Origin of the sequence: Duncaniella muricolitica (assembly GCF_910574735.1) — a bacterium.
GTDB lineage: Bacteria > Bacteroidota > Bacteroidia > Bacteroidales > Muribaculaceae > Duncaniella > Duncaniella muricolitica.
In genome coordinates this window covers 1-54,279 of the sequence record NZ_CAJTCF010000020.1, presented here as the reverse complement: position 1 = coordinate 54,279, position 54,279 = coordinate 1, and the positions used below count along the sequence as shown (strand labels likewise).

General features: G+C 48.7%; 56 protein-coding genes. 13 read left to right on the top strand and 43 right to left on the bottom strand.

Going from position 1 to position 54,279, the window contains the following annotated elements:
• Positions 1-29: 29 nt before the first annotated feature.
• The 10 genes from QGT73_RS06250 to QGT73_RS06205 form a co-directional block, all read right to left on the bottom strand.
• Entirely contained in the window at positions 30-1,193 is a 1,164-nt protein-coding gene (locus QGT73_RS06250) for an IS4 family transposase (protein ID WP_123407638.1), read from the bottom strand.
• Between the two features lie 494 nt (positions 1,194-1,687).
• Positions 1,688-1,873, bottom strand: a complete 186-nt coding sequence (locus tag QGT73_RS06245) for a hypothetical protein (RefSeq protein ID WP_016278680.1) — start codon at positions 1,871-1,873, stop codon at positions 1,688-1,690.
• A 21-nt stretch (positions 1,874-1,894) separates the two neighbouring features.
• Complete coding sequence (locus QGT73_RS06240) at positions 1,895-2,434, bottom strand: hypothetical protein (RefSeq protein ID WP_016278681.1); 540 nt, start codon at positions 2,432-2,434, stop codon at positions 1,895-1,897.
• On the bottom strand, positions 2,431-2,976 hold the full coding sequence (locus QGT73_RS06235) for a topoisomerase C-terminal repeat-containing protein (RefSeq protein WP_016278682.1): 546 nt from the start codon (positions 2,974-2,976) through the stop codon (positions 2,431-2,433). The genes QGT73_RS06240 and QGT73_RS06235 overlap by 4 nt, the downstream gene beginning before the upstream one ends.
• A 25-nt stretch (positions 2,977-3,001) precedes the next feature.
• A complete protein-coding gene (locus tag QGT73_RS06230) occupies positions 3,002-3,736 on the bottom strand; it encodes a hypothetical protein (protein ID WP_016278683.1) in 735 nt (244 codons plus the stop codon).
• 7 nt (positions 3,737-3,743) lie between these two features.
• Positions 3,744-4,934, bottom strand: coding sequence for a toprim domain-containing protein (locus QGT73_RS06225; protein WP_016278684.1), 1,191 nt, complete (start codon positions 4,932-4,934; stop codon positions 3,744-3,746).
• 4 nt (positions 4,935-4,938) lie between these two features.
• On the bottom strand, positions 4,939-6,261 hold the full coding sequence (locus QGT73_RS06220) for an ArdC family protein (RefSeq protein WP_280121844.1): 1,323 nt from the start codon (positions 6,259-6,261) through the stop codon (positions 4,939-4,941).
• Positions 6,245-6,472, bottom strand: a complete 228-nt coding sequence (locus tag QGT73_RS06215) for a hypothetical protein (RefSeq protein WP_123397117.1) — start codon at positions 6,470-6,472, stop codon at positions 6,245-6,247. The genes QGT73_RS06220 and QGT73_RS06215 overlap by 17 nt, the downstream gene beginning before the upstream one ends.
• A gap of 35 nt (positions 6,473-6,507) precedes the next feature.
• Positions 6,508-7,779, bottom strand: coding sequence for a MutS N-terminal domain-containing protein (locus QGT73_RS06210; RefSeq protein WP_280121843.1), 1,272 nt, complete (start codon positions 7,777-7,779; stop codon positions 6,508-6,510).
• 5 nt (positions 7,780-7,784) lie between these two features.
• Positions 7,785-8,570: a DUF4099 domain-containing protein gene (locus QGT73_RS06205; protein ID WP_016278688.1), complete on the bottom strand. Its 786-nt coding sequence runs from the start codon at positions 8,568-8,570 to the stop codon at positions 7,785-7,787.
• Positions 8,571-8,634: 64 nt separating this feature from the next.
• Between QGT73_RS06205 and QGT73_RS06200 the strand changes: the two genes are divergently transcribed.
• Positions 8,635-9,255 carry a glucosaminidase domain-containing protein gene (locus tag QGT73_RS06200; RefSeq protein ID WP_016278689.1) on the top strand — a complete coding sequence of 207 codons (621 nt, stop codon included), beginning with the start codon at positions 8,635-8,637 and terminating at the stop codon, positions 9,253-9,255.
• Positions 9,256-9,339: 84 nt separating this feature from the next.
• Positions 9,340-10,323 (top strand): Abi family protein, encoded by a 984-nt coding sequence (locus QGT73_RS06195; protein WP_016278690.1) that lies wholly within the window; start codon positions 9,340-9,342, stop codon positions 10,321-10,323.
• A 277-nt stretch (positions 10,324-10,600) separates the two neighbouring features.
• Here QGT73_RS06195 and QGT73_RS06190 read toward each other — a convergent pair whose 3' ends face one another.
• The 4 genes from QGT73_RS06190 to QGT73_RS06175 all read right to left on the bottom strand — a co-directional run bounded on the left by QGT73_RS06190 (position 10,601) and on the right by QGT73_RS06175 (position 12,560).
• Positions 10,601-11,110 carry an NUDIX domain-containing protein gene (locus QGT73_RS06190; protein ID WP_016278691.1) on the bottom strand — a complete coding sequence of 170 codons (510 nt, stop codon included), beginning with the start codon at positions 11,108-11,110 and terminating at the stop codon, positions 10,601-10,603.
• 3 nt (positions 11,111-11,113) lie between these two features.
• Positions 11,114-11,284, bottom strand: coding sequence for a hypothetical protein (locus QGT73_RS06185; protein WP_167330598.1), 171 nt, complete (start codon positions 11,282-11,284; stop codon positions 11,114-11,116).
• 1 nt (position 11,285) lies between these two features.
• On the bottom strand, positions 11,286-11,561 hold the full coding sequence (locus QGT73_RS06180) for an HU family DNA-binding protein (protein WP_016278692.1): 276 nt from the start codon (positions 11,559-11,561) through the stop codon (positions 11,286-11,288).
• Between the two features lie 105 nt (positions 11,562-11,666).
• Positions 11,667-12,560: a radical SAM protein gene (locus tag QGT73_RS06175; RefSeq protein ID WP_016278693.1), complete on the bottom strand. Its 894-nt coding sequence runs from the start codon at positions 12,558-12,560 to the stop codon at positions 11,667-11,669.
• Between the two features lie 135 nt (positions 12,561-12,695).
• Here QGT73_RS06175 and QGT73_RS06170 point away from each other — a divergent pair, with 135 nt between their 5' ends.
• From QGT73_RS06170 to QGT73_RS06150, 5 genes are read left to right on the top strand one after another with little or no spacing between them, the layout of a single operon-like run.
• On the top strand, positions 12,696-13,046 hold the full coding sequence (locus QGT73_RS06170; RefSeq protein ID WP_016278694.1) for a winged helix-turn-helix transcriptional regulator: 351 nt from the start codon (positions 12,696-12,698) through the stop codon (positions 13,044-13,046).
• Complete coding sequence (locus tag QGT73_RS06165; RefSeq protein WP_016278695.1) at positions 13,039-13,389, top strand: hypothetical protein; 351 nt, start codon at positions 13,039-13,041, stop codon at positions 13,387-13,389. Before QGT73_RS06170 ends, QGT73_RS06165 begins: the two co-directional genes overlap by 8 nt.
• A gap of 1 nt (position 13,390) precedes the next feature.
• Positions 13,391-13,591, top strand: a complete 201-nt coding sequence (gene dmpI, locus QGT73_RS06160; RefSeq protein WP_016278696.1) for a 4-oxalocrotonate tautomerase DmpI — start codon at positions 13,391-13,393, stop codon at positions 13,589-13,591.
• A complete protein-coding gene (locus QGT73_RS06155) occupies positions 13,588-14,100 on the top strand; it encodes a GNAT family N-acetyltransferase (protein ID WP_016278697.1) in 513 nt (170 codons plus the stop codon). The genes dmpI and QGT73_RS06155 overlap by 4 nt, the downstream gene beginning before the upstream one ends.
• A gap of 11 nt (positions 14,101-14,111) precedes the next feature.
• Complete coding sequence (locus QGT73_RS06150; RefSeq protein ID WP_016278698.1) at positions 14,112-14,681, top strand: YdeI/OmpD-associated family protein; 570 nt, start codon at positions 14,112-14,114, stop codon at positions 14,679-14,681.
• On the opposite strand, the gene QGT73_RS06145 is transcribed toward QGT73_RS06150, so the two are convergent.
• On the bottom strand, positions 14,675-15,043 hold the full coding sequence (locus QGT73_RS06145) for a winged helix-turn-helix transcriptional regulator (protein ID WP_032941562.1): 369 nt from the start codon (positions 15,041-15,043) through the stop codon (positions 14,675-14,677). The two genes, QGT73_RS06150 and QGT73_RS06145, sit on opposite strands and share 7 nt — an antisense overlap.
• A gap of 153 nt (positions 15,044-15,196) precedes the next feature.
• Here QGT73_RS06145 and QGT73_RS06140 point away from each other — a divergent pair, with 153 nt between their 5' ends.
• The gene (locus tag QGT73_RS06140; protein WP_016278700.1) at positions 15,197-15,799 is read left to right on the top strand and encodes a DJ-1 family glyoxalase III; all 603 of its coding nucleotides are present in this window, start codon (positions 15,197-15,199) and stop codon (positions 15,797-15,799) included.
• A 198-nt stretch (positions 15,800-15,997) separates the two neighbouring features.
• On the opposite strand, the gene QGT73_RS06135 is transcribed toward QGT73_RS06140, so the two are convergent.
• Positions 15,998-16,717 carry a TraX family protein gene (locus tag QGT73_RS06135; protein ID WP_217968217.1) on the bottom strand — a complete coding sequence of 240 codons (720 nt, stop codon included), beginning with the start codon at positions 16,715-16,717 and terminating at the stop codon, positions 15,998-16,000.
• Positions 16,718-16,730: 13 nt separating this feature from the next.
• A complete protein-coding gene (locus QGT73_RS06130) occupies positions 16,731-19,040 on the bottom strand; it encodes a type IV secretory system conjugative DNA transfer family protein (RefSeq protein ID WP_016278702.1) in 2,310 nt (769 codons plus the stop codon).
• Positions 19,041-19,112: 72 nt separating this feature from the next.
• On the opposite strand from QGT73_RS06130, the gene QGT73_RS06125 reads away from it, so the two are divergent.
• A complete protein-coding gene (locus tag QGT73_RS06125) occupies positions 19,113-19,373 on the top strand; it encodes a toxin-antitoxin system protein (protein ID WP_280121842.1) in 261 nt (86 codons plus the stop codon).
• Positions 19,370-19,642, top strand: coding sequence for a type II toxin-antitoxin system YafQ family toxin (locus QGT73_RS06120; RefSeq protein WP_016278704.1), 273 nt, complete (start codon positions 19,370-19,372; stop codon positions 19,640-19,642). Before QGT73_RS06125 ends, QGT73_RS06120 begins: the two co-directional genes overlap by 4 nt.
• A 2-nt stretch (positions 19,643-19,644) precedes the next feature.
• Here QGT73_RS06120 and QGT73_RS06115 read toward each other — a convergent pair whose 3' ends face one another.
• The 16 genes from QGT73_RS06115 to QGT73_RS06040 all read right to left on the bottom strand — a co-directional run bounded on the left by QGT73_RS06115 (position 19,645) and on the right by QGT73_RS06040 (position 32,372).
• Entirely contained in the window at positions 19,645-20,115 is a 471-nt protein-coding gene (locus QGT73_RS06115; protein WP_016278705.1) for a hypothetical protein, read from the bottom strand.
• Positions 20,116-20,124: 9 nt separating this feature from the next.
• The gene (gene traN / locus QGT73_RS06110) at positions 20,125-20,997 is read right to left on the bottom strand and encodes a conjugative transposon protein TraN (protein ID WP_016278706.1); all 873 of its coding nucleotides are present in this window, start codon (positions 20,995-20,997) and stop codon (positions 20,125-20,127) included.
• A gap of 21 nt (positions 20,998-21,018) precedes the next feature.
• Positions 21,019-22,218: a conjugative transposon protein TraM gene (locus QGT73_RS06105; protein ID WP_016278707.1), complete on the bottom strand. Its 1,200-nt coding sequence runs from the start codon at positions 22,216-22,218 to the stop codon at positions 21,019-21,021.
• Complete coding sequence (locus tag QGT73_RS06100; protein ID WP_032941577.1) at positions 22,205-22,702, bottom strand: hypothetical protein; 498 nt, start codon at positions 22,700-22,702, stop codon at positions 22,205-22,207. Before QGT73_RS06100 ends, QGT73_RS06105 begins: the two co-directional genes overlap by 14 nt.
• A 34-nt stretch (positions 22,703-22,736) precedes the next feature.
• Entirely contained in the window at positions 22,737-23,333 is a 597-nt protein-coding gene (gene traK / locus QGT73_RS06095; RefSeq protein WP_103983131.1) for a conjugative transposon protein TraK, read from the bottom strand.
• Between the two features lie 19 nt (positions 23,334-23,352).
• On the bottom strand, positions 23,353-24,498 hold the full coding sequence (locus QGT73_RS06090; protein ID WP_016277684.1) for a TraJ family protein: 1,146 nt from the start codon (positions 24,496-24,498) through the stop codon (positions 23,353-23,355).
• Between the two features lie 26 nt (positions 24,499-24,524).
• Positions 24,525-25,214, bottom strand: coding sequence for a DUF5045 domain-containing protein (locus tag QGT73_RS06085; RefSeq protein ID WP_016277685.1), 690 nt, complete (start codon positions 25,212-25,214; stop codon positions 24,525-24,527).
• A 13-nt stretch (positions 25,215-25,227) separates the two neighbouring features.
• Positions 25,228-25,902, bottom strand: coding sequence for a hypothetical protein (locus QGT73_RS06080; RefSeq protein WP_016277686.1), 675 nt, complete (start codon positions 25,900-25,902; stop codon positions 25,228-25,230).
• 10 nt (positions 25,903-25,912) lie between these two features.
• Positions 25,913-26,638, bottom strand: coding sequence for a hypothetical protein (locus tag QGT73_RS06075; RefSeq protein ID WP_016277687.1), 726 nt, complete (start codon positions 26,636-26,638; stop codon positions 25,913-25,915).
• Positions 26,639-26,664: 26 nt separating this feature from the next.
• Positions 26,665-29,499, bottom strand: coding sequence for a TraG family conjugative transposon ATPase (locus tag QGT73_RS06070; RefSeq protein WP_016277688.1), 2,835 nt, complete (start codon positions 29,497-29,499; stop codon positions 26,665-26,667).
• On the bottom strand, positions 29,500-29,787 hold the full coding sequence (locus QGT73_RS06065) for a DUF4133 domain-containing protein (RefSeq protein ID WP_032942047.1): 288 nt from the start codon (positions 29,785-29,787) through the stop codon (positions 29,500-29,502).
• Positions 29,788-29,809: 22 nt separating this feature from the next.
• Entirely contained in the window at positions 29,810-30,166 is a 357-nt protein-coding gene (locus QGT73_RS06060) for a DUF4134 domain-containing protein (RefSeq protein ID WP_016277690.1), read from the bottom strand.
• 164 nt (positions 30,167-30,330) lie between these two features.
• Positions 30,331-30,630 (bottom strand): hypothetical protein, encoded by a 300-nt coding sequence (locus QGT73_RS06055; RefSeq protein WP_123617527.1) that lies wholly within the window; start codon positions 30,628-30,630, stop codon positions 30,331-30,333.
• 71 nt (positions 30,631-30,701) lie between these two features.
• Positions 30,702-31,289, bottom strand: a complete 588-nt coding sequence (locus tag QGT73_RS06050; protein ID WP_016277692.1) for a hypothetical protein — start codon at positions 31,287-31,289, stop codon at positions 30,702-30,704.
• A 13-nt stretch (positions 31,290-31,302) separates the two neighbouring features.
• Positions 31,303-31,677 (bottom strand): hypothetical protein, encoded by a 375-nt coding sequence (locus QGT73_RS06045; protein ID WP_016277693.1) that lies wholly within the window; start codon positions 31,675-31,677, stop codon positions 31,303-31,305.
• Positions 31,674-32,372: a ParA family protein gene (locus QGT73_RS06040; protein WP_016277694.1), complete on the bottom strand. Its 699-nt coding sequence runs from the start codon at positions 32,370-32,372 to the stop codon at positions 31,674-31,676. Before QGT73_RS06040 ends, QGT73_RS06045 begins: the two co-directional genes overlap by 4 nt.
• 436 nt (positions 32,373-32,808) lie before the next feature.
• Between QGT73_RS06040 and QGT73_RS06035 the strand changes: the two genes are divergently transcribed.
• The gene (locus QGT73_RS06035; protein ID WP_136410199.1) at positions 32,809-33,393 is read left to right on the top strand and encodes a hypothetical protein; all 585 of its coding nucleotides are present in this window, start codon (positions 32,809-32,811) and stop codon (positions 33,391-33,393) included.
• A gap of 407 nt (positions 33,394-33,800) precedes the next feature.
• Here QGT73_RS06035 and QGT73_RS06030 read toward each other — a convergent pair whose 3' ends face one another.
• On the bottom strand, positions 33,801-35,360 hold the full coding sequence (locus QGT73_RS06030; RefSeq protein ID WP_016277696.1) for a relaxase/mobilization nuclease domain-containing protein: 1,560 nt from the start codon (positions 35,358-35,360) through the stop codon (positions 33,801-33,803).
• 100 nt (positions 35,361-35,460) lie between these two features.
• Positions 35,461-35,859, bottom strand: a complete 399-nt coding sequence (locus QGT73_RS06025; protein WP_016277697.1) for a hypothetical protein — start codon at positions 35,857-35,859, stop codon at positions 35,461-35,463.
• A 1,898-nt stretch (positions 35,860-37,757) separates the two neighbouring features.
• Here QGT73_RS06025 and QGT73_RS06020 point away from each other — a divergent pair.
• On the top strand, positions 37,758-38,996 hold the full coding sequence (locus tag QGT73_RS06020; RefSeq protein WP_068960670.1) for a site-specific integrase: 1,239 nt from the start codon (positions 37,758-37,760) through the stop codon (positions 38,994-38,996).
• A gap of 58 nt (positions 38,997-39,054) precedes the next feature.
• On the opposite strand, the gene QGT73_RS06015 is transcribed toward QGT73_RS06020, so the two are convergent.
• The 5 genes from QGT73_RS06015 to QGT73_RS05995 all read right to left on the bottom strand — a co-directional run bounded on the left by QGT73_RS06015 (position 39,055) and on the right by QGT73_RS05995 (position 44,550).
• Complete coding sequence (locus tag QGT73_RS06015) at positions 39,055-39,345, bottom strand: helix-turn-helix domain-containing protein (RefSeq protein WP_068960671.1); 291 nt, start codon at positions 39,343-39,345, stop codon at positions 39,055-39,057.
• A gap of 414 nt (positions 39,346-39,759) precedes the next feature.
• The gene (locus QGT73_RS06010) at positions 39,760-41,718 is read right to left on the bottom strand and encodes a DNA topoisomerase (protein ID WP_205523867.1); all 1,959 of its coding nucleotides are present in this window, start codon (positions 41,716-41,718) and stop codon (positions 39,760-39,762) included.
• Positions 41,719-41,911: 193 nt separating this feature from the next.
• Positions 41,912-43,360: a DUF4099 domain-containing protein gene (locus tag QGT73_RS06005; protein ID WP_068960674.1), complete on the bottom strand. Its 1,449-nt coding sequence runs from the start codon at positions 43,358-43,360 to the stop codon at positions 41,912-41,914.
• A gap of 45 nt (positions 43,361-43,405) precedes the next feature.
• On the bottom strand, positions 43,406-43,774 hold the full coding sequence (locus tag QGT73_RS06000; RefSeq protein WP_016411857.1) for a hypothetical protein: 369 nt from the start codon (positions 43,772-43,774) through the stop codon (positions 43,406-43,408).
• A gap of 179 nt (positions 43,775-43,953) precedes the next feature.
• Positions 43,954-44,550, bottom strand: coding sequence for a hypothetical protein (locus tag QGT73_RS05995; RefSeq protein WP_068960675.1), 597 nt, complete (start codon positions 44,548-44,550; stop codon positions 43,954-43,956).
• Positions 44,551-44,852: 302 nt separating this feature from the next.
• Between QGT73_RS05995 and QGT73_RS05990 the strand changes: the two genes are divergently transcribed.
• Positions 44,853-46,190: a sigma-54-dependent transcriptional regulator gene (locus QGT73_RS05990; protein ID WP_068960676.1), complete on the top strand. Its 1,338-nt coding sequence runs from the start codon at positions 44,853-44,855 to the stop codon at positions 46,188-46,190.
• Between the two features lie 51 nt (positions 46,191-46,241).
• Here QGT73_RS05990 and QGT73_RS05985 read toward each other — a convergent pair whose 3' ends face one another.
• The 3 genes from QGT73_RS05985 to QGT73_RS05975 all read right to left on the bottom strand — a co-directional run.
• On the bottom strand, positions 46,242-52,385 hold the full coding sequence (locus tag QGT73_RS05985) for a MutS N-terminal domain-containing protein (protein WP_425278388.1): 6,144 nt from the start codon (positions 52,383-52,385) through the stop codon (positions 46,242-46,244).
• Positions 52,375-52,830 (bottom strand): DUF1896 family protein, encoded by a 456-nt coding sequence (locus QGT73_RS05980; protein ID WP_068960678.1) that lies wholly within the window; start codon positions 52,828-52,830, stop codon positions 52,375-52,377. Before QGT73_RS05980 ends, QGT73_RS05985 begins: the two co-directional genes overlap by 11 nt.
• 22 nt (positions 52,831-52,852) lie before the next feature.
• The coding region (locus tag QGT73_RS05975) for a TraM recognition domain-containing protein (protein ID WP_280121840.1) at positions 52,853-54,279 on the bottom strand (1,427 nt) is incomplete at its 5' end.

The following is a 54,279-nucleotide window of genomic DNA, read 5'->3' as shown; positions in this document are numbered from 1 at the left end:
CACTAGTGTCCCATAAAAATGGGAGCTAGTTAAAAATTAAATAAATTTGGTCCACTTGGGTCGTAGAGAACATTGAAATTTTGAGATTTAGTTTTGTCGAAGAGATCGACCAAATGAGAGGTGTCGGTCAATGAGGCTCCTATGATTTGGAGGACTTCGTATGTTGATCGTTCAAGCTTCATATCATGCTGTACTATCGCGACAAGGCAGTAAGCACAGATTGCACAATAGATTTGGATACGCACCGCATTTTCAGATGCGCCCCAAAACTTCTTTATCTTTAGATGTTGTTTGAGCCATTTGAAAAACAGTTCAACTTGCCATCTGTTCTTATAAAGATTTGCGACCTGTAGTGCCGACAATTTGAGGTCATTGGTAAGAAACATAAACTCCCGGTTCTGTTCGTCATCCCAATATCTGACTAGACGGAGATGTTCGGGATAATGTTTCTTAGGGTAAAATCCAGTCAGTTCAACAGTAGCATCCGACAACACATTATGAGGAAGTCTTCGCTTCCATTTTACCATTTTGTATTGGAGATTCTTTTTGGCTCTGACAACGAAAAAAGCTTCTATCGTATGTATCTTAAACAGACGTCTAAAGTCATTATATGCTCTATCGAAGATGTAATACGAACCTTGCTCATACGGGATTACGTCCATTGCCTTTGAGTCATGCACTGAAGCAGTCGTTATATGGAAGAATGTCGGAATCTGAGTTTCCACATCATACAGAGTATGGATTTTTACCCCTCCCTTCTTCTTGCGGAACTTAGCCCACCAGAATACAGCCAAACATAAATCTATCGTAGTTGAGTCGAACGCATAAACGTTTCCCTGTAGTTCAAAGATTTTCGTTTTTCGTTTATCCCAGGCTTCTGATACCATATAATATGCAAACTCCTCGAAGATTCGATAATCCCGATTCTGATTTGCATACGCAAGATTGGTCTTGGATACACTACGACCCAATCCCAGATGGTACCACTTGGAACTATGTGCATCAAGAATGGTGATGAGATCCCTCAGACTTGACCGGTTGCATAACTGACCATACATCATTGCCAAAAGTTGGTTCCAGCATGTGAAATGTTTCACATATCGGTTGCCATTATACTTTTCAACGATTCGGTTGAACTTGCTTCGGTTCATAAAGGTCACTAGTTGGGAGAAAACGTATTTGACATTGTACATGGTTCGTCAGATTGAAGAACCGTAATATACTAATCAAGTCCGTTCGCACCAAAATCTTTTCCAACAAACTAAATTTCAACAATTTCAAAGTACTCTTTCCGATTTTAATGGGACATCAATGAAAAAATTCCTAATTTCAAACAATTATATCTGATATTTACATTTTGCAATATATTTTTGTTCGTTTATATTGTGGTGTGTGCTATCGTAGATTCGTTTCACTTATGGCCTCGGGGTGATTTAATGTCTATTTGGATGCTGATTGCCTTATTGATACCTTCAGGAATCTTATTAAGAATAAATTATTTTATAAGTGGAAAAAAAGACACACTAAGATACCAGTTTCTACTGAGTTGCTTATTCATCATATATAGTCCTTTTTATTCATTCCGGGTACTGAAAAAAGGTTGGATTAAATAATAGGAAACTCCCCATGCTCACGCACAGGGAGTCCCGGTTTTTGGCAGCAAAGAAATTGTCCTATCGAGGGCGGATTATTCAGCCTTGTTGTTGGCGGCTTCCAGCGAGAGTTTGCGGAAGCGTTTAAGCAACGGCTCCAGTTCGAGGGATGCGCGACGAGCGCGGAGTCCGGCAGCCCTGTTGCCCTTGTCGAGCTGGGAGGCGGCGTCTTTCAGGAATGTAGATGTGAGTTTTTCGATCTGATCAAGTAGTTCTTTCATCGTTGTATTCAGTTTAGGGATTTATAAAAGAGGTATTTCAAAAGAGTTTACGACGCACTGTGCGTCGCGGTCGAGGATAAACCAGTATTCCGAGCGGTATGGAGAGCCGCTTTCCGACAGAGCCTCATACTCTATTTTCACTTTCCAGCCGGAGAACGGCTTGCGTGGAGCGTCAGGAGTCTCAAAGCCCACCATCGAGCGTAGAGCGGACATCGCCGACATCTGGCGGCCGACAAGCTCGGAAACGGTGTTGTCCTCAAAATCGAGGTTCTGAAGACCGTCTGTCCGGGACATGACCTGTTCGTTGACTTTCATCATCGACATGGCTATCGCCATTTTCTCGTCGTTGTTGATGTAGTTGCGGCCGAACACACTGTCAGGCTTGCTGACCGCTATGACCTTTACCGACTCCGGATTATCCACCGAGGCCATCAGTGCCTTCTCCGCCACCGACTGCGCCCGTTTCGACGGCTGGCCGAAGTAGTGGAAGGCATATCCTATGCCGCCCCACATAGCCACACAGCTTATGAGCAGTATGGCGAGTTTCGTTCCCGGCTTCATACCTTGATAACCTTTAGTTTGTCGGGAGATAAGCCGAGTTTGCGGCGATAGACAGAGCCATTCTCGCCGAACATCTCGACCTCGTGGGATGTGACACCATCGGCACATATCTCTCGCACTTCATCGAGCGTCATGAGATGCCCGGCGATATTGCGCCATATCACGAAGTCGCAGGGGCTTCCCTCCTGCCGGTAGTTGGAGCAGTTGAAAGCCTTTGCGCCCACGCGGATCTCGCCGCCGCAACGGGGGCAGTGTGCCACCACCGACTCCATATTGATCGAGCCGTCAGCCGCCATGACAAGCACGGTCGGAAAAGTCTTCCACTCCTTTGTGGCGAAGCCGTCGAGCAATATGCTCCGCTTCTCCAGCAGTTCCGCGACCTCGGCATCCGCCATCTTGCGGTTGCCTATAACCCCGTTGATGAAGAGTCCGCACTTGCCGTCCTCCCCGGTGTTGTTCTCACAGCGGTAGCCCTTGCAGGTCTTCACCACATTGCCGCCGCACACAGGGCAACGGCCGATAATCTTTGTTTCTGTATCCATGTAAAAAATGTTGTTGATAGTTCGTTTATCTGTATTTTATCGTGTTCCACTCCCACACAAGGGTCTCCGCGATAGCCTTTCCCGACATAACCGAGGCCCAGCCGTCGGGGTCAAGCGAGAACCACAGGTCGTTCCATGAGAGAGTGCGTATCTGCCACGCCAGTAGCCACAGGTCGGTGTTGATTGTCTCCAGACGTGTCACCACCTCGTTTGCCACATAGTACCTCTCGGCGGAGTTGAGCAGGTTGACTTTGTGTTTCTCCTTGTTACCGTCAGCACCGGTCACGGTGTAGCTCCCCGAAGTGACAAGTTGTTGCATGAAGGGATAGAGAGCAGCCATCTGCGCTGCCGCGTCAGTCAGTTCATCGGACACCAGCACCGCTATGGCCGTGCCTTTCAGGTGGCCCGGCACCGATTTACGCAACAGGTCGCAGTTCTTGGGTATCTCCGTCAGCACCAGTTCTCCGGCACGCTTTATCTGATAGAGATTCTGCATGGCACCCTGGGCGTTGGAAAGATACTCAAGCATCTTGTTCTCCACGGAGTGAACGCGGTCGAGGGCGACAGTCACGGCGGCTTCAGCCGCGATGATCTTCTCCTGGGTTGACTTGCGCTTCTTGTGGATATTGTTAAGCTCCACAGTCTGCGCTATTACCGCCGCCGTGAGCGTCGGGTCGGTCTGTTGCGCCATCATGTCCGCTCCCGGAATGACAAGGAGGGAAAGAGCGAGCAGAACTGTTTTCGGTTTGATAGTCTTCATCGGTCAGTCATATTTTTAAGCCGGAGGCGCGTTGCTCGGCGAGGTTATCGTCACGGTCATGTTTGGTAGGGAGTATCTTGATTGAGGAGCGATTACCCAACAGGCAGTCGTTCCAGTCCTTGAAGTCCTTAGGCGGCTGCCACTGCCCCATGCGGTAACGCACGGAAATATGCGGTTCAAACTGAGTGTAGGCGGAGCGGTCGGGCGACACCGGAAAACTCTTGCCTTTGGCCTCCACCATCAAGCCCTCCGGCGTCTTGGTGATTTTGAGTGGAATGTCCTCGACAAGAGCCATGAGGCGGAGTCCATTGATGCGTCCGGCAAGGTCGTTGTCGAAGCAGTCGTAGGCACGGGCGTTTGGGAAACGCTCCATAACGCCCAGTACCTGACGGTCGGAGAACGTGCCGCCAAGGGAGACAAGGGCGATGTCCTCGCCTAACCGTGGACGGTTCAGTTGGAAAAAAGCCATAGCGTCAAAGGCGGATTCACAGAAGAACACATGACGCACGAGTCCGTTGTTGCCGTGCGACAGGTCGGCCACCCACGCCGCCGTTGAGGAATTGGTGCCGGCGGCCTTTGACTTGTAGCCGCCCATGCCACGGATCTCATATCCCACAGTCTTGTCGCTCCCGGCTTCCGTGTAGGGGAAGCCGATATTGTAGCCGTTGAAATTCTCGTTGCGCCTGTCGGACACAAGGGAAATGAACGGGGCGAGAGCCTTGACCGTATCTGCCGACAGTCCGCGCTGTGCGAACAGCCGGGGGATATTGGCCGCGTCCAGTTCCTTGACACGGTAGCGCGAAGGGTCGAACACCTGAGGCGCGGATGCCGAGCGTACATAATCCCTGTCACGGTCATAATCCGGCTCCGGCATATTGGCGAACTGCGCCATCACTTTCGCTATCTTCTGCCATTCGGTTAGCCCGATGACATTGAACGATGAAAGGTTCTCGCGTATGAACGACACCACGTCACCCTTTGAGCCGTCCCGCCGGAAGAAAGTCTGCGAAGCCTTGTCGCGGCGGTTGCTGACGATGATGGTGTCACGCTTGTCGCGTCCCTCGCCCAGCACAAGCTCGATGTACCGGCCCACACCTGCCTTGCGGTCGAGGCGGTAGCCGAGTGAATAGGCGACATCATCAATACCCACACGCGATTTAAGTTCCTTGAACTTGACCTTATAGTCAGCCGGTGCCATTGCTTCAGACGATTGAGAGTGACTTGGAGGCGCGGCGGTCGATGCCGGCTATCTCCGATTCATAATTCTTGCGTATCGCGCTTCCGAGGAATATATCTTTCTCGCGTTGGTCGGTGAGCTGGAAATACATTCTCGCGGTTGAACGCTCGATGGGCTTCATGCCGAGATCGACGCCGTTGTATGAGGCACGCAGGGCGAAGTCGCCGGAGCGTGTCTTGATTATGGCGGCGTTCTTGAACGGGCATATCTCGTCCTCCAATGGAGCCATCAGAGGGTCGTTCTTCGCCTGATAAGGCTGTTCGCCGCGCGATATGCGCTGTGCGTCCACACGGTCGAGTATCATTTCCGAAGCCTTGTTGACATCGGCCATCACGGACACGATGAACTTCGGCTCCTGCCGGAGCGCGCCTATCCAAGAATCGAGGTAGGCCGCCGAGTTGTCAGTGACTCTTGAGTCGAAGCCCATGGAGTGGCTTATCATGGCCGCAGTAAGCTCCGCCACCAGTTCCTCTTTCGCATATTTCGGGTCGCCGAACTTCGCGCCCGCCTCTCGGTTGAGTCTTTCGGGAGTCATGGTGGAGTGCGTCATTTCGTGTAGCATGGTCGAGTAGAACTCCATGCCGTCGCGGTATATGTCCTCAGGAGTCGCGCCCTTGTTGAACTGCTGCTTCATGGGAATCACCACAATATCACGCGAGGGGGAATAGTACGCGCCTTTCTCCTTGCGGTCGGCCTGTATGGGACAGAGCCATGTCTGCTCGGCAACCATGCGGTCGAGTGCGCCGTGGGCGTACATACCATGAGTGTCGCGCATTTCAGGTACCTTGAAGCGGTCGAGTAGTTTCTGCACCCTCTCAGGCTGTGCCTCACGGAAATTGGTCTGGTCGATGTTGTAAACAGGGAACGCCTTGACAAAGGGTATCACGTCAAGATTTTTCCGCTCGTCACGGCTCATGGCGCGGTACTCGTCGGAGGATATTCTCTTGCCGTCCTTGTCCCGCACCATCATGTCCCAGTAAATCACCGGAAAGGCTTTCTCTCCTTTGAGGACATGGGCCTTGAAGTTGTGTGCCTGCTTGAATGTGAGGAACACGGGAAGCTCGTAGCCTTGCGCCGCCGTGTGCAGCTGGAGGAAAAAGGAGTTTGAGCCGGAGTAGTTGCGGCCCATGATGTTCTGGGGCAGTCCGGCGGAGGAGGCTCCGCCAATCCAGCCCTTCTCCCAGTCTGAGCCCTTCATCCGCTCCATACGCTCGATCATCATCTGGGCGAAGCGGTCGAGAGCCTGCTGGCCTGAACTGTTGGACGCGCCGTTAGTTCCAGATGCCATAATCCTCGTCGTCTATCAGCTGACGTTCCAGCATGTCGATCTCGGTCTCATCGTAATAGAACTCGGCGGATTCCTCCGAGGGTTCGATGCCGTGAAGCTCGCACCATTCGAGGTAGGACTCCGCGTTGTCGCTTTCAAGCATGAAGCGGAGGAAGCCGATGTTGCCGTCCTGAAGGAGCTGCACAAGCTCGTCATATTCTAATTTTGCCATAGTGGTATTCTTTTAAGTGTTGTTGGGAAACGGTTTTACATTTTCATGGAGGCTGATTTCTCCATAGAGAGCGGAGCGGCGAGTTTTGTGCCTATCTCATCGTTAAGGTATTTCGCGGCTATCTGCTCGCGTGTGGCGGTCTTGGTCTTGAAGAGCGAGTAGCCATCATCGAAGGAGATTTCCTGACGGGAAGAGCGTCCGCGCCCTTCGCCGAGGTCAACCGACACTTTCCACTTGTTGTCCTCCTTATCCTTTGCGACACGGATACCCTTGGGGTCGATGCCCTCCGGGAGCCTGAACTGCTCGTAGTGGGATTGCAGGTGCAGACGGTCGCCGAAGTTGCGCTCCACAAGCTGTCCGGGAGTTGCCACACGGTCAAAGTATGCGTTCAGGTCCTCGCGTGAGGCGGTTGTTGACATCTTCTTGTCTCCCACCTGTGCGTAGAACTTATATTTGCCGTAGTCAGCGCGGGTCTCGTCGGTCTCCTTATAGACATTGAACTTGTCGATAGTCAGGTTGCCCTCGGGGCCGGGCAGCACATTCGCCACCTGATAGGAGACATCGGGCACCCTCGGCATGAGTTTGGTGGGATAGTAGCGTTCCATGAGCTGCGGCACCGTGAGTTCTTTCTGCTGATAGGCGGCGAGGTCGGCCGGATCCATCTTCTGAGGCTTCAGTTGTTCGCCGTTGATTTTGGCTGTGAAATACCAGTCCTCCGGGTTGGTCTTGCTCTGGTAGGCATGGCCGTGTGTCACCTTGTCGCCGTTGACCGTCACCATCTGAGGCTCACGGGGCTTGCGCTCGGCGGCTTCGCCCTGGGTGGCGGATTGGGATTCTGATTTCTTCTCTTTCGGGGTCGTTTCATCGACCGCGCTCTTTGTGGTCTTTACAGGCTCCTCCTGGGGAGTCTTTTCTTTCTTTTTTCTTGGCATATCGGATTCTTTGTTAATGGGTTGTTGTGATGTAGTCTCCACGTGCTTCGCCTCCTGCTCCTTTTTCTTCTGCTTGGGGTCTTCAAGCTGTTCGCATATAGCCACTCTCATTCCGGCTCTTACAAGCCGTGGAAGATAAGTGTCGAGTGCTTCGTGCGGGAAGGATGCCACATCGACATTCTTTTCTTTGCCGACTGTACGCGTGGAGACTGGTGTACCGAGAATTTCCGACACCTTTTTCGCGTCCTGACGGTAGATTTCGTATGTGTTGCCGGTGCGGAAAAGTAGCAAGGCGTCGGGGTGTTTCTCTTTCATGCGGTCGAACTGATCCATTACGGAGAGTTGGCCCGGCTCTTTTTTTCTTGAAGCTGCCATGTGTGTCAGCGTTTGATGCGGGATTTCCGTTCCTCTTTCTGCGTGGGGTCGAGGCTGATGGCACGTTCCTTAGAGTCATGCTCGACAACTTTCTGATATTCCCAGCGGTTCTTGTCGGTCATTACCAGTCCGAGATATTCGGGGTGCTGCTCGTCATAGCGGAGTTTCTGCTGTCGCTCCCACTCCTTGAGGTCGCCTTTTACGACCTTGAAGCCCTGCGGTTCCTTGAGGTCGATGCCGACCGATACCTTTTCGCCTCCTACCGACAGTTCCACCGGCTTGCCTTCGCGTGCCTGCTGTTTCTGCTGGGAGCCAAGCTCGATATCGTTGACCTTTTCCATGTCCTTCAACTTCTGCTCAATCTGCACCTCGGTTATGCGGCGGTGGATGATTGACTTTGTTTCCGGGTCGAGCTGGAGATACTGCTGAGTCTTCTCGCCGTTGATGTCGATGGCTTTCTGCAACACGTCGCCACGGCGCAATGCGTCAAGTTCCTGTTGCGACAGGCGAAGCTCGTTGTTCCTGTCAACCGACAGTTCACGCTGCACGGGATATGCGATCAGCGTGGGATTGCCGTCTTTGTCGGCCGCGAGCTGGAGTTTAAGGGGTAATGAGATAACCATGCCATTCCCGGTGTCGATAGACACCTGCAAAAGAGGCGTGACCTCCCCCTGCATCAATTTTTGCTTCACGTCCTGCGGAAGCATATCAGCTTTCTCCCTGTCGATACCCAAAAGGGCGAGTTTTTCATAAGGGAGCGTGTCCTGCTGATTTTTGTTCGGAATTTCCATGTCAATGAATTAGAGGTTATAAATTTGCGGCGTAACCGCTTGTCGGCCTCAAAATTATCCCCACATGATTGCTAAATTTGAAATTCCGAACATTTTTGTTGCGATGGCTTGTGCAGTTTTCTGTTCACAGTATGCCGCAGCCCAGTTTTACACCGTCACAAAAGATTCTCCTGTGACGGTTGAAATGCACAAGAGAGGAGTATATAACGCTGACAATAAGAATGATAGCGCACTGCCTCAAATATCATCAATCCCGGAGACGGTTATTGGCGTAAAAAATATGCCACAAACGCTATCTGCAAGCATTGTCACCACATCAAAGTCACATTTCCAGCAAGCACCCGTCAGTTCCGGACTACCGGATCTGACCATTCCAAACCTGATTGCCGAGATTGAAAAGAACGGCATAAAATATCCGAAGATAGTATTGGCACAGGCAATACTTGAAACAGGCTGGTTCAAATCCCCGGTCTGCCGCAACAAGCACAATCTATTCGGGCTTACCAATCCACGGACAGGTAAATACTACGAGTTCAACCATTGGACTGAATCAGTCAAGGCCTACTACACAAAATTGCAGTACCGATATAAGGGAGGAAATTATCTGCTGTGGCTGAAAAAGATTGGCTACGCTGAAGATCCCGGCTATATCCGTGCTGTGATTAGTGTATTGAAAATGCTATAATGTGCTAAAAGCGTTGACCCTCAATAAAAATATAGCAGGGCTCGATTAAATTTTGTAATTTTGTATTTCAATCGACCGAATAATATGCCCCGACGGAAAATACCATATACGAAAAGAGCCACTACGCTCGATGAACAATTAGAGAAACTTAGGCGACACGGAGTTATCATATCCGATGAACCTAAGGCTAAAGAGTACCTTGCCGATATTGGTTATTACCGGCTTGGTTTCTATCTATTCCCTTTTGAGCAAACTTATCCTCATCTCGATCATCGACGTCAGCACATGGTTAATCCCGGAACAAGGATTGAGGATGTTGTGGCGTTGTATTATTTCGATATGGATTTGAGGAATATCCTGAACAAATATTTGTCAAGGATTGAGGTCGCTATCCGAACAACCATCATCTATGAACTTTCCAATAAATATAATTCAAACCCTACATGGTTCGTCGATCCGAATGTTGTATCAAGTGATTTTATAAGGAAGTTCCCGAATGAGGCATATCGTTCAATCAAGAATAAATTACCGATACAACGACATCATGCCAAGTACCTCGGACAATATGCCCCGGCATGGAAGACTATGGAATTTATGACATTCGGTAATTTGGAAGTTCTTTATGACAGTCTGATTTGGGATAGAGATAAAAGTCTTATCAGTTCTCACTTCAGAGAATTTGCTATCGAAACATTCAAAAGTTATCTGACCGCAATTCGAGAAGTCCGCAATGCTTGTGCGCACGGTAATGTGGTATTTGGAATGACGCTATCAAAAGGTATCAGGGCAGGACAAGCCTGTCCGTCTTTTAGCGCGAATGAGCAACAGTCGTTCAAAGGGGCGTTGCGTGTTGTTGACTATATGCTGAGACAAGTATCAGTTAACAGAGCAAATGATATGTGGAATGAGTTGTGGTCTGCTACCTCGCGCCTTTATAAAAAGACACCAACCATTCGTACTGTAATAGAATCCCAAACAGGTATAATACCACAAAAAAACAGATGTTTTCTGCACCTATTAAGGTCATTACTCAAAAAGATTGTTAAATTTGCGAGAAAAAAACGCTGACGATTTGTTGTATTGGAAAAGTATTACTACCTTTGCGATACGAAAGTGTATTTGGATGGCCCCGATGCTGCCAACTGCACTATAAACAAGATTAAATCGAGTCTGGCTCCACGGGTCAGGCTCGTAACTTTTTTGTACGTTCAATAAAAAAGAGCTAACTTTGCTCTCACAAAAGTGCCGATACTGATTTTAGTCTCAGTACCCGCACTATAAAAGGATTAAGAGGTCAAGCATCTGCTTGGCCTCGCCTTTTAATCTCAACTTTTCAATCGGAATATTATTTGGTTCTCAGCAACTCCAGATACTTGCGGTAAAGGATATGCTGTGTGTTACCGGGGCGATCGGGGAACATCCTTGTAGGGGCATCCTCCAATGGTACCCATGAAACGCCGTCAACCTCTGACGATGTGGAGAAGTCTGCTTTCTTGACAATGCCGATATAGGCGTGCATCAACTGTTCTCGCTTGTCAAACCAATGGGTGCCCTCATATATCAGATTCTCTACCGTCAGTCCAAGTTCTTCCTTGACTTCGCGTGTTGCAGCTTCCTCTGCATTTTCGCCCGGTGTGATATAACCGGCGACAAATGTCTCATATTGGTCGGATATATACGACTGCTTGAGAAGTGCTATCTCATGCAGCTCGTTAACGACCATGACAATCACGCAACTTGAAAACGAATCGAACCAATACCGCTTGCAGTTATCACAGTACGGCACAAGCCCATCATCACCTGCTTGCTGTCCTTTGAGTTTTGCGCCACATTCGGGACAATATTTATATCTCATATCTCAATCCCAGTCATTAAGGTTGGCTATTATGCGGTCGATGTCACTTTCATCGAAAATCTCCGGCTGTTTCTCGTGACAATTATGGCAATGACATTCGTCCTCACAATGGTCGTTACAGTCGGGCGTCAGTTCTTCAACCGCGCTTTCGCCATATTGGTTTTCCTGTTCCATATCACTGACCCACCTCCTTCTTGAACTCGGCCGATGGTTTGAAGAACGGTATATTATGAGCCGGAATTACTATTGTGGTATTCTTTGAAATGTTGCGTGCTGTTTTTTCAGCACGTTCCTTAACTTGGAATGTGCCAAAGCCACGGAGATATACGTTCTCTCCATGTGCGAGGCTGTCTTTTACAACAACCATAAATTGCTCAACCACCGCGAGAACACTTGCCTTGTCAATTCCTGTGGTCTTCGCTATCTCATTTACAATTTCTGCCTTAGTCATTTTGCGTACTTATCTGATTTAGACTGCAAATTTACTAATTTTTGAGGAGATTGCCTATAAAAAAGCCTGTCCGAAACGAACAGGCTGAGACAGGAACGGGTGTCTTCACAGATGCCATATCCTGCTGCGGTAGGCTTTGAGTTCTTCTTCTGGAAACTCCGCTATCGCTTTGTCAAATTCCTGGAGGATTGCGACCTTGTCATCGGGCAACGCTCCGGTGATTGGTACCGTATTGGATATATGGTGTCCCATAAGGTTGACCTTGATTTTCAAGCGGTCAATGAGAGTTCGCATCTCAATCAGTCTCTCAATCTCAGGTTCTTCCTCATACGAGCCATCAAGCACTTCCTGATATAGCTGTGACTCAGGAAAGACAGTCAATGAAACGATATTGATGATACAGGGGTGCAGTTTGTTAAGCACATCTGCTGTGGCGATTGCACTTTCAACTCCTTTTCCCTTTCCTCCAAGTCCATTGAGGTAGAACACGTTGTAGTGTATGCCAGCTTCATCAAGTTTTGACAACTGTTCAAGAATATCGTTGGCATGATAGCCTTTGTTCATTCTTTCAAGAGTAGGATCATGTGCGGTCTCGATACCGATATTAATACTGTCGAGCTTCATGTGACGCAGGTTCTTCAACTCCTCTACCGATTTGGTCGCAATATCAGTCACGCGGGCGAACATTCCGAATGAAATCAAGTGAGGAAGATACTTGCGTAGAAGTATGGCAATATCCATCAGTTTATTATAACTGAGTGCAAACGGATTGGCACCTGTCAGATAAACACGGCGTGCCCTTGGTTGCCACTGCCGGATTACCTCCAGGTCCGCTTCCACCTCCGACAATGGCGACATACGGAATGGTGTGCCGTGATACAGGCTGCAAAATTTGCACTTGTGCCATGTGCAGCCCGATGTGATCTGGAGCGACTGCGAGTTTGCCTCGTATGGCGGTCGCCACACCTGCCCTGTGAAATGTAGTTCTGGATATATCATATCTCGTCGATTTTTATTAACTTTGTAGTGCAAAATTAGGTGAGAATCAGAGCCTAAACAACAACTTACCGAAAGGTTTGACCCTTACCGAAAAGTTTGTTTTACTCATTTTCAATCCTTTTCAATAGACACGAAATGGCAAAAAAATTAGACTACGAATATTGCAAGGCCGCTCCGATGCTTGAATGGCTCGGTAACAAATGGGCGTTGGTCGTTCTCGTGAAGATTTCCGAGAACGAACCGGTGCGTTTCAATGAGCTATACCGCAATATCCCGTCTGTGTCCGAAAAAGTGCTGTCGCAGGTATTGAAACAACTTACGACTGACGGCATAATCGAGCGTCAGCTTTACCCGAATGTGCCACCGCGTGTTGAATATTCCCTCACAGATTTAGGCAAAACACTATTGCCTCATGTCGAAGCGTTAATCAAGTGGGGACAGGACAACTTTGAGCAGATAATGATAAACCGACACAATAATGAGTAAGGCATCCAATAGAAAACTTATAAGATGGATAGGCATAACTCTTGCGGTTATGTTCATTCTGCCACTGGTTGCGGCAAAATGCGTTCCACCGGATTTCGGAATGGCCGTATGTATTTTGTTGTTTTATATTGTGAACCCATTTTACTGCCTCGTTATTGGCATATTGGCTGGCAATAATATGAGAGGGCGATGGGAACTTCCCATTATTTCAGCCGTGATAATTCAATTAGGTACTTGGTTATTCTTTGATATGTATGACCCTGTATTCCTACGATACACAGCAGCCTATCTATGTATTGGCGTCCTTGCAATGCTGATAACTAACTATATAAAAAGAAAATAATATGCCCTACATATCCATCGAGAGCGGAAAACTCACCGCAGAACAAAAGAAAGAATTGATTGATCGGCTTACAGCGACAGCCTCAGAGATAACCCATATTCCGGAGCAGTTCTTCACTGTAACAATCAAGGAACTGCCAGATGAAAATTTCGGCATCGGCGGCAAATCCATCGACGAAATAAAACGTAATTACAAGCGATGAAACTTACATTACGACCCTATAAACCATCGGACGCAGCGATAATCACATCTTGGATAAAAGACGAGTATCGTATGCGCCAATGGTGCGCCGACAGATATAAGAGTTATCCTGTCACGCCCGAAGATATGAATTGTTTTCACAGTCGGTTTATGGACGGTGAAACGTCTCGCGCTTTAACGATGTGTGACGGTGATGAGGTCGTTGGATATATCACCCTGCGCATACCTGCTGAAGATAAAGCGGAGCAACGTTTAGGCTTTGTCATTATTGATGATTCAAAACGAGGGCGTGGACTCGGAAAAGCTCTTGTCAGTATGGCCACAAACTTTGCATTTGAAAAATTGGGAGCCTCAAAAGTATCGCTGGGAGTCTTTGAAAACAACTCAGCTGCGATACATTGCTATGAAGCAGTGGGCTTTCATCGTGTTTCAAAAGCGGAGCCAGAAAGTTATGTCTGCCTTGGTGAAACATGGAAATGTATTGAGATGGTGAAATATCTTATTCCCTAAATTTCGATTGCATGACACCCGTAAATATCCTCGACATCAAAGACAGGGCGCAGTTCCGACAGTGGCTGATTGAGAATCATGCCACAGAGCGGGAGTGCTGGGTGGTGGCGAAGCGTGGTAAAACTCAGCCGGAGGACGCGCTCTGGTATCTTGATGCCGTCGAGGAGGCTCTATGTTTCGGGTGGATTGACTCTACATTGAAAAGCGTCAACGGCGAGCCGCTGCAACGCTTCGGACCGAGAACCAAATCCGGCAAATGGACTGAACTCAACAAGGAGCGATGCCGCAGGTTGGAAAAATTAAGACTGATGACCGAAAGCGGGCGCAAGGCTTGTCCCGACCTCAATGCAAAATTTGAGATTATGCCGGAGATTATCACTGCCTTCAAGAAAACTCCCTTTGCTTGGGAGAACTTTCAGGCTATGCCGTCACTCTACCAGCGGGTGAGGATAGACAATATCCACAGGGTAAAATCAAAGCCTGAACTGTTCAACAGTCGCCTGCAAAAACTGATCGAGGCAAGTGCCAAAGGTGAAATGATTGGCGACTGGCACGATTTCGGCCGTCTGTTGGATTATTGACTATTCTTCAAATACCTCGTTACGGTTTTCAAGTTCTGCCTGCCCCATTCGGAGAGTTGATTGAGAATAGGGATAAGTGATTTACCCAGTTCGGTAAGTTCATACTCGGTGCGTGGTGGAACCTCAGCATAGAGTATTCGCTTGACAAGCCCGACAGATTCGAGGGTCTTCAGATGTCCTGAAAGAACTTTGGGAGATATGTCCGGGATTGCACGGGACAATTCATTGAACCGCATGACTCCGAACTCATTAAGAATGACGAGAAGAAGCATCGACCACTTGTTGGCGAAGTGAGCTATTACGTTGCGCATGGGGCACGTTGCCACACACGAATATTTTTCTGAAATTTTTTCGGTCTTCATCTTGTTGATACTGACTAAAAGTGAGTTTGAAGTAAGTGGCTACTTTCAAAGTAACCTCTTGCGGAGCAGTGTTTTGATATATAACTTTGCACTATCCAAAGGGTAGCTGTTATCCTTTGCAAAGTTAACAAAAACATAATGAATACTCAAATTATGACTGAAACCAGTATCAAAATTCCGGCATCGGTTAAGCCTGAGGGAAAGGCTACGTTTGTGATGCTCGGAACCGGCTTTGACGAGATCGAAGCCATCGCGCCTGTGGATGTGATGCGTCGTGCAGGAATGGAGGTTTATACCGTATCAATGACGGAGAACCGTCTTGTAAGAGGTGCAACTGGAAACAATATTGTAGCAGACATGACGGTTGCTGACCTTAATCCCTCGCAGATTGACTGGCTCGTATTTCCGGGCGCGGACAAAAGCGAAGCTGCCGTAAATCTCGACAAAGAACTTCAGAACATCGTAACGGCACATTGGGAGAATGGTGGCAAAATCGCCGCAATCTGTGCAGCTCCGGCTCTCGTTCTCGGCCCGCTCGGAATTATCTCAGGAACTCCGGCAACAGGTTATCCATTCCTGAAAGATGAGTTTGAAAAGAACGGTGGCACATATTCCGATGATAACGTGGTTATCACTGACCGTCTCATAACCTCGAAAGGCCCCGGCACCACTCTTGAATTTGCCCTTGCCGTAGTCAGGATAGCAAAGGGTGAAGAAACGGAGAAAGCCCTTCGTGAAGGCATGGTCATCATGTAATTTCATGTAATAATCCGGTTCAAATGACAAAAATAAAAATTGTCACCAATCGGGAAATCTCTGAAATGCACCTGACTATACGATTTATCCTTATATATGCTTCATGTAATGGATAATCCAAAACCAAAAACACTATCGGTAATTTTGCAGAAGTTACCGATAGTGTCTTTATTCGTAGTAGAGATTATCCTTAGTAGATCAACTGAATAGCGATAGCAACATCAGATGTGCCGGATAAATGGCGTAGAAGCTGTATTTGGACGGTTTACTACGGATAAAGCCACGGGTGCCGTCATATAGGAAAATTATTCCGGAGGCGAGCAACGCACCGGCTATGCCGTAGTGAGCCATCAGGGGAAAAGTGAATATAATCTGAAGAATAGCCTGCGAGGGAAAATGTGTCGATGAACGCTCCAGCCACGGACGCATAGTCTGGTGCCGGAGAATGTAGAACATCGCTATCATCAGAATACCGCGCCAGTCATAATCCGTTCCGAGCCACCATGTCAGAACAGCGATACCTGCCACGCCGATGAACGACAGCGGCCCATGTTCGCACATACGGTCGAATATGGCGAGTGCCACAACTCCGAGGGAGAGAGTGAACATGACATTATGCGTGCCGTCCGCTCCGTTGAGCAGATACCACGGCACTTCGCTGACTACACCGGCAAGCACAAGTATCAGAAAATATCTCATGCGGTCGCGGCTATGTGCGAACCCCTCGGCAACAAGGAAAGCGAACACAGGGAACGCTATCCTGCCGAAGCATCGCAGACAGTCGTACATCGGAGTGTCCGACTCCATAAGGAAGTAGGCGCAATGGTCGGTCACCATCGAGAGAATGGCGATAATCTTCAACGCACTCCCGGATAAGCGGAGCGAGAGGGGAACGGATATTTTGGCGGTAGTTTGCATGATAAAAAATTTGTTATTCAGTACCGAGGAGTTCCTTCACCATATCGGCCACCTCCTGGTTCACACGTTTGAAATTGCGGTTGAGCATAATCTCCTTCTCACGCTCACTGTCGAAAGAATAGATTTTAGGCAACTCCACATAGTTGGATTCCTCCTCCTTGATACGTGCCATATCGAAGTGCGTCTTGCAGAAATACTTGGTTGTCTTGAACTCCTCCGAGTCCTCGATGTCGAAATGCGACAGCATCTTTTCATCTGTGGCCGTGAAGTCACGTGCCGCCTGCCCTGCAAGCCAGCCCGTAGCCATGTCAGCGATTTTCGCCGCCGGAACGAGATAGTCCATCTTCTCGGAAATGGAGGTTGAGATTTTCTGGTCGTTTATGGTGATTGATGTCGATGTCTGCTTTGCTTTACCGAAAACATCATTCTGCGCCCATTCAAGAGTCTCCTTGTTTCGTGCCGCACCCATGAATATGTTGCCGCAGGTTGTGATAATCTTCTGCATACCTACCTTGCCGTAGTCAGCCTCCAACTGCGGAAGCTCCTGAAAACCGAGGGTCACGGCAACTTTGTTGCTTCGTGCCGTGCCGATCAATCGGTCTATCTTGTGGAAGTACAGAGTGGGAAGCTCGTCAACTATGATACTGACAGGGATGTTGCCTTTGGAATTGACACGGGTTATCAGACGGTTAAGCACAAGAGCGTTCAGAGAGCCGATGACCTGTTCCTTTTCGGGGTCGTTGGCAATCACAAGATAGCTCGGACTCACCGGGTCGGAAATCTTCAAGTCAAAATCATCGCCGGTGAATACCCAATAGGCTTCAGGAGATACAAGGCGTGCTGCATTTACGCGGAGGGTACCCACCATACCTTCAAGCTGGTCGTTGGCTTTGTTCTCGTATGCGGACTTGAAGGGAGCCATCAGCGAGGCTATCTTATCGTCCATCATCAGAATGTCGAACACCTCAGAATACTTGCGGCCGAGGAACGACAGCACATGGGGCATATCCGAAAACTCACCTGTGATGGTGTCCGGCTCAACCTCGTTTCCGTTCTCGTCCTCATACCAGCAGCGGTCAATCAGTATCAGCTTACCCATGCGGTCAATATAGGAGAAGCCGTTAAGGTCAACGAACATCTTGTCCTCGTCGGTGGATACGTCGCGTCCGTTCTCGTTCACGAAGTCAAGCATGACCTCGCCGTTCTCGTCCAGAGCGTTGAAATCGTCCCAGTTGCGTATCACAAGCTCCAATTTCTTGCCCTCGTGCGATATGTAGCGTTTCAGTTTTTTCCCTTTCAGAAAACCTGTCGGGTGGAAATTTACAAAGAAATATATGATCGCCGCGAGGAAATTCTCTGCCGAGTAGGTGAAGAAAGCCTCCGAGCCGCCCTTTTTCTCGCCACCGCCCTTGTTGAGCGAGGCAAGAAGCGTGGCCGCCGTCTCCGAAGCCGCCGCGAGGTCGGGAATGTATTTACGCTGGATTGGATTGATACGGTTGGAATACTCGACATCGGTAAAATTGACTATGCGAAAACCGCAGCCATTCGGCAGGTTGCCATAGTGCAAATTCTTGCAATACTGATAGAAAAGCGTCTTGGCAAGCGTCGGGAACTTATAATCATATACCATCATGGCGAAGCCCTTTCTTGCGTGCTGCCTAATGAACGGATCTATGATGCCGAAAGACTTGCCGGAGCCGGGAGTACCCAATACAATCGTGCCTCGGAACGGATTGATAATGTTGATGTAGCCGTTGTGCATACGCTTTTTCCAGTAGAATATCATCGGGATGTTCACTGAATAAGGGGTATTGACCTCCTGACGGGACTGTTCAAAAGATTCATTCTCAAAATTAAACCTGTCCTCGCCGACCTTGTGGTTGTAATACTTGGCGATACCGTCAAGTCCCTGGTGAACGAGCATGGTGCCGACCACCGAGCAGAAGGCATACAGGACACGGCTTGCCGGGAAGCCGAAGAGCGACATACCCCATGTGCCGTGATGGAAAATGAAGCACAGTCCCACGAGAGTGAGACCTGCAAGCACCGGATATACCACCATAGTCTTCAGATTGAACTTCAACGCCTTTTTCGCTTTGGTGCCGATACAAACCACACAGATGCAGACAAGCTCGGCAACTTTGCACCCGGCCACGGAGTTGAACACCTTGAAGCGTCCGAGCAGGTCGAGTATGAACTGCGTCACGCGGTTGTCAGCCGTGATAGGCAGGTTCATCACAATCTCGATAATCAGGAATATGTAGATACAGCTACGGAAGTAGTTATACATCTGTTGCTGTTCCTTTGTTTCTTCAAAAGCCATAGTCTGGGAACTTATATGGTAGAATTATTGTTTTTGTAATACATTTACACTAACTTTGCAGTATAAAATAATATGGATATGGAAATAGCACTGAAAAAGAACCAGAGCTTCCGCCTTTCAGTGGAACTCATTGAAAGATTGAAGCAGCTTGCAAAACGGCAGAACCGCAGCCTTAACAATTATGTTGAGACTGTTCTACTTGATGCCGCCTACCACGAGCCTAATGCTGTTACACTTGAGGCAATGGAAGAGGCGGCAAGCGGACGTCTCCGCAACGAGCCGGCCCTGAATCTTTCCTCGATTGAGGCGATGGAAAAATCCATGGGATTATGAAAAAACTCAAACCCGGCACTCAATACAAGAAAGACTACAAGCGTTTCCGCAATAATCCGAAAAAGGTTGAAAAACTGTTCAGGATTCTGGAGTTGCTACAAAATGAGGAGCCGATACCGGAAGAAAACCGGCCTCACCCTCTGACGGGAAATTATGCCGGCCACATGGAGTGCCATATCGAAGGTGATTTCCTTTTGATATGGTTTGACCCGGACACAGATGAGATCAATCTTGTGCGTCTCGGCTCCCATTCGGAATTGTTCGGCTGATTTCAGAACGGTATCTTGAATCCGAGCATGAGGCCGTTGCGGAACGTGTCGCCATGCAGGAAATTTACATTATTCTTCTGTATGATCGAGAACTCGCACCCATTCTGAAACACATAGTTGTATTCAAAGCCCCCCTCGATACCGATGAAAAACTTTCTCTCCACCGCTCCGAACTGAGGACCGAAGCGGACACGGAAGCTGCCGTTCTTGTAACGGTGCAGACGGTGTTTGTAGATTATGCCCCCGTCCCAATAGTACCCTTTCCAGAACTGACCCTCGCCCGATTTCCAGTGATTGCCAATCTCGCCATAGACCTCCACGGCGTTGCCGTAGGTGAACGACCTCTCGTAGCCCACGGTAGCGTTGAGAGTTGACGGGAACAGGAAGCCGGCGTTGACGGCTATCTTGTTTTCCTGCGCTGTGGCCGTGATAGAAGCCACCGCACAGATGATTGCGAACAGTATCTTTTTCATAGTGCCGGATTATTTGTAGATATGGGGTGAATAGTTAAACGGCAGATTTTTGAGTATGTCGGAGTCGAAGCCGTCGGCGTTGAGAATATCGTCATACTCCACGGTAAGGGTTATGACACGTCCGCTTATCTGGTTCTCAGATATTTCGATGCGGAGCACCTTCTCGTCCGGGAAAGTCAGCTTGTCGAGCACAAGCACGTTGCGGTAGTTCTTCTTGAACTTCCTGGCAAGGTTCAGCGAATATACCGGCGACAATTCCACTGTCTGCGAGTTTGTGGCCTTGACCTCCTTCTTGTCAGTGAGCTTCACTCGCACCTCGGCGATGTCGTATGCTATCTTCGTGCTGTTCTGAAGGGAATAGTCGATGAAGAAATAATCGCCTATCGAATAGATGTTGTTGACAATCGCCTTCATGCCGTTGGCTTTCGACACCACCTGATTGTATTTTCGGCCACTGCCATATACGGCCCAGGCGTAACGTGCCATTTCCGACTGAGGCATGGATACCTCCGGATTGATGTAGGAGTCCAACCCGGCGTATGGCACACGGTGGATAGAGGCGGCACGTGAGGGAGAAGCGGTATATACCACATCGTACTGTGCCAGATGCCGCTCGCCGATGAGTGTGAGAGTACCCATCAGCTCACCCTCGCGGTAGTGGGTGGGTACGGAGTCCGCTTCTATGAACGGCTTGATACGCACGATGTTGTCGGCGCACTGGTTGCCGATAATCTTTGTTGTGGATAAGTCCACCATCTTGATATTCTCAGGCATGACGATATGGGTTGTCACTTCCGAGTTGACAATGATCTTCTCTTTGGCTGTCGCCGGGATTGCGACGGCGCATAGCGCGAGGGTCGCTGCAATTATTCTATCTTTCATAATGGGTTGGTTGATTACCGGTTAATATGCTTCGTCTGAATTGATAAGGTAAACGATGGTGTTGTATTTGATTTTCGCCTTGTTCTTGCGGATATTGGCCGACACAGCGGAAGTCGCCGAGTTATACATATTCTGGAGAGCCTGCAAAGCGATGGCCTCGCCGGAGATTCCGGAGCCGTAGCCGCTCTCGGACTCAAAACTGATATTCTGCTGCACTGTGCTGGCACCCGCCTCTTTCATAAAATCGCGGAAAGCTGACTCCGGGACATAGAAGCCCTCCATGCCGTCGTTGTCGAACACCGAAAGATTCACTTTCAGGAACTTTCCGCCTACAAGAATTGAAGTGATGGCAGCGCGGACACGCTGTTGGCCGAAGCCGGTGACAGTGCCGTACAGATATGTGCCTTTGGCAAGCCTCACATCATGTATTGTTACATCGTCGAGCAACTTGAAGCGTAGCCTCGTGCCCTCGTGCGCCTTTGTTGTCTTGTCGATCATGGCACGGATAAGCGGAGCATCGACATTATCGGCCGAACTACCCACGGTATTGAACTTGTCGGCATTTGTCTCCCGTGATTTGAGTACAAGCAATGGGCGGTTCTTCTCACGCTCTATCTCCCGCGCCCTTGCCATGGAGTCGGCCCGGTGCTGGCGCATGGCTTCCTCCGGGTCGGACTGTCCTATGCCAAGTCCGGCCTCGATAGCTTTCTGACGCTCGTAGCTGCGCTGCTGTATCGCCTCAAGGTCGCGTACATATTCGCTCCGGGGGTCAACGGCAGGTTCATGGTCGGCAGGATTATAGCCGTCGCCGTAGGCGTATGAGTTGATATGCCGGCGCGATTCAGCAAGGGAACGCTCCAGTTCCTCCAGCTCCTGCTGCTGACGGATACGTTCGGCCTCGGCCGCGTCGAGACGGTTCAGCTCGTCCTCGGTGTAGCCGTGTTCAAGAGCCTCGCGTTCCTCCTGTTCCTCGCCGAGCGCGCCCACGGCGGTAAAGGCGTCCTCGTCACCGAAGCGGCGTGACATCTCGAACATCTTGTCACCGGGAGCCTCGGCGTTGGCCTCCGGCAGAGTGGAGTTGATACGGTCTGTCGCTACGGCCTGAGGGTCATCGCCACCGCCGCCGAAAGTCTCCATAGCGAAATATATCAGCGCACACAGCGGCACGAAAATCACCGCAGGGAAGATATACTTCGGTTGTCTGAAATTAATTCTTTTCATTGTTGTCGTTATGTTTGAGGGATTTAACAATCTGTTCGAGCTGCCTGTACCGGCGTATTATGCCTATTGAGTCGTCATGGCTCTTGTGTGGAATGGCGATAAGGGAGTCAAGTTCATGCTTGACCGCCTGACCGTCGCCGGTTATCTCCATGAGCCGTCGGCGTTGCGCCTCCTTGTTGGCCTGAATGGTGCGGAAGCCGCTGAAGATAGGCTCGACTTTGGCGATGGATTGCAGTTCCGGCTCCTGAGATTCCATCCGTGCCCCGGTCACTATGATGTCGCACAAGAGTATCATCAGCAGGGAGCCGACGACATAGCCGAAAGTCCGGCGAGGGTGTCGCGTAGCCCATGAATTGGCTTTCCTTATCCGGGCGGCCAGACGGTAGCGTGTGCCTATGGCTCCCATCTTAGGCCGGAGCCATGAGCGTATTGCGCCATGTGCTTTCCTTCGGTTGTCGCTGAAAGTCTTACGTATTGATTTCATATTGTGCATTGTGCATTAAGAATTGAGCATTATATCAATAGTCAAGGTCTTTGTTTTCAAGAGTACGCCAGTTGGTTATCATCAGTCCGTGGGGATTGTTCTGGGTACGTGGCACATTCTCCACATAGCCGGTGGTGAGCATGGTGCGTTTGAGGTCGCGCGTGCGCCTCTTGATAATCTGCGTCCCGTAGTAGCTGAACTTGCGTGTATGCTCGTCGAACTGGATAGAGTCGCAGATTATGGTGCAGACAGCCGAAGATGATATGATGTCGGAGTAAAAGCCGTTCTCGTCAAGGGCCTGCTTCTGCTTCAGGGCGGTGCCGTCAGCCATATACATGGCCTTGCCGACAGTCCACTTGATATAGTCGTTGTCGGGAGGGAGATTGAAAAAATACTGGTGGAAGAGCTGGATATGCGCTTTCGCCTCCATGATGAAATTGGCTTCAAGTCCGGCACGCTCGGCAAGGAACGGTATGTCGCCGTCAAGAATATATATCTGCTTGCGCTCCTCGGTCACGAGCGACACGCAACGCCACACGGTGAACCCGCAGATGGCGGCGCAACCTATTATGGTTGCCATTACCGTCATCATTGCGAGCCGTGTTTTCTGTTCAAGGGATTTTATCAGCATGATAATCTTGTTAGTCGGATTAAGGGGTGTGTTTCAGATTTCTTCCTGCCTGTGCGCCGATTGAACCGGCCACGTTCCGGGTCACGTTGGTGGCTTTGAGAGCCGCCGAGCCGCCCATCATCGCCGCGCCCATAGCGACACTGCCTGAGGGAGAGGCGGCACCGCTGCTGACACCGCCGGGTATAAGCCATGAGGCGACTTCGGGAACGAAGCGTATGATATAGGCCCCGACAAGCATACCCATAGCGTACATGCAGTTGGAGCCTATGCCCTGCAAACCGAGCGCGCCTATCTGCTCCCATGAGTTGACAGCACCGTGCAACAGGTGGTTGTAGGCCACCAGATCCTCCTGAAGATTATACATCAGTATGAAGTCTATATAGTACAGGCACATATAGGTCACGAAGCCCCATAACGTGAGGGAGAGGAATTTTGACATCCATTGGCTCCATGCCGAGTTCCACGGCGGAGCGAGTGACAGGGCGAACATTATGGGGCAGAACACAATCATTATCGCTATGAATATCCTCTGCGCCACAAGTATGCCGTAGTAGGACATCTGGAAAATCAGCTCCCCGACAAAGCGTATCACGTCGTTTATCCATTCGCTTACCTTTGTCTCAGCGGCCACCGCCGCACGCTGGGCGTAGTTGTTGATGGTCTCGCCGAGGTTTTCCACGTTATACACGAGTTTGTCCCACCAGTTCGCGTCCTCGCCTATGGACGCCACCTGTTTTGCAGTGGATATTGAATCCTGCACTGCACGGAGGCGTTCAAGGTACTCGCCTTGCTTCTGGGCCACTTTCAGCTCCAGTGCCGCGACCTCCTTGTTCTTCGCCATAGCCATTGACTTAGTGGTGGCTTCCAAAGACTTGCCTGGCATCTGGAGAGCCGAGCATATCCATGATGAAGATGATATGCACATTGATATGCCTATGATGCGGAGCAGCTTCATCACGTCCATGCCTCGCCGTCCGAGCATCATCATCCAGCACTCGTATGAGCCTACGCACAGGGCGAGCAACAGTCCGAGCATACGGGCGAAGCTGATTGTATCGCCTAAAATCGCCACATTCGGAAACGCCTCCATCGCCACAAGCAGCTTGTCGAGGCTCTGGTCGATAGCCGGAAGCCCCATTGTGCAGAGTATTGATAATAAAGTCATATAGTTTTCAATTAGTCAGGTTAATGTTAGTAGTGGGTGGCTGCCACTGCCGCGAGGCGGGCGGTGCGCGACACCAGTTTTCCCATCTCGGACTTTGCCTCCTCGTATGCCTGCTGACGCTTTGCATTCTCCAGCCCGTAGCCGACACCCTGTTTATGGATATAGGCGATATTGGCGCAGATGATCTCGTTCTGCCGCGACAGCTCGTCAACCTGATACTTCATCTTTCCCTTGCTCTTGTTAAGGCAGTAGAGAAGCCCGTCGGCGATACAGTCCTGCATACGGCTGAACTCGTCCTTGTAGATCGAATAGGTGACATCGACAGCCCGGTCAGCCTCGCGTGCCAGTTCCTCCTTGTAGAGAGATTCGACGTATGCACGCTCTTTCTCAACTTTAGAGAGTTTCTGCCGCTGGGTCTCTTCCGCCGTGACACGCACGGGCATGATGCGTTTTACATTTGATTTCTCCTCCTTGAAGCGGACGCGGTAGCCGGATTTGAAGCCGGCCCACTTCCAGTACATTTCCGCGCCGGAATAATTCTTGTGCAGGAAATAATAGTACCAGTCGGGAGCGAAGCCCCACGGCCCGTTCTCCATCGACTGCCATTGCTTCTCCTTCTGGTCGTCATGGATTTTGGGCGTCTTGGCCGATACCGCCGCCGGGAGTGCCGCGATGAGCAGGGCGAGCGATAATGCGGTGATTGTTCTGAATTTCATGATCGGTATATGTTTATTGGTTCCACTTGTTGATTACCGCTCCCACAATCTCGTCCTTGACATCGGAGGTGAGTATCTCCCAGATGTAGTCAGGCTTCCAGCCGCAGTTTGTCATGAGGTAGCACCACAGGTTGGCGTTGTCGATAATCCGCCGGGCGTTCTCTATGGTGTCCTTCAACGACATGACAAGGTTCATCTTCTCGTCCATCGAGGCTTTCATGAGGTTTATGCCGGAGGCGGCCACGGTAGCGTAGAGTTTCTGGGCGTGCTTTATCTCGCGTGCTATGGCAAGGTTGGCGTCGGCATAGTACCACGCGACAAAAGGCTTCATGGTCACATACTTGTAGGTGTTTACCGTAAAGTCCTTGTACTCCTTTGTCAGCAGATAGAGTGAGCTGGCGGTCGAGGATATGGCAGCGGCGAGTATCACGTATGAGTATGTGTTGTTGAGTTTGGTGTCGAGCGTCGAGCGTACATCATTGAACTTCTCCGCCCCTTTGGTGACAAGCGATTGCTCCCCGAAGCTCGTGGCTATGCGTGCCAACGCCTGGTCTTCATCTTTCTTGACAGCCTTGTGCAGAGCCATAAGTGCCTCGAATGTCGGCAGGTCTTTCGGGAAGTCGAAGGCGAATGACTTGAAGGAAAGAAGCAGAGCCACAAGAACGAGAGTTGTAAGTTTGCGTATCATAATGGCTCCGTCATTTTATAATCCGCAGTCCGTTCCAGTTGAGTATCAGCATACCGACCTGATTCTGCATGACTTTCATGTTGGCCCAGCCCTCCGGGTCTATGGCGAAAAACAGGTCATCTTTTGTGGCGTACTGAGCCATAGCCATCATAGCCTGAACCTTGTAGCGGATTTCAAGAAGGTCGGTGTATATCCTGTTGGCTACCGTCAGTCGGTCGTAACGGTCAAGGAGATTGTATCCGTCGCTCTTGGTTGCGGCGGTGGCCTGGCCTTTGAGGGGATTCTGAACCTTGCCGTTGTTGACTATATTGATGAAGTCGGCCACAAGCTGCTGTGTCTGGGCCGTGAGGTTGCCGAGTTCGTTAAGGCAGAGAGCCTTGTTGGTGAACTTGGCCTTGCTTACGGTCTTTACCAGTTCCGGCACGCTCTTAACTATGTCGAAGGCGCACAGTCCTATCTCCACATAATATTTGCTCTCGGTGCCGAAGCCTGAGATATTCTCCATAGTCACCTTGTAGAGTTCGGTGATGGTAGCCATGCTCACGGTGTATTGCTCCAGCTTGTTCTGCTTTGCGGATATGGAGTCGAGTCTCCTGTTGTGCTGATCCTCGATGGCTTTCTGCGATGCGAGATTGGTTGTCACCGCTTTCAGGCAGTACGGGTCGATCACCACTTTCCAAGCCGAGGCAGTGCCGAAAAAGCACGTCACGCATATAATCAGCATGAGATTACGCATGGCGTATTGTGAATTATGTTTTGGATTTACCATAGCGACATTACTTTCTGTTGTTGGTTGACCTTACGGGCAAAATCAAGATAATTGGATATTCCGGCTCTCTTGCGGTCGGCCTCGATGTTGGTTATCGCCTCCTGCATGGTGCCGTAATGACGGAGATATATTTTCAGAGCCTCTTTCTCGGCCCGCTCGGTGGTGTAGGCCCAGTAACATTCCGGCGGCTCCTCGACGCCATACACATCGGAGTTCTGGCCGCGGCATATCCACACCTCTTTGAAGTAGTTGCGTCCCTCCTTGTTATTGAGGGCGTTGACTGTGAATATCTGCTGCTTCTGAATAGGCGTCAGTCCGAGTATGGCCGCTATGTCGCTGTATCTGTCCTTGAATTTCGACTGGTCGAGCAATATCTTCACATCGGAGTTGTTGATTATCGCCTCCTTAACGATGGGAGAGTCGATCACATCGTTAAGCTCCTGTGTCACCACACCGGCTATGCCGTGGAACTTGCGGACGGTCTTATACAGGAACTTTATGTACTCCGCCATAGTGGGCGAGGCTATCGCTTTCCATGCCTCCTCGATTATCAGGGCCTTGCGTCCTTTCTTGATACGCATTTTCTGAAGAAACACGTCCATGATTATCAGCACGATGATCGGGAAAAGCACGGGGTCATCCTTTATCTTGTCAATCTCAAAGACAATGAACCGCTCGTCGAAAAGATTGGTGTCAAGGTCGGAGTTGAGCGTCACCTCCAGCTCTCCACCACGGTAGAACTGTTTGAGGATAGCGGCAAAGTCTCGTATGTCGAAATGTATCTTCTCCAGCGATGTGATCTGCGGTATCCGTTCAAGGGCGAACTCGTAGTAGGTGTTGAAGGAGAGCGACGGCACTTTGAGGCGGCGTTTCTGCTCCTCCATGTGGTCTATCTGCTTGTCAATCTTCATCAGCATCGAGGTCTCGTGCAGCTCTTTCTTATATACCTCAATCTTTGAGGCAGCTTTCTCTTTCTCCGCCTCGGTAGTGGCACGGTCAACAATCATGGCCCTCAGTGCCCGGCACTGGCGGATAATCTTGTTGCGCCGTTCCTCCGAAGGGAGTATGAGGGCGCGGACGGTTGTCTTGGTCTCCGGTTCAGGGGCGTTTATCTGTTCCTCGATGTCACGCATATCGGTGGCGAACTTCTCGTAGTCGTCCTCCATCTTGGCTGCCACAAGCAATTTCTGGCGCAAGCCCTCGCGCTCCGTGTCGGAAAATGAGGTGAACGGATTGAAATATGCCTCGTAATATTCCACTATGGCCTGGTTGACAAGCATATCCTCAATTTTTGAAGGAGCCTCGTTGCCTTTGAAAATCAGGAATATCAGCGATTTGAGAAAATTCTTCTTCTCCCCGAAGTTCTGCTCATATTCCTCGCGTGTCACCTTAAACGGGTTCATCGAGATAGGCTTCTCCTTTGAGTATGAGATATATGTGCCGCCGAAATAGCCGCAAATACCCTCGTAGGAGTCGCCGGTATCGACCATCACGACATCGGTGTTCTGCTCCAACAGCTGCCTTACCACACTGTTCATGTGGAAGGATTTGCCGCTGCCGCTTGGCCCGATGCAGAAGAAGTTGGCGTTGTCGGTCATCTTCACCTTGCCCTCCTTGCCGGTTATGTCTATGCACACCGGGAGTCCCTGACGGTCGGTGTAGAATGTGGTGAGAGGCGTGTCCTCGCACCCTTTGAGGTGTTCCTTGAAGAAAAGGCACAGTGCCGAGTCCGACAGTGTGAGGAACAGGTCATAGTCGGGATTGAAGCCGTAGGCACAGCCCGGAAAGGAGTTGATGAACAGTTCCAGCTGGTTGTAGGCTGTTCGTGACGGCATTATGCCGCACTCGTAGAGTTTGGTCTCAAGAAACGATGTGACCGGTGTAACCTTGTCGGGAGGACAGCTCACGATGATGTTGAAATTGGTGTTGACAAGAAGGGAAGAGTCAACGGCGAGGATGTTGAGAACTTCCTCAATGTCGGCTTTCGCTATCTTGTTGCTCGGATCGGGCATGGAGCCGTGACGTTTCGCCTTACCTTGCAGTTTTCTGAGCAGCTTCCGCTGTCCCGGTATCTGCACCACCTGATTGAACACCACACAGTCGGCGTGGGGCACTTCGGCAAGAAATGAGAACACATCGGTAGCCACGGGATAACCGTTGACACTCATCTCGGTATATGGCTTCACTACCGAGGGGAGATTTATTTCGTCAATATCCACAAGGGGATATGAGCGGATAATGCGGCTGCCTGTCCGCAGGTATTCGTCGGAAGCCTTGAAATTTGTCATGGAGAATGGGCCGTGCTGGAAATGGAACGCCATGAAGCGGTGCAGGTACTCGTTGACCTCCGGCTTTGTCAGCTTGCGGTGGCTTATCCCTTTCTCGGTAAGGATGTCGTCAACTTTGGCGACCTTTGAATGGAAGTCGAGCCATTTCTTGGGGTCGTATTGCACGAACTGTCCGCGCTGCGCCTCCTGTGTCACTATCAGATAGGTTGTGATTTCAGTGAACTCACGGCCCTCGAAGTAATTGAAATAACTCCGGGTCAGGAACTCGGCGTCTTCGGGCACGTCGCGGTGGTAACGCTGGCGGCAGAATATGTCCTGCTTCTGCAAGGCATAGCCCTCGCCGAGCGTCTGGACGATGTTAGCCAGCACGTCCTGAAATACCATGTACCGCTCCGAGTCGGTACACAGCCGGAGAACAGGGTTTGTCATTTCAAAAATGACAGAGGGGGCCCCCTTTGCGTCGAACAGCACCACATTACCGTCCGTTTCCTCCAACTGGGCGTATATCCCGTCGAAGACTTTTTTGTTTTCCTTTGCCATTCAGTGCTTGAATAAATTGTGATAGATAAAGATTCCACGGTCTTTCCGCTTGTTGTGCAGTCCGCCGCGCTGCTTGACATATATTGTCACCAGCCCTGCGGCGGCCATTACAAGCATGGCGATAAACCCCGCGAGCTTTCCCAATGCTATGGAGAACACTATGAACCCCACGAAGGACACTCCTATGGCGGCAGCCGCCAATGTCAGGAAACGTCCGCGTATTCCCATGAACTCCAATGGTTTCTGTAACCCTTTGTAAACCGGATAGCCGTCGTTGTATATCGCCATGACTGTATGGATCTGCGGTTGCTTACTTGAAGAAGAGCGGAAGAGCCTCGCTCAGTGCGATGAAGGCGATACAGCCGCCGATGGTGAGCATGATGGTCTTCTTGACATCCTGGTCGCCGTTCTGCATCTTGAAATAGACGTTGAAGGCACCCACGAGGACAATCACTGCGGCGATCGCCTTCATGAGATTGGAGACAGGGGTCTGGTAGGAGCTTACCTCCTGTGTGGCTTTGGTGAAGCCTGCCGCACCCTTGCTGGCGGCCATCATGTCGGACACGGTGAGCATCACCGCGCCCATAGCAAGCATACCCTTACGGGCGAAGGCTGAGTTGCCGAGGCGTGAGATAGCACGCTGACACTTTGATTTGATTTTCTGCATATACGCTGATTGATAAGTTCTTGAAAAGGTTATCGGGCGTTAAAGGCAATGCAGGGCGTTAAAGGCAGTGTCGGGCAGTAAAGACAACTTAGTTCAATAAAGGCATCGGTTGGAGAGAGAGGTATCGGGTTATACGAATATGGTTAGCGGCAAGTCAGTTGATGTCAAGCAGCGGATTCACATTTGATGATGATTTCTCCGAGGCCGGCGAGGGAGGCATCTTCAGAACTGGTTATGTTGCGGGCTTTTCTTGCAAGCTGTTCAACCGGAAGATAATTTGTCATCAGCGGCTTGGAGAGGGTCGGTTTCTCGGCCGGAGCCTTGACCGGCTTCTTGGCACTCTGTTGACCGCGCTTGATTTCGATTGCCTTGAATGAGTTTGCTTCATCGGATATGTCGATCTCAGCTTCATCGGGTGTGCCGGATTCATCGGCGGCTCCCGTAGGCTTTATGAAAAGATCCATACAGACAAGGACTGCATAATATAATATGAGTACGGCTGTCAGGCAGGTAAAAATAGTTCCGAACATGATTATCAGATTATTTTTGTTGTGAATGATTGTTGTTGCGGCAAGGGGAGAAAAGTAAGGCCGAGGGATGCGCCTCTGTCCTCGTGTCTTGAACAGCGTGCCATGTCAGGACTGAAAAATACGGTGTCATTGCCTCGCATGACCACATATCCGTATTGTTTGAGCCGGTTGCGTAAGATGGCTCGTCGGCGGTTGCCTGTGACCTTGACATTGGTTATCGGGGCAAGTCCTATCCTCAGGCGCAGTCTCTCACGACGTATTATTTCCTTGCGTCTGGAGGAAATGAACCGTGAGGCATCATCGGCATCGCGTTTCAGTCCCAAACGTCCGGCCATGCGTTTGACGGTGCGGAGACTCAATCCTGTCAGGCGTGACAGTTCGGACTGGGAATGAGTGCGGTAATTCTCCATCAGGATTCTCTCAGCTTCCTTGCGTCTGATGTCACGTTCCTTTTCAAGTCCGAGTTCGGCTGCTTTCGCCACCACACACCTCGTACCCACACCGATAGCTGCTGCTATCCGTGTATTCGTGTCGTGCGGATACATCTCACGCAGTGTGCGGAGCATATCATAAGACCATTTGATTGTTCTCATATCCAGTAAGTTTTTATGTGTTGCCGAGTAATGACCTGTTGTTTTTCCTGAATTGCCGAAGCCTGTCAAGATACCGGTTTACAAAAGTCCTGACTATTGCGTTCACAATATCGGAGCGGCATTTGCGGTCGATGTCGCAGGCATCGAGGGAGTCCGCAAGGTCGCGGTCGAGCTTGCATATCATGCGGTCATCTTTTTTCTCCCTGAAATTATACAGGGCAAGGTTCTTTCTGAAAAGCTCCCAGTCATCGTCATTGTCGGGCGACGGCTCAGGTTCGGGAACGGTATGCTGTTCCGGTGCCGGTGGCATGGTCTCCGCTCCGGGAACAAGGTTGCCGAGTCCTCCGAGCAGGTCGTTCAGTTTGGGGTATGGGGTGTCCTGGTTCATTCTTCTTCTGTATTTGGTATGCCGAATATGTCATTGTAAATATGGTCGAAGGCCGGTGAAACTACGAGCATCTGGTCGTCCATGCCGGAGATTGTGCTGAAACGGCGTAGTGTCTGGCGTTTATAAACGGTCGGTGCTATACGCACGTGTTCGCTCAGCTTCTTGTTCACGAGCTTCCATAACTCCTTTTCCTCTTTGGTGCCGACACCCTGTTCTTCAAGATTGGGTATTACATAGTGTACCGTTTTCATGGCATTTCCGATGCTTCGTCTCAATTCGACTATCATGGCGACAAATATAGCGGTGGAGGGTACGGTCAGATTGTCATAGTGGAACGGAGTCAGCAAATAATCCGTATTGGCGAAAAGTGCCAGCAACGCCTGGTCGTTGAGACTGCCTGCCGAGTCAAACAGAGCGAAGTCCACGGCGGCTGAGTTGTGCAGGTTCTCGATCAGCGCGATAAGAGCCGGCTCGTTGCTCATGCTGAAAGGATATATGTTATAAGGCAGCGGCACTCCTGCATAGGTGGCGGTGTCCGCTGTGCGTTTCTTGACGATGGACTGCTGCGGATCGGTGTCGAACACGGTCACGCTGTGCCCCCTTGACACAAGGTAGCTTGCGAAAAGGGCGCACAGCGTTGTCTTGCCGACTCCGCCTTTCTGATTGGCGAATGTGATTATACAGGTTGATTCCATTGATAGAAACTGTCGGTTGGTTTTTGAGCAAAATTATCATGGGCCGATTGCTAAACCCGAAATTCCGAACAGTTTTCATCATCGGATAATGCGATATTGTGTTGAAATGGCTATCTGAGCGTGTAATATAGTGGCTATCACGCACACATTGTCACCGGATAGAAGTCACGGGAAAGCCATTAGTTTTATAAGACGACTGATGTTTTCTTGATAATAGCTCAAACGAGAAGCGCAAGCCGTAAGCACATTATAGTAGCATAGTCGGCAAGGAGTTCATACCCCATTCTCAGGAAATAGTGATTGCATAGGATGCCTTTCCTCTTTCTATTAAGGGTAACCACTGAAAATTGCTTGATATGGAAGAAGATATATACCAGAATTATTACTATATTTGCACTCAAGACCAAGTAATATGCGTAATTCTCGGATTTCAAATGTGGCATTAAAGATAGCAAATAAGCTATCTTTACATCATCATAAACAAATTGCTTATAAATTCCTCAATCATAATAATTTTTTGATGGTAGCGGGGTTTTGTGTAGAACCAAATCGTTTCCAATCTAATACATTTTCTATTAGATATTTCATTCAACCATTATACATAAAATTTGATTATATAGATCTTTCTTTGGGTGATGTGATTGGAGAATGGGAATATACCGAGATAGATACTTCTTTAGATGAAATTTGCCGGGTGTATAATGATAAGCTATCTCATCTAAATTCAATAATTGATGTTGTCAATGCCGTATTGAATTGTCAAATCCGTTTTTATGGTAGTTCGGTTGCACGGACTGAATTATTTGCCTATTCGTATCTTGTCCTAAATGAATATGCTCAAGCTATCCCATTCTTAACTACTCTCATTACGCTAAATGACGATGATAACAAAGAATGGTATTCACCTATAATTTCCTCAGCTACTCACATATGTAAATTAATTCAACATAATAATTATGCAGAAGTCAGCGATATAATGCTTTTGTGGCAGTCATATACTCGCGGCAAATTAGGAGTTTAGGTTATGTATTTTGCTACATAAGCGACCTATGTATATTCTACTGCTACGGTTTAATATCAACAAAACTCGGCTATAAGATATTTGGATTTGTTGGCCCCAAGCTCATGCTGACAGTGAAAATGCACATTATCAAAAATATAATTAGCAAACCGGTAACAATAAGAGTTAGTAATGTAGAAAGCCAGGGATTTAACCGTCTTGATATGAAACGAGCAAACCATCGGACTATAATAATAGCCCCAATGATTGCAATTATCAAAGCCGATATGTAGAAAACTTCTTTCACTGCTCAAAATTAATACATATTCCTGACATAACCCCAAGAAAGATTACATTAACAGACTCCAAATGACGTTTCTAATTAAAATGGCGGTAAAAAGGCCATCGGATAAAAGTCACGGAATTACCTATCGTTTTATCGAGGACTCATCATCTATCCTGTCATAGTCCCCTTTGTAGCCTACTTCCCATTCCCTGTTCTGGCCTTGACCTGACTCCACGTCATGCGGCTTCCTTATTCCGGAACCGGGCTTTCGTCTGACGGCCGCGTTTTGTTTTTTGTCCTCGACGGGATTCTTGACAAACTGGAGCCGTCTTATATCGAAGCCCTCGTTTTCAAGATTTATAAGGACGCGGGCTTTCATGTCAAAGGCATACATTTCTCCCTCAATATCCCGGATTGTAAATCCTGCACTGCGGAGTGTCTGACGGTGTATATAACCTGTGCTGCTGTCAAATATGCTTCTCAGATCTGACAGCCGATTATTGTATTGTGTTGTCCTTGTCCCGTTGATTTCCACCATGTGGGGCACAGTCACCTTTCCGATCGAACAGAGAAAGTCCCGCTCCGCTTCCGTTGCCGGAGCGAATGACTCCACCCATTGAATACGGTTGTTGCGTCTCAGAGCCTCCCACATATGGGAACGGAGAGGACGGCTGTCTCTGCCTCGCCATATCTGCCCTTGTTTCACATAGGCTTTGTACTGGCGGCTCAGTATGTCGTTAAGCTCGCCGATGGTGATTTTTGGATCATTTGCTAACTGGGCGTCGATTTGTGAGTCTATTCTTGCGAACCGTTCATCAGGTGTCGCAAAATCCAGCAGCTCCTTTATCGGATATATCTTGCCTCCGTTGATGACAGCTTTCTTGTTATGGTCGATTATCATATAGCCGTATGGAGAATCTTTCTTTCCGAAAAACACAAGCTCGATACCGAATTTCCTTTTCAGTTCATCGGCGAGTTCTTTCTTGTTGGCGGTCAGGTCTCGGTATTTGGCGAATATGGCGCGGAGCTGTCTCCTGCGCTGGCGGTCGAATGTCGTTGAACGGTAATGTGAGCTGATTTCCTCCAGCGGTATTTTAAGACACACGGCACCGCCACGTTTTATGGATACCACTCCCTCATTGTCGTAACACTCATAACCGAGCGAGTTCATAAGAGCCTTGAACTGTGTGATGGATGCGAATTTATAAGACAAGGCTTCTTCCATATCCCTGTGTGCTTTCTCGTTAATGTCGTTTCCAAGCAACCGCTCGACCACACGTTGCGACCTTACCCGTTCATGGTTATGGTCTATCTTGCGACCGTCCGGTGCCACACGCGATGTTATTATATGTATATGTGTGTTGTCAGTATCGGTATGTCCGTAAACCAGCAGGGGCTGTCCTTCTTCTCCATATCCCATCTCCCGGAGATATTCATGGGCGAAGTCCAGAAGTTCCTGTTCCGTCTTTTCGTGTCCCCGGCATGAAAACGCCATGTGGAACTGCGCTTTCTTGATTCTCGGATTTTTGGAAGAGTAATTTTCAAGATAGGCGACGAGGTCGTCGGGGGTATGGTGTCCCAACATTTCGACCGCATCAAAATTTTTCATTTCCAGCAGATGTGCCGAGCCTTTGGCTACCTTGCGTTCATTATATCCGACTGCATGGAAGCAGGTGCTTGAAGGAAGTATTGTCGCTATCATGTGAATATATGATTAAGATAAAATCACGGTTTGGGATTATATGAGTATAAGGAACCGGGGCTATATGATAATTCGGTTATAGTTGCATCAGATGTTCGGATTATCCGTTCTTCAGTACACTGCGTATTATCTTGCTTACTACATCGGAGTGTTCGGCTATGATTTTATCCATAGTCTTCTTCAAGCCATCTATGGAAGGTATCAGTACCTCTTTATAATATGTCTCGCTCAACAATCCGGCTACGGAAAGTTCGTTGGCGCGTTTCATTGCCTGGTTGAGATTGCCGCCGGCCCAGCCAAGTTCGTCCTTGAATCTCCGGCAGAGCGAGGCCATCTCTTCCACGGCTTGCATACGGTCTTTCGCGTCCTTGTCGGAAAACTCCACAAGTGCGGCACGGATATACGAGCTTATGCTCCTGAATTCCTTTGAGCGGACTTTGAGCCGTTCAAGTTCGGTGTCGGTAAATAGAATCTCTATTCTGTTGGTTCTCTTTTCCATATTTTCCAGTGATTAAAAATCGGCGAGTTGCGAGCTGATTTTCTCCGCCCGACAGGGTGGCAAGTTACTTTTCTTCGGTAAAACTCCGTTTTATCCGGGGAAAAGTACAACTTGCTTAACAAATTCTGCACCTTTGGCACGAGTGCCCTGATGCACTCCCGACCTCGCTTCGCGCGGCGAAGTTAGCTCACTTCGGTTGACCGCGCACAAATTCCGAACATAATCTTTTTATCTGACAACTTGGAACATCGGTACTCAATCAAAGAATAATGATTTGCCCTATGTATCATACACTCTTATTATCACATACTGTCGTTATCGGATAGTGACTGCTGTTGCTGTCACGACAATCACATTATCATATACAGTGATATGGCTTGTATCAGAGCATGAAATGATGTGAAAATCAGATGAATATGTACTAAAATAATGGCTTGAAAATTTGCATAAGTCATTGAAATTTAGTATATTTACATACTCGGAGCATTACTTCGGGCGATAGTTTGATGATGTTGAAATGGCATTATCAGACTATCTGAACATCATAATATCTCTCACCATGTTCGCACTTCTATTGATGATATATCTATTGCCCGTTGCGATAGTCGCAGGATTATTGCTCCGCTTTATCCGATGGTCGCTTGTAATGATTATACGTCTTGCCTGCCGGATTGTGTCTTTGGTATGGCGTATGATTTGTTGGCTGCTTCTGCTCGGCTGGAGAGGATTACGGTCGTTGTGGAGACGGTATCGACACAGGACTGCTCCGTGAAATTTTCTTTAAGGGAGAAAATCAGGAGGGCAGGCATAATCTTCTCCCTGCGGTGGGATTTTTCAGACTGGGAAGCAAGTGGGAAAAACAGTACGGATTTCGGCTGATATGCGCCACCTTTGCCGTCACCTTGACCGACACCTTATCCGCCACTTCTGCCGCCACCATTTCAGACACCCGTTCCGACACATTTACCGCCACTGATACAGACACACTTACATACACTCTTGGGGACACTCTTTCGGACACTTATGGGGACACCTTTGGGGACACTTTTACAGACACCTTTTCCGCCACTTTTTCGGTCAGTGTGCGCCACCTTTTTCGCCACCTTTTTTGAGGCTCCCGGACACCCGTCCACAGCACCGAACTTTTGCCCGAAAACAGGCGTTCAAGTATGAGAACCACAATTTTTAATAGTTAAATATTGTTTATTTGGCAAATATTCGGATAATAAGTGTTAATTTTGTGATGCTCTCGCAGGTAGTGATAAATCAGGGCAATTTTGCCCTCCAAAATAGAGCGGAAAATGTGGTACAAACCGTGGTACATTGCTTCTCAATTATATCAACCAACAAATTGAAAATCAACAAGATAACACCACTCTCACAAGGCCCGCTCGGATCACGAAAGGGTTCGGAAGAACACCGCAAAGCACTGAAATCAGTTGATTTTCAGTGCTTTTCTTTTTGGTGAAATTGCAGGATAACGCAGAATATTACCTACAGGCGTGTACAAAACGTGTACATCGTGTTTCGTGTACAAAAATGTACACGGTTACACGGAAAGGCCCGCAACAGGTTGAGGACTGCACATTTGCAGAAATTCAACTTTGAAAAAGTGGGGTTCTGCGGGCGGGAACGCGACCCTCGACCCACAATTCGGGTGTGACATGGCGAATTTTAACTTTATTTAAGATTTAGTCTTGTCCGATGATTTTGTCTGTCGTCCCTGCTGTGGTCTTCCCCATTCTGCCGTGTGAAATTCGTGTACAATGTTAAATCTCGCTGAAAAATCGGCCGGATGTACACGGTTACGCCATCTCCGGAGTATCATGTTCCGAAGCGCATTTGGAATCCGGGTTAAAAATGAGTATCTTTAAGTAACCATTAAACCCGTAAGTAACATGACAAACAACCCTTATTTCACCCTGACCTTCTTCACAAGGAAGCCAAGGTCGGAAGGCTACACCGACCACAAGGTGTATGTCAGAATTTCAGTGGCAGGTCAGCAGACTGACCTCGCCATAGGCCGCTCGGTCAATCCTGAGAACTGGGACCAGAAACGCAAGCTCTCGAAAGGTCGCTCCCGGCGCGATCTGGAGCTGAACAAGTACCTCGATGAGATACGGGCCAGATTTTGTGAGATACATACCAATCTCGTCCGTGAGAAGAAACTCGTCAACCCTATTGTTATGCGCGACCTGTTTCTCGGCAAAGTTGAGAAGCCTAAGATGCTATGTGAGATTTTCACTGAATCCAACGTAAAGAGAAAAGAGGAAATGGAACGTGGCGATATGGTCAATGCAACCTATCTGCGCTGGGAACGTTGCGTAACATACCTCGGTGAGTTCCTGCGTCTGACTATGAATGTCGATGATATTCCGGTAAGGGATGTCACGGCAGGAATGATAGATGATTTCGAGCATTTTCTGCGTGTCAGCAAGAACTGCGCCAACAACACGGCTGTGAAGTACCTCCGCTATCTCAAGAACACTATCCAGTATGCCATCGCGCATAAGTGGATAACAGAAGACCCGTTCATCGGCAGGAAGTTCCACCGCACTCAGGCGAAACGCCAATTTCTGACTGAGGCTGAGATTATGGAGATTCTCAAACTCGACTTCTCCATGATGCCGCGTCTGGAACTTGTCAGGGACACATTCGTGTTCTGCTGCTTCACCGGCCTTGCATTCTGCGATATAAAATCGCTTCAATGGAGCGACATAGAGAAAGACCGCGACGGCAATATGTGGATACGCAAGTCCCGCGAGAAAACCGGCGAGTTGAGTATCATACCGATGTTGGAGGTACCGCGTCAGATAACCGACAAATATGTCAACCATCCCGTTGCAGTATCTACAGGAGTAGTACTTCCCGTATGTTCCAATCAGAAAATGAACGCTTATCTCAAAGAGATTGCGGATCTCGCAAAGATAACCAAGCCTCTGACCACCCATATCGCGCGACACACTTTCGCGTCTCTGTCGCTCAACAACCATGTCCCTCTCGAATCAATCCAGAAGATGCTCGGACACAGCGACATCAAGACAACGCAAATCTACGCAAAGATTCAAGACCAGACCGTCTATGAGGATATGCAGACCATGCGCAACCGATTTGACAGACTGAGCATTAACAGATGACATCAATATCAGATAACTGAAAAGGGAGAGCTACCGGTCGATTCGGTAACTCTCCCTTTTAATATTTGGGTATGTAGATTGAGGACAAGTATTCCGCTATATCCTTTTCTTCATAAAGTATCTTTCCGTCAAGACGATAGAACGGAATAATGCCTCTGTCGCGGAAGTCCTGCAATGTTCGGCGCGAAATGCCAAGTCTTTCCGATAATTGGGCATCGGTCATAAAGCGTTTGCCCATCAGGAATGGTTTATATTCCAATGCTATTTCCTCCAGCATCTCAATATTTCGCCTTCCCATCGAGAGGAATTTTCTTATAACGTCATGTTCTTTGTCATATATTTCTTTCACTCTTGCCTTTGTTTATTTTTGAATATACGTCCTCTGACTTGTAAAAACATTTCCGTCCATGTTTGACGTAGCCGAGTTGTCCGAGCGTTTTCATAGTTCTCACTTTCCGGGTTGAAACACATAGCAGTTCCGCGACGGTCTCAGTTGGAATCCATTTGCCGGATTGGATTGAGCGGCACTTCTCATACATCGCCGCAATCAAAAGGGACTGATACTCCATTATCTCGAACATTGCATCAAGTGCCTCTTTGTCGATTCTTACGTATTCCAATGTTTAGCGGTTTCAATTGTGACCGAGTGAAAAAAGAAGGCGGAGTCCCCTCCGCCTTCAACCACTAAATCCGCAAGTCGTATGTTACATAGACTGCGATTCGATTGCGAATTTAGTGAATTATTTTCAAACGGCGGTTATTTTCAGTATAATTTGGCTTCAATCGGGGCGAATGACAGCCCTTTGCCCTTGCCGCGCACAACGATGTCGTAGAACTCATGGCCGTGACGGTTGGTGAACATTATCTGCGATGTGTAGCCGTGGGTCAGAAGGCTGGCGACCTCCTTGTCGGTGAACTTGTGGCCCATGAACTGCAAAGGCATGGTGAATCCGCAGACATGGCATTTCGCAACGCGGGGATAGCGGATGACCGAGTGTCGGCCGCATATCGGGCAGACATGGATATCTACCTTAGCCGGGAACAGACGGTGGTCGGTGATGAGCTGTTCGGTCTTGTTATAGATCCATTTGCCATACTCATTCATGAGCTGCGCTCCGCCGACACTGTTCTTGCGGTCGCCGTAGAGCCGTTCAACCTCTACCTGATATGCCATAAGGTGACCGAGGGCATAAGTTGCGTTGAAGGTTTCAAGCAGGAGATTTCCCTCGCCGGTGATTGCCGGTTCACCGCATACGTCCAGAAGAAGGCGGTTGTCGCGGAGACGGTCGAATGCGTCCGCCACATCATGGTGTGCCAATGTGAAAGGCATACCGGGATTGTATTTGTCCGACAGTGAACGGAGCAACATTGAGATGGCGCAGAGAAGGTCGTTCATCTTGGGCGCGGTGGGAGCCACTGAGGTGTGGGAGAACTGGGATTTACCGGTGAGTTTCACTTCCACGACTTTCGGCACCTTGATGTCGGGAGTGTAAGGGATAGTTCCATAGAACGGTTCGCCGTTGATTTCCACCTCGATAACCAGCTCGTTCACTGCGGTAGGGCCGGCAAGGTTGGCATAGAAGCGAGAACGGATAAGGTCATATACACGCAGTTCATCACTGTCGAGGAACAGAGGCTTGTTGCCAGAGATGATGATGCCATGATTGCCGGAGATTGTACCGTCAGCGGCAAAGGGATACTTCCTGCACCATTTGTAGCGGCGGAGTTCATCGCGCAACGATTCGGGCAGTTTTGCGCATGATGTCAGGGGCGACGAGATAAAACCACGCTCATAGAGGCTGACGGCGATGTCGCGGGTGGTTGAGAAATTGAGGTTAAGTTTTTCCCATGCCTCGCTCTGGAGCGTGGCGAGAGTGAAGAGTGCCGGAGCCGGACTCATCTCGGTGTCGAGCATAACATCGGAAGCCTCGACTGTCGCCGGAACAGAAAGAGTCTTGTATGCTTCCGCTGCCTCATCTTTGGTGGAGAATGTCGAGCAGGGATAGAATTTGACATCCTTGCCGAGAACCACGCCGCTCACCATAACGGAATGGGTGGTGACGGAAACGTGTTGGCCACGGGCTTCTGCGTCAGATTCAAGATAGTTCTTGACGGCGGCAAGTACAAGCACATCCTGACGGCAGATAGGCGACTTCATTTCCTTGAACAGAGTGCGATAGGCTTCTGAAACATTGTACTCGAAAGCCTCGTCCATCGCCATGCCCACCAGTCCCGTCTGGGAGAGATTATGGAATTTCCGTCCCCACTGGCGGGTCTTGAAAGCCGACTTGATTGCCTTGCGCTCCAGACGGGTCAGGAACATACGGCTTGTGGGTGCGCCGACCTTGAAGAAACGGCAGATGTTGGCGAAACGTCCCTGAGCATCGGCTCCGCCGTCGGAAGCGAAAATTACCTCATCGCCGCCACGGATAAGTTTGCCGATATAGTCGGCGTAGGTCTTGTCCTCGGTCGAGATTCCGTAACGTCCGTTCTCATTGGGAGTATGGCGGATACCGTAGGTGTAGCGTTCCGGCACGATGGGGAGGGCGTCCTTGCCGGGAAGCACTCCGAGTCCGAAGGGACGGATGAAGTCAGGAGTGACGGTGATGACAGCGATGTCATTGTTGTAGATTACGCCGGGGACGGCTACATTGGTGGTTACGTTAAGGGCGCGGGCGATGGCTGAAGCCACGGGAGCGGCCTCGGTAATTATGACTTTCATGTCTGAAAATTTTTTAGAGTTTGTAAATTGGGTTTGTTGAAGGCTGACACTCTCAGCCGGGAGGTTTGGAGAGAATGACACGGGGAGTTCGCGACCTCCCCATGTCGGCGGAAGGATTGCCATATCATCGCTTGCGCACGCGAGGGAATGGCGGTCTGCTCAATCCAGAGCTTGCGGATAAAGTGGTTGAAGGTCAGAGTTTGGGGCCTTTTGGCTTTTGCTGTTTCTTCTGCTCTTCGTTTTTGGGTTCGGTCTGCCCCCTCTGGAGCGGTTCCTTAACCCCTTTTGTGGGTTCGTTGGTCTTACCCTCATTGTTGACAGCATATTGCGTCTTGCTCTCGCTGGCTATGCCGACAACCTTCTCTTTGTCGGGATAGACATAGGTCTGCTTCGGACGCTGCTTTTCAGGGTCAAACTGGAGATAGACCGTGCAGGGATTCCCGTTTCGGTCAGGGATTTCTCCTACCATAATCTGTTTGCCGGCACGATAGTCAGCTTGGGCGGTTTCGGAGAGCGGCACACCTTTCCATTTGGTGAGGTTCTTGATGTTGCCCTCCTTGTCGAGCCATGAGTTGTACTGCTGTCCACCCTGTTCCTGAGATTGCTCCCGCTTCTGGCGGTATTGTTCCGAGTTGACGAAAACCACATCGCGCTTGTCGGCATTGTACTGAAGGTCGGCGGTAAACTTCCGTCCGTTGGGCAGTTCGATATGCTGCTCTCTGATTATGCCTCCGTCTTTGAGGATGCCGATCTGCTTCATGTCAAGTTCGATGTTGGCGACCTTGTTCTTGATGTAGATTTTATCCATGGGGATACTTTCAATCTCATTGGTGAGACGGTCGATGCTGACGAGCGACTTCTTGACCTCCCCGGTTTTCGGGTCGGTGAGGTCAACAGGTCTGCCCAGATTTCCTGTCTTGCGGAGCTGAGCCTTGTCCTCGTCCGTGAAGGTATAGCCTTTATAGGCTTTGTCGAGCTGAGGCTCGTGCTTCACGAAATGAGGCGTGAGGGTAAAACTGCCGTCAGGATTGGACTTGAACGAGAGCCGGGCCTGTGCCTCGAATTTCTCGCCGCCGATTTCCGGTCTCACGGTAAAAAGCTGCGGAGACTTGTGGTTATATACAATCTGCTGCATTGCTCCGGATTTTTCGAGGTCATCTCTCTTGATGCCCCATTGTTTTTCGATGGTGTCCCAGTCAACTTTGTTGGGGTCAACCGGTGCCATCTTGATTGCGGTCGAAGTCTCCTTTGCCGGAGTCTGGTCATGCTGTTCAGTAACCGTCTGTTCCTTTGCCATTGATTTGGTGTCAACCTCAAATGGTTTAAGGAGGTCGGCGTTAGCCACAGGGTCTTGGAGCATATCGGACATTGCCGGGCCGATTTTGTCGAATTCAGTTTCAGGAATCTTGAAGAAACCGAATAGCGAAGGGTTCTTTGCCTGTCGGATGAAGTTCGACATGAAGGCTTCGAGGGGATTCTGACCTTTGGAAAATTTCACAAGGTCACTGAGCTTCGCGGATTTTACATCCGCCATTTTCGGGGTGCCGTCGGGATTCTGTCCCACGACTGCGCCGACCTGCCCTGTTTCGTTGTTGCGGGCAATCAGCACTTCAGATTGTTGCTGTTCTTTGTTTTGTTCCATTAAAATTATTTGGTTAAACATTACGCCGGACTTGCGGCGCGATAATTATCTCTGGGGTGCGGTTGATTCATCTTCAATTTCGTTGGGAACAAAATTGTTGGTGATGTAATCATCGAACTGGTCTTGTGTTACAAAGACAGTGTGTCCGTCTTTGCTTGACCAATAACTGATTTTCTTCTCAGCACGAAGTCGCCGGAATGTCCTCGGACTTTTGTTGAGACCTATGGCGAGGTCTTCAAGCATTATTATCTCTTTGCCTTTGTATTTCAGCTTGGCTTTACCGGACTTTTCGGCTATTTCTTTCAAAGACTCTGTCATTGAGCCGAGAAGAAATACCATTGTTCCTACTGCGTCCATGATCCATTTCTTGAATGGTTCGGACTCCGGATATTGAGGAGGTGGTGAAGTATTCATATCGGGTGTTGTTTAAGTTTTACGATGCAAAGTTACTGCGGCTTTTCTCGGGCATTGTAAGCATCGGATAAGTGCTGATGTTTTATTGTTTCAAATGTCTTATCTTTACTGAAATTCAGATATATATTTCTCTCATTACACTCAAAACCATAAGCAAGTATCAGCGTCTAAGCATACTATCATGCTGCAAGCTCGGCATTTACTACATCCACCATGCTGTCGAGGAAGTAAGTAACGCGGCTACCTTTGGCCGGACAACGGCGTTTTATTCCGTCTCTTGCATTTTGGTATTTCTTCGGGTCGAATTCCAGACCAAAAAGGGAATGGAGACCTTTTTTAATATGCTGCTGTGTCGCTTTACTTCCGCCGTTGATGAGTTTGCAAGCAATTATAAGGTGTATGAGTTCACAGAAGTCTGCATAATTGCCTGTAAAAGTAACTTCTGCCGTAGTTTCCTGCACTTCTTTATTTTCAGTGACAGGGTCTAATGCTATTTTCGCTGATACAGCCATCTCAATCTGATTGAGCAGACATTTGGCTATTTCAAGGATACGCTTTGCATAACGGCTCAACAAGCCCTTAGCATAGCCAAGTATTTCAGCCACTTCGGAAATGAATATTGACAACCCCGTGTGTATTACTCGCCAATGGGTGTTGCTGTGAGCATATTCCACAAGTTCGGCTCTCATATCTGAATAGTGTGCCTTGATGTTGTCTTCATCGCCATCTTCCAACTGGAGAAAGAACTTGGCGTTCAGGAGGGTAAATATTTCCATATCATTTGTCGTTTTGTGTTACGCCAATCCTTAATTCGTTTTATTGAAAATGGTTCGCCGTGAAATTGAATTTATTTTTAGTTGCTTATTATCCAATATATTAACTGCGTAAATATGAGTCTATATGTCTTTTATTAAATTGTTAAAAGTGTTGTTTTTGTTATACACTGTGTTGTATATTCAACATTTTATGACTGCGATTAAGTATGTATTTATCTAAGCAACATGACTTAAAATTGGATGAAATTTAGTAACTTTGCAATGATTATTTGCGAACAAATACCCTATATACATTTGTTATTATGGATGAATTTCTAATCACAACCCAAAATAGTCTTATGAATATAGACAATGATCCACCGAGTAGTCGGCGCCTTCTCATCTATAGTTCCCGGATAGAGGATGGCAAGAAGCTGGAAGAGGTATTTTCCAAAACGGGGACAAAAGTACAGACTACCAATAGTGTCAGCGATGCAAAAAGGATACTCGAAAGAAATGATTTCAGTATGCTTGTTGTGGCAGTCGCAGACAAAGATTGCGATGGAATGAAACTATTGGAATGGACAAATGATACTATTTTAGGTATCAAGAAAGTTGGAATCGCAAAAAATCAATGTGTCGAGCTATATAATAAGGTGTATAAGCTCGGTGCAGACCATCTTTTCTATTTCGACTCGCTTGTAATAGACAAGCTCACACTTGCTATCGAAGAGTTGCATAAGAACGGGAAAAGATGGTTTGAGCGTAAAAGCGGAGGATTTCAGGGATGCTCCAAGAGAATCATTGCTGAATGTAGTTCAGATGCCACATTACTGCTTGCCGGGCCTCATGGCGTAGGCAAAAGTGCCATAGCAAGACTCATACACGATAACAGCCCTCGTCGTTCTGAACCATTCATCGTTGCGGAATGTGCCCATTACATGAGCGCAGCGGAAACAATGGATATATTCCGTGGAAAAGAATTAGGTATCAAGCATCCTCTCTACCGCAACCAACAAGGGTTATTGGCTCAGGCCAACAGAGGAACGCTGTTTATCCATGAGGTATGCCACCTTCCTATCCATGTTCAGGAAGTTCTTGCAACTGTTATCCAACGAGGCGTTTTCACACCGCAGAACCTCACGAAAGAGGTAAAATTCTCAGGTCGTATAATATTCTCGACAAATGTTGATCTCGCTGAAAAAGTAAGAGCCGGTGAATTTTCGGAAGCATTATATCATTGCATACATAGTAATGTATTGCGAGTTCCACCCCTATCAGATTGTCTTGATGATGTGATTCCACTTGCAGAATGCTTCATAAAACAGTATTGCGCCGAAAATGGATTAAGTGTCCCCCGTTTGACAAAAGGGGCTATCAACAAATTGAATAATCACATCTGGGTCAGCAATGTCCGCGAATTATACAGCACTATTGTCCGTGCATGTTCTGAATACAGAGGCGACACCATTGGCAAGGATGATATTACATTGTATGAGACAGAAAAAGAAGTCAGCCATCACTCCCGAAGGTATCGTGTCACCAAAGCCTTACAGCACACGAAGGGAAATAAAGCACAGGCGGCTAAACTGCTCGAAATCAATCGTACAACTCTATATGCGTGGATGAAGGCAGAAGGTATTTCAAAGGATTATAGATAAGGAATTGAATGGCGACGCTCTATTTTTCAAGAGTGTCGCCATTCAATTTATCTACAATTTCGGGCCGGCGGCGCGGAACCCTCCGGGGGGAGTTATGCCACAACCACCAATTATGATGCGGGAACTTAACGGTTCCCGTTCTTTGTATATGGTTGTCGGCTCTGCCACCATTGACTTCTTGGAGTCCTGACTCTGAGACGGTGCAGGTTCATCGAGTAGCTCTCCGTTGCCTTTTGTCGGCGTGACTACTTTGGCACGGGCGGCTTCCTCAGTATCGCTGGGTTTCAGTTCCGCAGTTATCTTGCGGTCGAGGCTGGCGAGTTCGGATTTGAGCTGCTTCAACTCCTCCTCTTTGCCCCATTGCTTGGCGACAATGCCTTCCAAGATTGGGACATCGGCTTTGAGTTTGGCGGTGCGCTCCTCATATTGCTCAACTATGCCGGGGATTTTCTCCAGTGCGTTGACAAAATTCATACAGGCGGCGTGAGTGTCGCTCATGGCAATGAAGCCGTTGTTGTACTTGTATTTATATGAGCCTTCGACAACGAAGCGGTTCTGCACTCCCTCACGACCGTCAATCAGGGTATGCTCTGATATAATGGAGATTGGGAAGCCATAGACCTCACCAACACGCTGATATTGTCCGTGGGTGTCGGTACGCTGTGCCAGCCCTTGCAGGTGAACTCCCATATTCTGCTCGTCCTTGAACTTGCAGCCATCAACAGTGAGGTTGTTGACGGGGTTGCCATCCTTATCTCGCTGGACTACGGAGGAATATTTTTCATAGTCCGCCTTCATCCGCTCCATAGCCGCTTCGTTGTTTTGAATATCATGGGAAATGGTACTCAGACGGAACTCGGCATCAGCACGGCCCTTTCCAAAGGATTTACGCTCACTCTCCAGTGACGCGATGCGTTTCTCCAACTTGGCTTTATCCAACAGGTCTGTATTGCCGGAGAGGATAGCCATATACTCAGAGAAATTCATGCCTGATTTCTCATCCATAGCACCTTCGTCAATAGTTCTCGCTCCGAGCGCTCCGGATTTCAACTGCGCAATGAAAGTGGCCTTACAATGAAGAAGGTTGAACTTGTAGGAGTCCAGCGATTTCTCTACTGCATAGATGATTACATCCACTTTGTTGTCAGCATATAGTTTGGCAATCTCGTTGCCTGCACGGACTCCTCGACCGTTGCGCTGTTCCAGATCACTTGGGCGCCAAGGTGTATCGGTATGATGAATTGCGACACACCTTTTCTGGGCGTTGACTCCGGTGCCAAGCATTGAGGTAGAGCCGAACAGGACACGAACATCACCGTCGTTGGTCGCCTGAATCACAGCCTTTCTTGACCGCTCAGTCTTGCACTCCTGAATGAAGCGGATTTCATGCGGCGGTATGCCATAGTCCTCAATGAGTTTGCGCTTGACCTCCGAATAGAAGTTCCATTCGCCGGGCTTGTATGTCCCAAGGTCGGAAAATACAAACTGAGTCCCGCGCTGCTCATCATATTTATGGTAATACTGAGAAATCATCTTGGCGCAATGGCTGGCCTTGTTGTTCGGATCATCGGAATAACTGGGGTCAATCATTCTCATGTCGAGAGCCATCTTTCGGGCATAGTCGGTGGCTATGAGCATCTTCGCCTTCTCCTCGGTGTCTGACAATGGCGCACGACCTAAGATTGTGGCATCGCCACTTTTGGCAAACTCCATAAGTTTCTGAATGAAAACCTCCTGCTCCTTTGTCGGAGGGATGTTATGGAGAATCTCATTCTTCATCGGTCGGTCAACACCCACATCTTCTGCGGTTCTATAGTCCGTGATTTCGTTGTAAAAGGCTGCCAACTCCGGCACCTTGATGAAGTAGCGAAAACGCTCCTTCTGTACCAGATTGTTGGTAACATTGAACTCGAAGTCGGTAGTCTTCTTGGCGAATATTGCCGCCCAAGCGTCGAAACACCTTATCTCCTGCCTTTCAAGTTCTTTCGGACGCAGATACTTGAACAATAGATACAACTCTGTCAATGAGTTGGAGATTGTCGTACCACTGAGGAAAGTAGCACCGAGGTCTTTGCCATTCCTCTCTTGGATGGTACGGATTGCATACAACAGGTTGAGTGCCCTCTGGCTTCCCTCACTATTGCCTAGACCTGCCACTCTATCATGGCGTGTGTTGAACATCAGGTTCTTGAAGTTCTGCGACTCATCAACGAAAATGTGGTCGATGCCCATCTGCTTGAAATCCACGACACTATCCTTATTCTGCTCCATCTGATATTGGATGGTGGCTATCTTGGCGGTCAGATTTTCCTTTCGCTTGATAAGACCTTTGAGCATACCACGGGAAATGTCGTGTCCCTGCTGCTTGATGACTTCAAGATTCTCCTCAACCGTATCAAGTTCCGCTTGCAGGATTTGCTGCTGCATTTCCGGCGACTGCGGTATCTTGCCGAACTGGTCGTGCGACATTATCACGCAGTCATAATCGTTGGTCTTAATCTGATTGAAGAAGGCGACTCGGTTATCTGCCTTGAAACTCTTTTCATCGGCGTACAGAATACGGGCATTGGGATAGGCTGTCTGGTAGGTCATGGCAATCTCCGCGACATTCGCCTTCATGCCGATAATCATCGGTTTGTTGGCGAGTCCGAGACGCTTCATCTCATGTGCTGCAATGCACATTATCAGCGTTTTACCCGTACCGACTTCATGGTCGCAGATGCCACCGCCGTTCTGTTTCAGCATCCATATACAATCTTTTTGCGACTGGTATATAGAGCCGATTCCATATCGGTCGCCCAACAACTTCATATTGAGGTCAGGGAATGTCTGATGCGCTCCATTGTAATGTGGACGGACGTAACAGTTGAACTTAGAATTGTAAAGGTCAACCAATCTGTCCTTAAACTCCGGAGACTGAGCATCAAGCCATTCAGAGAAACCATTGCGTATTTCATCAATCTTGGTGTTGGCGAGTTGGATTGCCTCTGAATCCGGTACTTTGATGTCGTGACCATTCTCATCCTTGCCTATTGACTTCTTGATGTCGGGCACTGTGTTGTGCAGGGCGTGTTTGAGAAGGCTCATGCCGTCATATACACGATAGTAGCCTCTGACACAGAACTCCTCCCATATCTTCATATTCTTGCGGCGTGCGTCACAAGAATACTCATCCATTGATGAAGAATAGGCAATTTTCACATCAGTACCATAGAGATGACTCATGTAGGCCGAGTAAATGCCTGTCGGTATCCAGCGTTCACCGAAGTTGAAGTCCAGTTCATCGAAAGTAATCTTTCGTGGAATGGCTTCCTCCAACGCTTTCAACGAGTCTTTGGAAATTTCGATGAACGGTTCTATGCCGTCATAACCGGGGAAATTCTCGATGCGTTTTTCCTCACGGTCAATCCATGCCTTGATGTCCTCCGCTTTCTGAACCACATTTCCGGCGATGAAGCGGTCGGCAATCTCATACTTCTCCACAAGTGGATTGTAATAGATGTGACCTTTGAGAGCATCAAGCAAATCCCATTCATATTCACCGACAATGGATCCGGCAGTCTTGTCAATGCCGAGAAGGTCTGCCATGTAGTCCATATTGACCTCGCCGTATTTATTGAGCGAAGCCATAAGAGCGTCCTGCGGCATCTCAACCGATGTAATTTCATCCTGTGAGAATGAGACCGGATGGTCGAAAATATCAGCCTTTACGAATACACCATTTTCTCCACGTTCAAGGGCAAGAGCGTCGCGACCGTTGGCATCCATGAGAATGAACTTGACATTCTGTTTCTCATTAAGGTTGCCATACTTATCCACGAACTCATCGTAGTAGTCATTGAGGTGTTGACGCAACTCGGTTGAAGCCTCATGCGTCTCGGCCTCGAAGTTGTAGAGCTGCTGATACGTTTCAGAGAGGGTAACATATAGCATTGCTCTTTTCTCCTGCTCTGGTTTGAGTGACAGCGGCGAGAAAGTCGCGCCATTCTTGCGAACCTCCGAGAGAAAACCGACCTGCCCCTTGTCAACGACCATAGAACCGTTGTGGTGGAAGAACTGAATATCCTCCGAGAAAGGACGGGGAGACATATCAAGTTTTGCCGGTTTGGGAGCTTCTGTAGCTACTCTTGGCTTCGGGACAAAATCACCTTTTGATATTTCGATAATAGTGCCGTCTTCGGTGATTGTCTCTTTCTTGGCCGCTTCCATTGCCTGACGTTCAGCCTCCATTTCTGCGAGTTGACGATGGGCGATGCTCATCATCGTCTCGTAGAAGCCATTGATGGGAGGATTGGTTTCCCAATCAAGAGATCCGTAAAATTCCAACTCCTTTTCAGAGAGCGGACGGAATTTCTTTGCCTGAGTGTCGGTTATCGTAACCGTTGGCTTTGGCTTTTCTTCCGGCTGTGCAGGTTTTGGTTGACGTTGTGGCTTGCCGATAGGCTCCAGTTCTCCGAAAAGATTGTAGGCGAACAAACGAGGGTCAGGATTATCATTGTAATCCGGGCTACCAGATGTTTCTATTTCCTTATCGGATGGTATTGGGGTTGGAGGTGGCGTTGGATCATCATCCTTTGGTGCAGGAGAAGGTTCTGGCGGTTCTGGCTTGGGAGGGTCAGGTTTCGGCTGATTCTCTGGCTTCGGAGTGTCGCGCTTCACCGTCTTTTTCTTCATCTTCGGGTCTTCCAACTGCTCACATATAGCGACGCGGTTGCCGGCTCTGACCAGTTTGGGCAGATACACATCGAGAGCATGGTGCGGAAATCCTGCCAACTCTATGCTACTCTTGTCACCATCCATACGGCGAGTAAGGGTAATTCCCAAAACCTCCGACGCTTTGACCGCATCCACACCCATGCACTCGTAGAAGTCACCGACACGGAAAAGAAGAATGGCATCAGGGTGTTTCTTCTTCATCTCCCGATATTGCTGCATCAACGGAGTATCCGCTATACGCTTCGGTTTTTCGACCTTATTTTCAGAGGTTCGTTTTACAGGTTTAGGCGATGGCGGTTCAGGTGTTGGCGGCGTAAGACTCCTATTATTATAGAAGTCCAGATTCAGACGCAGTTTCAGCGACTCATCGAGTGCCGTTCGCATATCGCTGGCGATACCATCAACCCCGCCCTCATGCTTGTAGATGATAGCCGGTTTGCCGAACTGGTCAGTGCCGACCTTTGCCTCAGTGCAGATAACGTTCTGAGGGTATGCCGCAAAATATTTGTTGTTGGGAGCTTTTGTCTCACGGTCAACAATCGACTGGATAAAAAATTCCTCATCAGCCGACAACGCCTTCTTGTTGGTATGCTTCTGAAGAATAATCAAATCAGACCCGGCATCAGTTCCGGCATTGTCTGAAAAGGTATTGTTCGGCAGACGGAAAGCTCCCACAAGGTCAGCACGACGCATCATCTCCATGCGCACAAAGGGGCTGGCGGCATTCATCACCCCTTGCGAGGCTATGAAAGCGACAATTCCACCCTCATGTACGGAGTCGAGCGACTTCAAAAAGAAGTAATTGTGAATAGCCTTAGTTGACTGACGGTAGGCAATCTCTTTGCTTGTCGCATATCGAGGGTCGGCAACCGCAAAGTCCCCAAAAGGAATATTGGAGGCTGCCACATCGAAATATCCCTCAAAATCAGGATCAATCTTCTCAAATCCCTTTATTTCGGCTGAGATTGAGGGATGCAGAGCCGATAATATTTTGCCTGTCAGCAAATCCTTTTCAAATGCCAGAGTCTCTGCTCCGGGGTAGTGTTGCAGAAATGAATCAACGAAAGCGCCTTGTCCGGCAGACGGTTCAAGAAAACTGCCAACTTTTACACCACGCTCCTTCATTGTATCAGCCAAAGCATCAATCACCGGCGAAGGTGTATAGAATGCCGTCAGAACAGACGCTTTCAGCGAGTCCATATAGGCGGCAAACTCCTTGTCATTCTTGGAATAGTCGTGGATAAGGCGGCGAAGTTCAACGGTTGGCGCAAACAATTCAATGTCAGATTTGCTCCATTTGGCTGCATCGGCAAGTTCATTAGCATCGTTGAGTATGCACTTCAACCCACCGAATCCGGCATATCTGCCCAGCGCCTCGCGCTCAGCGGCGGTGGGCGGTCGCTTCTCGACACCGAGACGAAACGCGACGCGAATAGCCTCAATGTTGTTGCGCATTGTTTGCAACCTGTTATAAGCCATACTCCTCAAAGAATAAGGTAATACGGCCAATAACCGTCAGTCGGAATACTTCTCCTTCGGTAGTGTTGAAGAACTCTTCGCCAAGAGTAATTCCTTTGAACTCCTCTTTCAACTCATCAATGAACGTGAAAGTCCAGAACTCAATGGATTCATCTTCAAGTGAGATGTTGTCTTGAAACTCATCAAGCAACAGGCCGCTGATGAAATCGTAAGGTGACATTTCAAATCCGGCATAAAGTGCCGCCATTGCTTTTTCATTGGAAATATACCACTCGTCACCGGCAAGGCGGGATTCAACGAAAACATCGTATGCGTGTTCCGTGCGTGTGGCAATAAACAGATCATCCTCTGCTTCCGGAAATCTATGCTCTGAAAGGTACCGGCGGAGAAAAAGGTTGTAGTAGTCGAGGTCATATCCCCGGCTGTCAAAATGGTTATTTGTCATCAATAAACTTCGATTGATGTTTTCAACCCTTCTGTTGGAGAAGGTGTCGCAATTTAGGGTCAGCATCTATGCGGGCAATCTCATTGTCAACTATATCCCGCACGTCCTGCTTGATTTGGTCGTAGTTCGCCTGAATGTCGGCTTTCATCTTGTGCTTATCCTCCGAGGCATCTTTGAAATCGGTCAGGATTGGAATCGGCACATATTTTTTCATTTCGGCATCGACTTTTTTACTGTCCACGACAATCTCTGCGTGAAAAATCTTCTGGTCAATGCGTTGGTCGATGTTGTCGGAAACCGCTCCGACAAATATTCCCTGTGTCAATGTGGAAATCTTGCTCGGTGGAATAAGCGAATCCATCTGCGTGTTGAATGAGTGGCTTACATCCTGACGATTGATTGATATTGACTGCCGCTTCTGCAACACCTTTCCAAACCGTTCCGACAATGTTTTGGCGGTCGAGCCTACTACTTGCCCGGAGAAGATATTGCCGACGGTATTCATCACGACCGCCGCCTCCGGCTTCCCATAATCACGTTCCAACTGTGAGAAATCCTGAAAACCGAGGCACACGGCAACCTTATTGCTTCGTGCAGTGGCAATTAGATTATCCAAGCCCTTGAAGTATATCGTGGGAAGCTCATCTATTATGACACCGGACTTCAACATTCCTTTCTTATTGATTAGTTTCACGATTCTCGAATTGTAAAGTCCGAGAGCCGCGCCATAGATATTCTGACGGTCAGGATTGTTGCCGACGCATAGAATCTTCGGCTCTTTCGGGTTGTTGATGTCAAGAGTGAAGTCATTGCCCGTCATTACCCAATAGAGCTGTGGCGAAATCATACGAGAGAGAGGTATTTTTGCCGAGGCAATCTGACCTGCAAGCTGCTCCGCTGCTCCTCCGAGCCAAGCATCCATGAATGGTGACAGATAGTTTTCCAAGTCCGGATAGCTGGTTAGAATCGGAAAAATATCCTCATATCTGCGGCACAAAAACTCAATAGCATGAGGGAACGTGCAATATTGTCCACCTTTGTAGATTCGCAAAAACCAGATGATAGCCGCGAACAATACAATCGGAGATTCGACAAAAAAGTCTCCCTGTTTTTGCACCCACGACTTATTAAGGTTGAGCATTATGGTATATGCGCTCTCATAGGCATCGGCAATATCCGACATGAAATCGGGATGAATTGGATTGCAACGGTGGCTGCGCTCCGGATCATCAAAGTTTATCATGTAGAATTTTGGCTCAACATCTCCGTACTTGTCAAGGTGGTTCAACAGGTGGTTGAAAGCGATGGTACTGAGGTCGGGACTCTTGAAATGTAGGCTAAGCACCCGGCGCCGTGTCATATAATCATGACCGGTTTCCAAATACTCGCCTCCGAACCGGACGTACACCTTCCAGCGTATCCGGCTCTCCGTTTTGATATTCAGTCTAT

Excerpts from the sequence above, each read along its gene's own strand:
- QGT73_RS06070 (WP_016277688.1), bottom strand. The coding sequence starts at position 29,499 with ATGGCAAAGGAAAACAAAAAAGTCTTCGACGGGATATACGCCCAGTTG.
- QGT73_RS06080 (WP_016277686.1), bottom strand. The coding sequence starts at position 25,902 with ATGATACGCAAACTTACAACTCTCGTTCTTGTGGCTCTGCTTCTTTCC.
- QGT73_RS06225 (WP_016278684.1), bottom strand. The coding sequence starts at position 4,934 with ATGGCACCGGCTGACTATAAGGTCAAGTTCAAGGAACTTAAATCGCGT.
- QGT73_RS06025 (WP_016277697.1), bottom strand. The coding sequence starts at position 35,859 with ATGGAAAAGAGAACCAACAGAATAGAGATTCTATTTACCGACACCGAA.
- QGT73_RS05995 (WP_068960675.1), bottom strand. The coding sequence starts at position 44,550 with ATGGAAATATTTACCCTCCTGAACGCCAAGTTCTTTCTCCAGTTGGAA.
- QGT73_RS06115 (WP_016278705.1), bottom strand. The coding sequence starts at position 20,115 with ATGAAAAAGATACTGTTCGCAATCATCTGTGCGGTGGCTTCTATCACG.
- QGT73_RS06175 (WP_016278693.1), bottom strand. The coding sequence starts at position 12,560 with ATGATATATCCAGAACTACATTTCACAGGGCAGGTGTGGCGACCGCCA.
- QGT73_RS06195 (WP_016278690.1), top strand. The coding sequence starts at position 9,340 with ATGCCCCGACGGAAAATACCATATACGAAAAGAGCCACTACGCTCGAT.
- QGT73_RS06055 (WP_123617527.1), bottom strand. The coding sequence starts at position 30,630 with ATGGATCTTTTCATAAAGCCTACGGGAGCCGCCGATGAATCCGGCACA.
- QGT73_RS06165 (WP_016278695.1), top strand. The coding sequence starts at position 13,039 with ATGAGTAAGGCATCCAATAGAAAACTTATAAGATGGATAGGCATAACT.
- QGT73_RS06240 (WP_016278681.1), bottom strand. The coding sequence starts at position 2,434 with ATGAAGCCGGGAACGAAACTCGCCATACTGCTCATAAGCTGTGTGGCT.
- QGT73_RS06185 (WP_167330598.1), bottom strand. The coding sequence starts at position 11,284 with ATGGAACAGGAAAACCAATATGGCGAAAGCGCGGTTGAAGAACTGACG.
- QGT73_RS06150 (WP_016278698.1), top strand. The coding sequence starts at position 14,112 with ATGACACCCGTAAATATCCTCGACATCAAAGACAGGGCGCAGTTCCGA.
- QGT73_RS06190 (WP_016278691.1), bottom strand. The coding sequence starts at position 11,110 with ATGAGATATAAATATTGTCCCGAATGTGGCGCAAAACTCAAAGGACAG.
- QGT73_RS06125 (WP_280121842.1), top strand. The coding sequence starts at position 19,113 with ATGGATATGGAAATAGCACTGAAAAAGAACCAGAGCTTCCGCCTTTCA.
- QGT73_RS06005 (WP_068960674.1), bottom strand. The coding sequence starts at position 43,360 with ATGGAACAAAACAAAGAACAGCAACAATCTGAAGTGCTGATTGCCCGC.
- QGT73_RS06045 (WP_016277693.1), bottom strand. The coding sequence starts at position 31,677 with ATGAACCAGGACACCCCATACCCCAAACTGAACGACCTGCTCGGAGGA.
- QGT73_RS06140 (WP_016278700.1), top strand. The coding sequence starts at position 15,197 with ATGACTGAAACCAGTATCAAAATTCCGGCATCGGTTAAGCCTGAGGGA.
- QGT73_RS06130 (WP_016278702.1), bottom strand. The coding sequence starts at position 19,040 with ATGGCTTTTGAAGAAACAAAGGAACAGCAACAGATGTATAACTACTTC.
- QGT73_RS06000 (WP_016411857.1), bottom strand. The coding sequence starts at position 43,774 with ATGAATACTTCACCACCTCCTCAATATCCGGAGTCCGAACCATTCAAG.
- QGT73_RS05990 (WP_068960676.1), top strand. The coding sequence starts at position 44,853 with ATGGATGAATTTCTAATCACAACCCAAAATAGTCTTATGAATATAGAC.
- QGT73_RS06065 (WP_032942047.1), bottom strand. The coding sequence starts at position 29,787 with ATGGCGATATACAACGACGGCTATCCGGTTTACAAAGGGTTACAGAAA.
- QGT73_RS06135 (WP_217968217.1), bottom strand. The coding sequence starts at position 16,717 with ATGCAAACTACCGCCAAAATATCCGTTCCCCTCTCGCTCCGCTTATCC.
- QGT73_RS05980 (WP_068960678.1), bottom strand. The coding sequence starts at position 52,830 with ATGACAAATAACCATTTTGACAGCCGGGGATATGACCTCGACTACTAC.
- QGT73_RS06085 (WP_016277685.1), bottom strand. The coding sequence starts at position 25,214 with ATGAAATTCAGAACAATCACCGCATTATCGCTCGCCCTGCTCATCGCG.
- QGT73_RS06205 (WP_016278688.1), bottom strand. The coding sequence starts at position 8,570 with ATGGAAATTCCGAACAAAAATCAGCAGGACACGCTCCCTTATGAAAAA.
- QGT73_RS06100 (WP_032941577.1), bottom strand. The coding sequence starts at position 22,702 with ATGAAATCAATACGTAAGACTTTCAGCGACAACCGAAGGAAAGCACAT.
- QGT73_RS06105 (WP_016278707.1), bottom strand. The coding sequence starts at position 22,218 with ATGAAAAGAATTAATTTCAGACAACCGAAGTATATCTTCCCTGCGGTG.
- QGT73_RS06170 (WP_016278694.1), top strand. The coding sequence starts at position 12,696 with ATGGCAAAAAAATTAGACTACGAATATTGCAAGGCCGCTCCGATGCTT.
- QGT73_RS06040 (WP_016277694.1), bottom strand. The coding sequence starts at position 32,372 with ATGGAATCAACCTGTATAATCACATTCGCCAATCAGAAAGGCGGAGTC.
- QGT73_RS06090 (WP_016277684.1), bottom strand. The coding sequence starts at position 24,498 with ATGACTTTATTATCAATACTCTGCACAATGGGGCTTCCGGCTATCGAC.
- QGT73_RS06120 (WP_016278704.1), top strand. The coding sequence starts at position 19,370 with ATGAAAAAACTCAAACCCGGCACTCAATACAAGAAAGACTACAAGCGT.
- dmpI (WP_016278696.1), top strand. The coding sequence starts at position 13,391 with ATGCCCTACATATCCATCGAGAGCGGAAAACTCACCGCAGAACAAAAG.
- QGT73_RS06030 (WP_016277696.1), bottom strand. The coding sequence starts at position 35,360 with ATGATAGCGACAATACTTCCTTCAAGCACCTGCTTCCATGCAGTCGGA.
- QGT73_RS06050 (WP_016277692.1), bottom strand. The coding sequence starts at position 31,289 with ATGAGAACAATCAAATGGTCTTATGATATGCTCCGCACACTGCGTGAG.
- QGT73_RS06250 (WP_123407638.1), bottom strand. The coding sequence starts at position 1,193 with ATGTACAATGTCAAATACGTTTTCTCCCAACTAGTGACCTTTATGAAC.
- QGT73_RS06245 (WP_016278680.1), bottom strand. The coding sequence starts at position 1,873 with ATGAAAGAACTACTTGATCAGATCGAAAAACTCACATCTACATTCCTG.
- traN (WP_016278706.1), bottom strand. The coding sequence starts at position 20,997 with ATGAAAGATAGAATAATTGCAGCGACCCTCGCGCTATGCGCCGTCGCA.
- QGT73_RS06145 (WP_032941562.1), bottom strand. The coding sequence starts at position 15,043 with ATGAAGACCGAAAAAATTTCAGAAAAATATTCGTGTGTGGCAACGTGC.
- QGT73_RS06155 (WP_016278697.1), top strand. The coding sequence starts at position 13,588 with ATGAAACTTACATTACGACCCTATAAACCATCGGACGCAGCGATAATC.
- QGT73_RS06220 (WP_280121844.1), bottom strand. The coding sequence starts at position 6,261 with ATGGCATCTGGAACTAACGGCGCGTCCAACAGTTCAGGCCAGCAGGCT.
- QGT73_RS06230 (WP_016278683.1), bottom strand. The coding sequence starts at position 3,736 with ATGAAGACTATCAAACCGAAAACAGTTCTGCTCGCTCTTTCCCTCCTT.
- QGT73_RS05985 (WP_425278388.1), bottom strand. The coding sequence starts at position 52,385 with ATGGCTTATAACAGGTTGCAAACAATGCGCAACAACATTGAGGCTATT.
- QGT73_RS06020 (WP_068960670.1), top strand. The coding sequence starts at position 37,758 with ATGACAAACAACCCTTATTTCACCCTGACCTTCTTCACAAGGAAGCCA.
- QGT73_RS06215 (WP_123397117.1), bottom strand. The coding sequence starts at position 6,472 with ATGGCAAAATTAGAATATGACGAGCTTGTGCAGCTCCTTCAGGACGGC.
- traK (WP_103983131.1), bottom strand. The coding sequence starts at position 23,333 with ATGCTGATAAAATCCCTTGAACAGAAAACACGGCTCGCAATGATGACG.
- QGT73_RS06235 (WP_016278682.1), bottom strand. The coding sequence starts at position 2,976 with ATGGATACAGAAACAAAGATTATCGGCCGTTGCCCTGTGTGCGGCGGC.
- QGT73_RS06010 (WP_205523867.1), bottom strand. The coding sequence starts at position 41,718 with ATGAAAGTCATAATTACCGAGGCCGCTCCCGTGGCTTCAGCCATCGCC.
- QGT73_RS06075 (WP_016277687.1), bottom strand. The coding sequence starts at position 26,638 with ATGCGTAATCTCATGCTGATTATATGCGTGACGTGCTTTTTCGGCACT.
- QGT73_RS06200 (WP_016278689.1), top strand. The coding sequence starts at position 8,635 with ATGATTGCTAAATTTGAAATTCCGAACATTTTTGTTGCGATGGCTTGT.
- QGT73_RS06210 (WP_280121843.1), bottom strand. The coding sequence starts at position 7,779 with ATGGCAGCTTCAAGAAAAAAAGAGCCGGGCCAACTCTCCGTAATGGAT.
- QGT73_RS06180 (WP_016278692.1), bottom strand. The coding sequence starts at position 11,561 with ATGACTAAGGCAGAAATTGTAAATGAGATAGCGAAGACCACAGGAATT.
- QGT73_RS06060 (WP_016277690.1), bottom strand. The coding sequence starts at position 30,166 with ATGCAGAAAATCAAATCAAAGTGTCAGCGTGCTATCTCACGCCTCGGC.